Below are 57671 nucleotides of genomic sequence, written 5' to 3' on the forward strand. Positions count from 1 at the left end.
TAAATTTTAGATTAAAAAAGTAAATAAAAATATCTTCCTTATCGTTTAACCTAAATATGTGTAACTAATTTTTTAAAGAAAGCCTTATCTTTGCCTAATCAATTCAATAAAATGAAACGATATATTTTCGCTTGTTTATTTTTTTTAACCCATTTTTATTTTAGTCAAAACAACAAAACTTTAGAATGTTACGATCTTAAAAAAATTCTAAAAGTTGAGGCAACACCTCTGTATCAGCCACATTTGGACGCCTCGAAGAAATTTAAAATTAAACTTCTAAAGGACACCAAAGATGTTAACAAATATAATGACAAAGGAAAACTTCCAAAAGTAAAACTAAGCGCAAAAGGTTACAAAGTTCAAAAACTGGATTACAGCAGACCTTATCTTGTGACCAAAGCAAAAACCACTTTAGAAAAAATCGGAGCGCGATTTAGCAAAGAAAATAATGGTGCGAAAATTACCATCACCTCTATCACAAGAACTTTGGAGGACCAATGCAAACTTAGAAAAGTCAATTCCAATGCTTCTCTTGGGATAAGCTCTCACAACTACGGAAATTCATTTGATATTTCTTATGTTCGCTTCAATGGAAAGCTCGCCCACAATCAAAAACTAGACGCCGCTCTTCTCAAGGTTTTAAAATATTATGAAAGCCTGGGAAGAATATATTTCATCAAAGAAAAACAGCAAAGCTGTTACCATGTGACCGTACGAAACTATTAAAGCATCAAAAATTATTGGTTATTAATAGCAAAAAGCAAATTTTCTCTCTCGCTTAAAATCCTTACTTTTGCACCGAAAATTTTAAAACATGATTTCAGTACAAGGTTTAGGACTTCATCATTCGGGAAGTTATCTTTTTAGAGATGTCAATTTTACGATCAAAAAAGATGACAAAGTCGGATTGGTTGGGAAAAATGGCGCTGGGAAATCTACGCTTCTCAAAATGCTTTCTGGAGAAATTAATTTCTACGAAGGCAACGTTGTACCCGATGGTAACATTACAATTGGCTTCCTAAAACAAGACCTTGATTTTGTAAAAGGCAGAACCGTTTGGGACGAAACCATGCAGGCTTTTGAACAAATCAACGCGTGGAAAGCAGAACTGGATAACGTTAACCACCAACTGGCAACCAGAACTGATTACGAAAGCGATGACTATTCCAATATCATTCAAAAAATGACGGAACTCAATGATCTGTTGATGAATCATGATGCTTATAATTTGGAAGGCGATGTGGAGAAAGTATTGTTTGGTTTAGGTTTTAAAGCTGACGATTTTCAAAAAATCACCGACGAATTTTCTGGTGGCTGGCGCATGAGAATAGAACTCGCAAAACTTCTTTTACAAAAAAATGATTTGATGCTTCTCGATGAGCCTACCAACCACTTGGACATGGAATCTATCGTATGGCTCGAAAATTTCCTTAAAGATTACAATGGCGCCATTGTATTGGTAAGTCACGACAAACAGTTTATGACTGCTGTCTGCAACAGAACTTTTGACATCAACAACAAAAAAGTTGACGACTACAAAGCCAACTATACCAAATATCTTGTGATGCGTGCAGAACGTCGCGAAAAGCTAACACAAGCTAAGAAAAATCAAGATGCCGAAATCAAGCAGATGGAAGATAACATCAACAAGTTCCGTGCTAGTGCGACAAAAGCTTCTTTCGCGCAATCTTTGATTAAAAAATTAGAAAAAATAGAACGCATCGAAATTGATAACGATGACGTATCGAAATTCAATATCCGATTTGTACAATCTGTTGTTCCGGGAAAGGTGGTTTTCGAAGCCGATAAACTAGGAAAATCTTATGGCAACAAAAAGGTTTTTGATGATGTCGATTTCTTTATACAACGTGGCGATCGTATCGCTTTGTTGGGACAGAATGGTCAAGGCAAAACCACTTTAGCAAAAATCTTGGCAGACGATATTAAAGATTATTCGGGATCGTGGACACTCGGTCACAATGTTAACATTGGCTATTTTGCTCAGAATCAAGAAGAAGTTTTAACACCTGACAAAACGGTTTTACAAGAAGCAGAAGATGCCGCAACTGAAGAAACCAGACCTAGAGTTCGTGATTTGCTAGGATCTTTTTTGTTCCAAGGTGAAGATGTTAACAAGAAAACCAAAGTCCTTTCTGGTGGAGAACGTAACCGTCTGGCACTTTGCAAATTGTTGCTACGTCCGTTCAATACGTTGATTATGGATGAGCCTACGAACCACTTGGACATTCAGTCAAAGGAAATTATCAAATTGGCTTTACAGAAATTCGAAGGGACTTTGATTGTTATTTCTCACGACCGTGAATTTTTACAAGGACTTTGTGATAAAATTTTTGAATTCCGTGATGGAAAAATGAAAGAATTCTTAGGAAACATTGATGAATACCTAGAATTCCGTCAAAAAGAAAGCATTCGCGAAGTTTCTATTGAAAAGGCAAAACTTCATGGTGAAGTCCAAAAAGCTGTTGAAGAAAAAAAAGCCGAGGAAAAGCCAATCGCCACAGAAAATTCTACCAACAATGCTTTTGTGAGTAAAGAACAAAAAGCGATTTTAAATAAAATTAAAAAAGTTGAAGAACGCATTTCTGAACTTGAGGAAACGATTGCAACATTTGAAACTCAGTTTACTAAAGAAAACCCTAGTGACGACACTTTAGAAAAATATAACAAAACAAAAGAAGATCTTGACGTAGCCCTACAAGAATGGGAATATCTGTCCGAGCAGACTTCATAATATTTAATAATCCTTCATAACTGAAGGATTTTTTTTTAGCTTCTTTAAAATTATGCTAAATTCGCGGCAACATAAAAACTACCATGAATATCCCCTCAAAATCATTAATTGCAGCAAGCTTTCTGTCCTGTATAAATTTGTTCTGTCAAGAAAAAGACAGTATTGTTCTCGATAATATAATTGCAGAATTACCCAAAACACAATCTTACAAAATCTCAGAAACCGAAACCTTTACTTATCAAAAACCAAGAATCTGGGACTTGGTTAACAAAATCCCGACTAACGTTGTAGGAACTGCCAAAGATGTCGTTTCAAAAGAAGTTTACCCTTATTCATTAGGTGCGTTAGGTTTAACACTCGCTATGTTACCTGCAGATCCTTGGGTTATTAAAAATAGTCGCAGTTTTGGCAATGATTTGGGATTATCAGAAGATCATTATTACAAAGATTTAGGTCCTTTAAAAATTATTCCAGGAAATGCTAACTCCGCATTTTATTTTTTAGGAAACGGAATGACCGTGGTACTTTTATCTGGCGGAATGCTAACTTATGGACTTATTGACAACGACTATCGTGCGATGAGCACATCATTACAATTGCTAGAAAGTATCGCTATTTCGGGATTATTTTCTCAACCTATAAAAAGATTAACAGGACGCGAAAGTCCTTTTGTTACCATTAATGAAGGTCGTCAACACAGCGCTTGGAAATTTGCGCCCAGTTTTAAAACCTATCAAAATGACACTTCCCGATATGACGCTATGCCCTCTGGACACCTAATGACCGCCATGTCTGCGTTAACCGTATTAACAGAAAACTATCCCGAAAAAAAATGGATAAAACCTATAGGATACTCACTTTTAGGACTTTTAGCTTTTGAGATGATGCAAAGCGAAGTCCACTGGGCATCCGACTATCCTATCGCAATTTTGTTGGGTTACATTATTGGTAAAAATATTGCAAAATCCAGAATTACAAAATCTTCTGATAAAAATATCGCTAACAAACCTAAAAAATACAAACTTCAGTTAACCGCAGCACAAGTTTACGAATACAAAACATTAGGATTAAGTATTAAATTTTAAACGCTAAAAATTCAAAGATAAATCCGTATTTTTGGATATTTAATACCTTTTCAAATGAAATTTTTAAAATACTCTTTGCTTGCTTTATCAATTAGCAGCTTGGCTTTTGCACAGGAACAAAAATTTACCATGGCGGAAGCGGTTAATGGCATGCGAAGCACTTTAGCTCCTAAAAGCATTTCTCAATTTTCTTGGTCAGAAGATGGACAATCCTACATCCAATCTGTGAAAAATGCTTATTTAGCCACAGATTTGAAAACGAAAAAACAAGACACTTTAATTTCGTTGTTTCAACTGAATCAACATCTTGGTACAAAAAAATTAAAAGCACTTCCTAGAATTAATTTTATTGGAAATGACAGCGCTTATTTTGTGGCAAATAATGAAATAACTTGGTTGAAAAAAACTGGAAAAAACTGGACGATTGCCGAAAAAACTACGATGCCAGAAAACAAAGAAAATTTTCAACTTTTAGCAGACAACAAAAACTTCGTTTATACCAAAGACAATAACTTGTTTTTAAACAAAAACGGAAAAGAAATCGCCATTACCAACGACCAAAACAAAGATATTGTGAATGGCCAAGCGGTCCACAGAAACGAATTTGGAATAAAAGGCGGAATCTTTCCTGCACCTAATTCGGAATTGGTGGCTTTCTACAAAATGGACCAAAGCATGGTGAAAGATTATCCCATTATCGATTGGTCTGTAACACCCGCTGTCAACAAGAATATCAAATATCCAATGGCTGGGCAAAAGTCACACGAAGTAACTTTGGGTATTTTCAACATCAAAAACAATTCGACAACATTTTTAAAAATTGATGGTGATAAAGAACAATATTTAACAGCTGTGTCGTGGAGTCCAGATTCCAAATATATTTTCGTAGCCGTTCTTAATCGCGGTCAAAACGACATGAAGTTGAATCAGTATGATGCTTCAACTGGTAATTTCATAAAAACTTTATTCGAAGAAAAAGGTGATAAATATGTAGAACCGCAAAATCCAATGCTTTTTTTACCAGGTTCTAATAAGGATTTTATTTGGCAAAGTCAAAGAACGGGTTATAACCATTTATACCTTTACAATATAGATAAAGGATTGGTTTCACAATTGACAAATGGCGATTGGTTGGTAACCGAAACTCTTGGTTTTAATGAAAAACAAAAAGACATCTATTTTGTTTCTACTAAAGAAACGGCTTTGGAAAGACATCTTTATCGGGTGAATTGGCAAAACCAAAAAATCGAAAAATTGTCAAAAGATAAAGGTATGCACCAAGCAATCCTTTCAAAAGACGGATCCAAGCTATATGATATTTACGCCAATGCTACAACGCCAAGAGTTGCCAACATCATCCATACCAATAACTTGAAGTCTGAGAATATTTTAACATCAGAAAATCCATTAAAAAATTACAAACGTCCCGAAATCAAAAACGTGACATTAAAAGCTGATGATGGCACAGATCTTTATGGAAAAATCATCTTACCAACCGATTTTGATCCCAACAAAAAATATCCGACAATTGTCTATCTGTACAACGGCCCACACTTGCAGTTGGTGACCAATTCTTTCCCAGCTTCTGGCAACCTTTGGTACGAATATATGGCACAAAACGGCTATATCATCTTCACAATGGATGGTCGCGGATCGTCTAACCGTGGACTAAAATTTGAGCAAGCTGTGTTTAGAAATTTAGGAGAAACAGAAATGAACGACCAACTAAAAGGTGTGGATTATCTAAAATCGCTTCCTTATGTGGATGCACAAAATATGGGAATTCACGGCTGGAGTTTCGGCGGTTTTATGACAACCTCATTTATGTTGAAACATCCAGATGTCTTCAAAGCTGGCGTTGCTGGTGGCCCCGTTATCGACTGGAACATGTACGAAATAATGTACACAGAACGTTATATGGACACGCCACAAGAGAATCCGGAAGGTTACGCCAAAGCCAATCTTTTGGACAAAGTTCAGAATCTTAAAGGCAAATTATTAATGATACATGGTGCACAAGACGACGTGGTGGTTTGGCAACATTCTATCAAGTTTTTAAAAGCAGCTGTGGACAATGGCGTACAACTGGATTATTTTGTTTATCCTGGCCACGAGCACAATGTTATCGGCAAAGACCGCGTTCATCTGATGCAAAAAGTCACCGATTATTTTGACCAACATTTGAAAAAATAAATTCTAGAAATCCGCTCCATTTATAGGGCGGATTTTTATTTGGGCGGCATTTCGGGCTGTGCAGGGGTACCGTCTTCAGACACCCCAAGCTTAATCTTAGCAATGTCTTCAGACCGCTCGCTCACGCTCGCGCCCTTACCATCCCGGCCGCAGATTCAACAAAAAAAGCAAGATCTCTCTTGCTTTTTGTTTATTTCTAAAAATTTAAATTCTTATTTAATAAAACCTCTGTTTCTTAACAATGGTTTGATGTCGGGATTTCTACCAGTAAAATCTTTGAAAGCTTTATTAAGATCCACCGAATTACCAACGGATAAAATATACTTACGGAATCTATCGCCGTTTTCCCTAGTCAATCCGCCATTATCACGAATCCATTCCCAAGCATCAGCATCTAAAGTCTCCGACCAAATATAAGCGTAATAACCCGCCGAATAGCCGCCACCCCAAATGTGTGCAAAATAAGGCGTATGATATCGTGGCGGAACAGTTCCCAAAGTGAAGCCATGTTGCAACAAAGACGCTTTTTCAAAATCCAATACTGGTTTAAAATCCGCATCTTTCGTTACCGTATGCCAATCCATATCCAATATCGCTGCAGACACCAATTCGGTGGTCATATAACCTTGGTTAAAAGTCGCTGCCCTTTTTATCTTATCCACCAAAGCTTGCGGTATTGGCTGCTTGGTTTCATAATGAATTGCATAATTTTTCAAAACTACAGGATCCAATGCCCAATGCTCATTAATCTGAGATGGGAATTCTACAAAATCTCTTGGAACATTGGTTCCCGATAAAGAAGTGTATTTTTGATCTGCAAATATCCCATGAATAGAATGTCCAAACTCATGGAACATTGTCGTAACATCATCATAACTAATAAGTGATGCTTTTCCTGGAGCAGGTTTTTGATAGTTATAACAGTTTACAATGACAGGTCTGGTACCCATCATGTGCGATTGCTCTACAAAATTACTCATCCATGCACCACCACTTTTAGAATCTCTAGTATAGAAATCCAAATAATAAATAGCTAGAGATTTACCATCATGGTCAAAGACTTCGTAAGTCACAACATCTGGATGATAAACTGGCAAATCGGTTCTTTTCTTAAAAGTGATGCCATAGAATTTTTCAGCTGCATAAAAAACACCTTTTTCCAAAACTGTTGTAAGTTCAAAATAAGGTTTTATTTCATTTTCATCAAGATCGAATTTTGCTTTTCGCACTTGTTCTGCATAAAAATTCCAGTCCCAAGGCTCAAGTTTGAAACCGCCCTTTTGTTGATCTATCAAATTCTGAATATCTTTGGCTTCGCGTTTTGCAGTTTCCACAGCAGGTTTTGCCAACTGATCCATCAATTGTTTAGCAGCATCTGGTGTTTTTGCCATTTGGTCTTGTAGCTTCCATTCAGCAAAATTGTGCTTACCAAGGATTTGTGCTTTTTTAAGTCTTAGTTTCGCTAATTTTTCGATGGTGGCTCGTGTATCGTTAGCATCACCTTTTTCTGCTCTTTGCCAAGATGCTTTAAACAGTTTTTCTCTAGTTGCACGATTTTTAAGATTCTGAAGCATTGGTTGCTGCGTGGTATTCTGAAGCGCCAAAAGATATTTACCGTCTTGCCCAGCGGCTTTTGCATCGGCAGCGGCAGCGGCAATGTCGTCGGCAGAAAGGCCATCCAACTCTTTAACATCAGAAATTAAAACACCACCTTGTTTTCTTGCTTCCAACAACTTGTTAGAATACTGTGTTGATAAAGATGCCAAATCTTGGTTAACTTGTTTTAATTCTTCTTTCTTTTCAGCTGAAAGATTAGCGCCAGCGATTTCAAAATTTTGTTTATAATATTGAAGAAGCTTTTTACTTTCTGAATCTAGACCATCTTCTTTTATAGATTTTACTTTATTATAAAGAAACTCGTTAAGAAATATTTTGTCCGAATGTGCTGCAAAAATGGGTGCATATTCTTCTTCCAAAGCTTGTAAAGTTGGATTGGTATTGGCACTTGTCAAATTGTAAAACACAATCTGCGCACGTTTTAAGACTTCGCCACTTTTCTCAATAGCGAGAATTGTATTTTCAAAAGTTGGTACAGATCGAACGTTAGCAATCATATTGATTTCTTGTTCTTGTTGTTTCAATCCATAATCAAAAGCAGGTTTGAAATCCGAATCTTTAATTTTATCAAATTCTGGCGCTTCATATTGAAGCTTACTTTTGGTCATGAAAGGATTATTTTTCATCGCATCGTCGCCCGAATTACTTTGGCTAGTTGTAGCCGTCTCTGTTGTTGTATTTTGTTTCATTGTACTACAAGAAATATTGAAAGCCAAAATAGCCATCAACACGCTAGTTGTTACTTTTTTCATTTTAATTTTCTTATTGAATATCTAAAGGTAGAAAAAATATTATGAATAGAATGCGGCTGAGAATGGAAATTCGGTTTTAACTTTTTTCTTCTTCCATTTTGTCATCATCATCGTCTTCGCTCCAAAAATTTTCATCAAACGTAATGCTATCGTAAGCCAACAATTCTGCTTCGCGTTCGTAAGAATCCCGAAGTCCAAAAGTGACTAAATCGCTAACTTGCTGTTTGGCTAATTTTTTTGTCGAAGCTTTGTCAATTAGCATAAATCGTTTCCCCATGCGTCTTGCGGTGTAGCTTCGCATGCCTGTTGCCCGCAAAACATCGACCGCCAAATCTACAGCTGTCCCTAAAGTTTCGCGGTAGATATTTTCCACGCCATTGTTGATAAAATCGTAGGCGTCTAGTCTGTTTTTGGCTCTTACAAAGATTTTAACTTTCGGAAAGTTTTCATGAACATATTCGACGATCAATTTATTTTTTTCTGGATCGTCCAAACAAATAATAAGAATCGATGCATCTTCAATACCCGCAGCACGAAGCAAAGAATGTTTGGTTGCATCACCAAAATAGACATTAAAACCGTTGGATCTCAATAAAGCTATTCGCTCCGGATCGCTATCCAAAACTGTTGACCTCACGCCATTAGCTCTTAAAAGTCGGCCTACGGTACTTCCAAAAAAACCAAAGCCTACAATAATAATTTTCCGTTGGGTAATCGGTTCTAATGGTAAAGCCCCAGGTTTTTCTTCATTAAATTTATCATCCAAAAAACCTTCTTTAAACATTAGCAAGAATGGTGTCACACACATTGTAATGGCAACAACTGCTAACATCTCAGCATTTGTTTGCTTATCGATAAGGTATAAACTGGTTGAGAAATTCACCAACACAAAAGCAAATTCACCAACTTGCGATAATGCAAAAGCAATGAAAAAGCTTTGGTTATTATTCATTTTATAATATTTGGCTATTCCAAAGAGAATCAAAGCTTTAACAGCCAAAACCGCAAAAGCAGTTGTAAAAATAAAAACAGGATCGTTTTTAATAATTGTAAAATTAATTGTCGAGCCCACACTTACAAAGAAAACTGCTAACAAAAGTCCTTTAAAAGGATCTATTTGGCTTTCCAATTCATGGCGAAACTCGCTGTTGGCAAGCATAACGCCAGCAATAAAAGCGCCTAAAGCTGGACTAAGACCTACGGAAATCATTAATTCTGAAACACCAATAACCAAGAACAACGAAGAAGCTGTTAGAAGTTCGTTCATACCAGATTTTGAAACGAATCTTAGAAACGGTACAAATACATATTTTCCTAATAAGACCAAAGCTGCCATCCCAACCAATAGTGAAAAAGGCTGCAGCCAATCTGGCAAATATTGTAACAAAATCTTTTCGTGCGAATTATCCGTATCCAATGGTGAAATAATCGGCAATAATGCCAAAATCGGAATTACTGCAATATCTTGAAAAAGCAATATCGAAAAGGACGCCTCGCCACTTGCTGTTCGAAAAAGATTTTTTTCTTTCAAAGTTTGCAAAACAATAGCTGTCGATGATAATGCAAAACACATGGCGATGACAAAAGCCTTATTGGTGCGCCATCCTGCAAAATAAAAAACTGCGAATAATGCTATAATTGTAATAAGCAATTGGCTAAGTCCTAATCCTAAAATCCTTTTCCGAATGGCCCAAAGCTTCTTGGGATCCAACTCTAAACCGACTAAAAACAACATCATAATCACTCCAAATTCTGTCGCATGCATGACATTGCCAGCTTCATTTCCTGTGAGTTTTAAAACAAAAGGACCTATGATAATCCCGCCAACAATGTAGCCTATAACGGAACTAAGTCCCAGACGCTTGACGATAGGAACCATCACGATGGCAGCGCCTAAAAAGATGAGTGCGGTCATTGCAATTGAACTTTCCATTAATCAGTAAGCATTTTTTTTAATAATTCGGTGAAAGGTTTTATTTCAAAAATTTTAATATCGTCGGCTTGGTAGATGAAAAGTTCATCTTTTAGAATCATATTATTGGTTTCGATACATAATTTCAAGCCCAAAGTAAGATTGGACAATTGGGTACGATAAAGACCTTTATCGGTATAGCTTTCTTCTTTTCCACCAACGCTCACCACGATAATCGCTTCCATATTTGAAAGTGGGTTGTGATCCTGATGGTTTATCCATTTCATATCCAAAACCTCATCAATCCAAAGTTTTAACAAAGGCGGCATCCCAAACCAAAGCAAGGGAAAATGAAAAACAATTCTTTCGTAATTAACAATTCTTTTTCTCTCTCGAAATGGCTGAATATGAAAGTCGGGATAATCTTCGTATAGATCTCTGAACTCAATATCCGGATTGTCCTTATAGGCTTTAATAAGTTCCACATTGGTTGTAGAATGTTCAAAATAAGGATGTGCAAAAAGCACCAATGTTTTTTTCAAAATTCTGATTTGTGTAAAATTACTTAATTATCAAAAAGAAAGCAATCTATTAATCTCATTTATATAATAAAAAAAGCAATCCTGTTAAGAATTGCTTTTGTATATTTTGATAAAATAAGGTTACCAACCGCCGCTGGCACCGCCACCGCCAAAGCTACCGCCGCCGCCAAAACCACCAAAGCCGCCACCAGAAGATCCACCGCCAAAGCCTCCACCGCCGAAACTACCTGGGAATGGGAAGAATCCGCCGCGGTATCTGCGACTTCCACCTCTTGACAAGATAACATCGTCATCATCGTCATAGTTGCCGCCATTACCACCTCCATTACCGTTAATTATAGAAATGAAAATAATAATCAAGACGATAATAAAAATAATACTTCCAATGTTGATACTATTTTCTGGTTTTTTCTTTTTGGTTGCTGGTTTAAACTTTCCTTGCACAGCTTCCATTATTGCGGAAGTTCCACTATCTATACCTTTGTACCACTCTCCTTTTCGGAAGGCTGGCGTTACCAAATAATCTAGAATTTGTCCTGCTACAGACGCAGTCAAATATTGCTCGACTGCGCGACCTTGCTGAATAGCAAACTTTCGATCTTCCGTTGCAATCATAAAAACAACGCCATTGTCAACACCTTTTTGACCAATTTCCCATTTTTGACCATACATTGTTGCCAAGAAGTTGATGTCTTGTCCGCCCGTTGTCGGAAGGATAATAACTTCTATTTCTGTAGATGTAGAATCTGCAAATTTGATTAATTTTTGATTCAGCAAATCTTGTTCTTTCTGCGTCAAAAGATTTGCCTGGTCATAAACTGGATAAAGGACTTTGGGCTTTTCTGGAATATCTTGTGCCATTAAACCTCCGAAGAAGCTCAACAACAAAATCAAGAAAAGACTGCTACGAGAAGCTAATCTCATTGGATAATTCATTCGTATTATTTTCGCTGGTTGGAAAATATTTTTTAAGTTCTTGACCAGTTTTAAGAATTGCATCGTGAATGCCTTTATGATATTTTGAACTCGCAAATGCTGTGGTAATCTCATCGTGCAGTTGATCCCAAAAGTCTTGATGAACTTTTTTGTGAATACCTTCGTCACCGATTATTGTGAGATATTTTTGTTCAAAATTAATATGAAACAACACGGCATTTCGCTCTTTGGTTTGATCCATATTAAGTGACTTGAAAACTTGCCAAGCCACTTTCGCATTATTGTCAATTGTGGTAGAATCAATATGCACACGAATCTCGCCCGAAGTCATAGACTCGGCTTGTTGTATAGCATCTACCAAGGATGCAACTTCTTTATTTGTCAAAAAAGATGTGTACATTATTTAAAAACTTCTGGTGCTTTTTCTGCGCCTGCGTCAGCTTTGAAGTAAGGTTTTTCTTTAAAGTTTGTAAAATTAGCTACAATATTATTCGGGAACTTTTGGATAGCAATATTGTAATCTTTAGCTGCATCGTTGTAGTACACCGTTTCTGTACGAATGCTGTTTTCTATCGCTACGTATTCTCTTTGGAAGTTGGTGTATTGTTGATCTGCTTTCAAGTCAGGATATTTTTCCACAACCATCATTAATCTTCCTAATGCGCTAGACAATTGACCTTGTGCCGCTTGGAATTTTGCCATATCCGCTTCGGTCATATTGGTAGGATCAATATTAACAGACGTTGCTTTAGCTCTTGCTTCAACAACTTGCGTTAAAGTTTCTTGCTCAAATTTAGCATAAGATTTCACAGTTCTTTCAAGGTTCGGGATAAGGTTCGCTCTTTTTTGATAAACCGTTTCAACGTTTGACCATTTTGATTCTACGCCATTTTTCTGAGTTACAAAATTATTACGAACACCAATACCCCACATCAATGCAATACCTGCAATAACAACTAGGGCAATTACTAGGACTAGACAGCCTTTTCCTTTCATAGTTTATGTATTTTAAATTGTTATAAAACCAAAGATAGAAATTTCTCTGTATTAAATAAGGAAATAGTTTACATTTTAAACTAAACTGCAAAATATCTCCCAAAAACTTTTGGTGTAAATTTAAGTTTAAATTAGATCTCAAAAGTTTTTGCTTCTTCCCAAAGTTGATCCATTTCTGTAAGATTGAGATCGGCAAGCACCAGATTTTTTTCTCTTGCCAAATCTTCCATTTTTTGAAATCTGGAGATGAATTTATGATTTGTTTTTTCCAAAGCTGTATCTGGATTAAGCCCGGAAATTCTTGCATAGTTAATCAACGAAAAGAACACATCGCCCAATTCTTTTTCCTTTTTATCCAGCTTAGTTTCTGCATGAAATTCTCCAAGTTCTTCCTCAACTTTGAGCCATGCATCATCTGCAGAATCGAACTCAAAACCGATGCCTTTCACTTTATCCTGAATGCGATAGGCTTTGATAAGCGACGGCATAGACTTAGGAACGCCCGACAAAATAGACTTGTTACCTTCTTTAAGTTTTAGTTTTTCCCAATTTTGCTTAACCGTTTCTTCATCTTCTGCAATGGTATCGCCATAGATATGAGGATGACGGAAAATCAATTTATCATTCAGAGCATTAATAACGTCCGCGATGTCAAAACTATTTTTCTCCGAACCAATTTTAGAATAAAAAACCAAATGTAACAATACATCACCAAGTTCTTTTTTAATCTCTTGTAAATCTTCGGTCAAAAGCGCGTCGGACAACTCGTAGGTTTCTTCTAATGTCAAATGGCGCAAAGTCTCAAAAGTTTGCTTTTTATCCCAAGGACATTTCTCACGAAGATCATCCATAATATCGAGCAATCGCCCGAAAGCTTCCATTTTTTCCTGCTTTGTATTCATGATTAATGATTTTTGTCCTGTAACATGGGGACGAATTTATAAATTCCGAATTCTTCTTTTTCAAATTCTTTTTCAGAAACTTTGGTAAATCGGCATAACATCTGTTCTTCGGTTTTCCCTAACGGAATTACCATTTTACCACCTATTTTGAGTTGTTTCAAAAGTTCGGTTGGCAACTGCTCGGCTCCGCAAGTCACAATAATTTTGTCAAAAGGCGCAAAACTTGGCAAACCTTCGAAACCATCTCCAAAACTTTGATATTTCGGACGCATCAACATATCCCGAAAAATTTTAGCCGAAAAGTCGTATAGATTTTTTTGACGTTCTATCGTATATACTTGCGCGTCCATTGCCATCAAAACAGCGGTTTGGTAGCCACAGCCAGTTCCGATTTCCAAAACTTTTTCTCCTGGGATTAATTCTAACAACTCGGATTGTTCGGCAACGGTGGAAGGATGAGAAATGGTCTGTCCTGCGGCAATAGGAAAAGCGCGATCTTCGTATGCAAAATCTTCAAAAATACTTTCTATAAAGAGATGTCGAGGCACCTCGTTCATAGCTTTTAAAACCAAAGGATCTTGAATGCCCAAACCACGCTGAAGGTATTCTACCAACTGGCGACGTTTTCCGCGATGTACAAAAGAATCTCTCATCTAGGCAAAAATAAAAGAATGAAATCGCATTTCAAAATTTTATCAGTTGTGTTTGAATTTTAATTCTCACTTCTTAACTCTTGACTCTTGGTTCTTAATTCTTAACTTTGATTAAACTTTAAAAATATGCAATTGGTAAAAACAGCACTGTTAGCTTATGGTGGTTCTGGGAAATTATTTCATGCACCTTTTCTTAATGTTCATGAAGGCTATGAGTTGATTGGCGCTTGGGAACGAAGTAAAAAAAACATTCAAAAAGATTATCCACAAACTAAAAGTTTTGATTCTTTAGAAGACGTTTTACAAAGCGATGCCGAATTAATCATTGTCAATACGCCGATATACACGCATTACGAATACACCAAAAAAGCTTTAGAAGCTGGCAAACATGTATTGGTAGAAAAAGCATTTGTAGCAACGTCCTCAGAAGCTGAAGAACTAGACAACATCGCAATAGAAAAAAATCTGAAACTATGCGTTTATCAAAACCGCCGTTGGGACAGTGATTTTTTAACGACTCAAAATATTTTAAAATCAGGCGAGCTCGGCGAAATTCTAGAAGCCGAAATACGATTCGAACGTTACAACCCCAACCTCAGCCCAAAAGCTTGGAAAGAAAAGAACCAACCAGGTTCGGGAATTTTGATGGATCTTGGCGCCCATATTATCGATCAGGCTTTGGTACTTTTTGGTTGGCCAGAAGCTGTTTTTGCGGACATCAGAACTTTGCGTCCCAATAGCGAAGTCAACGATTTTTTTGACATTCTCCTATTCTACCCTAACAATCGTGTGCGATTGAAGGCTACTTTTTTCGCTAAAGAACAACTCCCTAGCTATGTATTGCAAGGTCGAAATGGCAGTTTCATCAAAATGCGTGGCGATGTCCAAGAAGATGATTTAAAACTGGGAAAAACGCCTAATCGAGACACTTGGGGAACTGAAGATAAAACACTAGAAGCTATCCTAAACATTGGAGAACATCGCAAAAAAATTGAAACATTACAAGGTAATTACCTTGGACTTTTTGACGATTTGTACCGCAGTATTGTGATGGACGAAGAAGTTCCGGTATCTGCAAGCGAGGCTGTTAAAAGCTTAAAAATTATGGAAGCTGCAGAAAAAAGTGTGTTGACAAGTAGCAAAATTAAGCTGTGATTTCATTCATAAAATTGACATTTCAAAACGCTTAAAAATCATTATCTTTACGATTCTAAAAAATAAATTTATTTATGTTAAAAGCAGGTCTTGTCGGTGCAGGACATTTAGGAAAAATTCATTTAAAACTTCTTAATCAATCCGAAAAATACCATCTTGTTGGTTTCTATGACAGCGATACCGAAAATGGTAAAAAACTAGAAGCTGAATTCGGTTACAAATATTTTGATAATCTGGATGAATTATTATCTCAGATAGATGTTTTGGATATTGTGACCCCAACATTGTATCATTTCGATTATGCTAAAAAAGCCATTGAAAAAGGCAAGCATTTTTTCATCGAAAAGCCAATTACCCAAACGCTAGAACAAGCTGAAGAAATTATCAGGCTTTGCAAAGAAAAAGGCATCAAAGCGCAAGTAGGACATGTCGAGCGTTACAATCCAGCTTTTATTGCGACCAAAGATTACATCAAAAACCCAATGTTTATCGAGATCCATCGTCTTGCGGAGTTCAACCCTCGTGGGACGGATGTTTCTGTGGTTTTGGATTTGATGATTCATGATTTGGATATTTTATTAAGTTTGGTAAAATCACCCGTTAAAGACATCCACGCCAGCGGTGTTTGTGTGGTTTCGAAAACGCCAGACATTACCAATGCCCGAATCGAATTTGAAAACGGCTGTGTTGCCAATTTAACAACGTCGAGAATTTCTATGAAAGCCATGAGAAAATCTCGATTTTTCCAGCAAGACGCCTATATTTCTGTCGATTTTTTAGAAAAGAAAGCCGAAGTTATCCGTATGAAAGATGCGCCCGAAGAGCCATCACCTTTCGATATGATTATTGAAAATGCGGAAGGCGAAAAAAATCAAATTCTTTTCGAATATCCAAATATCCAACCCAACAATGCTATTTTGGACGAGTTGGAAAGTCTTGCCTATGCCATAGAAAATGACAAACCTATCGAGGTTTCTTTAGAAGATGGTACAGAAGCTTTGAAAGTAGCTCTCAAAATCATGAAGTTGATAAGTTAATTTATTATGAAAAATAAACATATTTCTGCAAAAAATAATGTAGATTTTATTAGTTTATCTTTTATGTATTGAAATGCTTTATCTAATAATATCAAAAATGAACTAATTGTATATAGATATATCTAAATAAATGTCATTATAACATTAATTCTTTTGCTAAAAAACATTAAACTTAATTAAAAAAATCATTTACAAATACACATCAAATAAGGATTAATTAGAAAGATGAGAAAAGTTATCGGATTTATAAGTATAGGACTAGGACTTTTTATGATTTTAAATATATATTCCAATATTCAAGCATTGTATTTTTCTGACATTTCTCTTCAAAAAAATTTTCCAAAAATAAATCTTTCTAAACAAATCTATTTTTACTTTGAATTATTTTTAATAGGAATCTTAGGTGTTTTTTCGGGAATTAATTTTATTAAAAACAAAAAAACAGGTTGGATTTTAAGTTGTACTTTTTGGATTGTTTTCACTTGTCAAGAAATATACACTATAATCATTAATTTAAAAAAATTTAATTTGCTATATTCTCTACCAGCATTATTTTGTGTTAGCATGTTAGCTTTTATAATTTCTAAGGATTTTAAAAATGACTGGCAAAAAGCATTAATTTATGCTATAATTTTACTTTTAATAAAAACCATATATTAATAAACTAAAAAAATGAAAAACATCGTAGTAATAGGTGCCGGCACCATGGGAAATGGTATTGCCCATACGTTTGCACAAACAGGTTTTAGTGTAAGTTTGGTTGACGTTTCTCAAGAAGCTTTAGACAGAGGGATCAAAACCATTACCACAAATCTTGATCGTATTATCGCAAAAGGCAACCTTACAGAAGAACAAAAAGCGGAAACTTTAGGAAATATCACAACCTACACCGCTTTGCAAGATGCTGCTAAAACTGCTGATCTTATCGTGGAAGCCGCTACAGAAAACCAAGATTTGAAACTAAAAATCTTCGGTCAAATGGATGAGTTTTCTCCAGCTAATTGTATTTTGGCAACCAATACATCATCTATTTCGATTACGAAAATAGCCGCTGCGACAAAAAGACCAGACAAAGTTATCGGCATGCACTTCATGAATCCTGTGCCAATTATGAAATTGGTAGAAATCATCAAAGGTTACTCGACATCGCAAGAAACTTACAATGCGGTTGCAGAAATGAGCAAAACTTTAGGTAAAGTGCCTGTAGAAGTTAATGATTATCCCGGATTTGTAGCGAACAGAATTTTAATGCCGATGATTAACGAATCTATCGAAACATTGTACAACGGCGTGGCTGGCGTGGAAGAAATCGACACCGTGATGAAGTTGGGCATGGCACACCCAATGGGACCATTACAATTAGCAGACTTCATCGGTCTAGACGTTTGTCTAGCCATTCTTAATGTGATGTATGACGGTTTCAAAAATCCAAAATATGCACCAAATCCATTGTTAGTAAACATGGTAATGGCAGGAAAATTGGGTGTAAAATCTGGTGAAGGTTTCTACGACTATTCAGAATCAAAAAAAGCAGAAAAAGTTTCGAAAATGTTCTCGAAATAATTTCTTATAAAACTTAAATCTAAAAAGTCACAAACAAAATTTGTGACTTTTTTCATTTAAATACAAAAATTAGCTAGAAAGATTAGTATTTTAGTAAATTCAAAAAAACTCTATGGAACTCCTCATCCTTATTGCATTGATTATTTTGAATGGCGTTTTTGCCATGTCAGAAATGGCATTGGTATCTTCAAGAAAATTCAAGTTGGAAAATCTGAAAAAGAAAGGAAGTCCTTCCGCAAAAGCAGCACTTCAGCTAATCGACAATCCTACCCGATTTTTATCAACCGTACAAATCGGCATTACGCTAATTGGCGTTCTTTTAGGAATCTTCAGTGGTGAGAGTATTACCAAAGATTTAAAAAATTTAATTCTAAAAATAGACTTTCTCGCCGCTTATGCCAACCAAATTGCCGTTTCTGCAAGTGTTATCATCATTACTTATTTTTCGATTGTTGTCGGCGAATTATTTCCTAAAAAACTAGGAATGAGCTTTCCGGAAAGCATTACACTCGTTGTTGCCAAACCTATGAATTTGCTTTCAAAAATTGCTTCTCCTTTTGTTTGGTTATTATCGGTTTCCAATAATTTATTAGCTAAAATTTTTAAAATTGATGACCATGTGGACCATTCGGTTTCGGAGGAAGAAATTGTATCGATGGTGAAAGAAAGTGCCCAAGGTGGCGAAATTCTGAATATTGAACAAGATATCGTAGAACGCGTTTTTGAACTTGGCGACCGAAAAGCAAATGCACTTTATACGCCGAAAAGCGATATGATTATTTTTGACACACAAGATTCTTGGGAAGATATTCGCAACAAAATAAAAGATGGCAAGCACTCCGCCTATCCCGTTTGTGAAAATAATAACATTGATAACATTCTTGGTATTGTAATTATCAAGGATTTGTTTCTAGCATCGAATGCGTCAGATTTTAAAGTTTCAAATTATATTAAAGAACCACTTTATTTTAATGAAACCACAAAAGCTTACCAAGTGCTTCATCAGTTCAAAAAAACTAAAAATCATTATGGCATCGTCATCGACGAATATGGAAGTGTAAAAGGCATCATCACCCTAAATGACCTCATCGACGAGCTGGTTGGCGACACGACGCACGATGAAGAAAAAAATCCTGAAATTAAAAAAATTGCCACCAACACTTGGATCGTAGATGCTGGAATGGACATTTATGATTTTCTGGATTACTTCAACAAAGAGGAGGAGGAAGAACACATCAATAACCAATACAATACCGTGGCAGGCTATATTATCAACAACACGAATAACCTTCCCCAAGTGGGTGATGAGCTGCATATCCATAATCTTAAATATTATATTCTTGAGAAAAACGGACAACGAATTTCTAAAGTAAAAGTTCAAAAATAGTATGATAAATTTTTATTTTCTAAAACATCCTCGATTTTCAAAAATCTGCAATATTGCCATCATCATTTTGACCTATGTCATGATTATCGTCCGCTTTCTGCTCAACGAAAAAGGACGCGTTAATCCAGACTCTATACGATACATGCGTCAGGCAAATATGTTACCCATCATTGACAATACCACTGCGCCTTTAGGCTATCCGTTTGAGATTTGGTTGTTTACGAATTTGGGCTTAGACGAATTTTGGAGCAGCAAATTAGTGGGACTTATCGCCTACACTTTGATGTTGATTTTTGCTTATAGAAAAGACTTTTATTTCAAAGAAGTAGTGATGATGTCGGCATTGTTTAGTTTTGTGTCGGTATTTTCATATACCATGAGCGAAGCGCCCATTCTGCCATTTGTTTTCTTTTTACTGTATTATTCTAAACAAACGATTGATGCTAACATCACTGGAATAAAATCGGTTTTAATGCTAAGTTTGTTATTGATTATTTGTTACAATTTTCGATACAGCGCTTTATTTTTAATGGCTGGTTTGGGCTGGTTTGGGCTTTTAAAAATTAAAACCAGCTATGGTAAATATTTTATTCTTTCTGCCTCACTAGGCCTTATGTTTATCATTGGTTTTAAGTTTTTATATGTTGATTATTTTAATGAAGATTATGTCAATGATTTTCTGAATATTGGTGTTAAACCAACATCATTATTATTAACAGAACTTTGGCAAGGTTTGGCCACAACATACAATCCATTTGTACACATCGCTGATCCATCGGGCGGCATTGTCAATTATGGCATTTACGGCATCGGACTCATTAATATTCTGGTGATTTTATATTTTGTCGCTAAATCAAAAAATACAGCTTTTGACGAATTGCTCCTTTGGACGGGTTTTGTAGGTTTGGCTTGTTCCTTTTTGGTGCAATATTTTTATTCGGTTAACCCAATAGATTATCGTTTGTTAGCGCCTTTCAGTCTTTCCATTTGGATGTACTATTTCAAAAAGCTTATCGAGAGATTTGGGAATTTGGCGTATTGGGTTCCTTTGGGAAGTTTGTTGACGGGTTTTACCTTTACATACTTATCTAAAGGAAATTATCTCGAAAACCGAAAAGAAATAAAGGCTTTTCTAAAATCCGAAAATATGGAAAACACGGACATTTTGTTTTATCTAAAATCTCGTGAAGACCTTGCCAACATCCGCGCTGCCGAAATCATCAGCACGGTTAATCCAAAAATAAATCTGACGTTTTCCGCGAAAGACACCCTGAATCCTCGTGTATTGACGCCCTATCGTGTTGATTCCAAATTAAAGATAAAACGCAACCAGTTCCAAAAATTTGACAAAAAATAATCCTTCTATTTTCTCAAAAACCGGGAATCTTGTAGAACAAAAAATTTGAAAATATGATTTTTTGCGAAAAACGAATTTTAGGTTTTCGGAAAAGTTATTTTTGTTATCTTTGATGCAAGGATTGTGTCTAGACAAAGAATGGATTATCTGCCACCTAGCCCCGATTGTAGTGAAAATCCTTTTTGCGAGAGGCCTTGCCGAGCAAAAATATTGCAACGGAAAGCGGGTAGAATATTCCAAAGCATGTGTCGATGACCTGCTCCTAAAAAAATATTAGAAACTATTAAATTTTATAGATATGACTTTACCTAAGTTTTTATTGGCGGACAACACAGATTTCCCAGAAGATCTTTTTGTAGTACATACAGAATATCCTCGTTTTATCCTTAATGTTGAGGAAGAAGAAGTTGAATGGTTGGACGACCTAGAAGGCGATGACGAGGAGACTTTGGCTAACGAGGCTACAAAAGTGGTTGAAGAGGCCTTCAAATGGTGTGATGCTGAATTGGCAAAATACGATGACGAAGAAGAAGAGGATTAAGAATTTTTAAATACTTAAAATCGAAAAACGGAACTCAAAATTGAGTTCCGTTTTTTTATTTTTTGTTGAATTTCAAAAGTAACAGGTTGTCTTTGTAAAGTTCTAATGTATCGCCACTCACCACATAACGGTTGGCTTGCTGCAACATATTAAGAAAGCCTGTCTCCACACTCATATTAACGCAAGCTTTTCTGGTAGAGCCTACATTGTTAGCGGCAAAAGTTCCGGCTTTTGGATCGATCGCAACATTGGTCGAAAAATAATTGTTACAACCTGTATTACCTGAGATTTTATCAGCCTCTACCACTAAAGTCGGTTGCTCTGTACTAACTTCTTCTGCCAAAATCCAAGAACTTCCCGTAAGGGCTACTTGGTTTCCGCCTTTTTTCACAGAATAGCTAGATGCTGCACAAGATGCTAGGATAAGTGCCGCAGATATTGAAAGAAATAAATGTTTCATAATTTTAAATTTTTGAAGAAAGACAAGTTTTTGTATTTCTTTTTCAAAGATAAAATTAATTTTCTAAAAATAATATATACGCAATAAAAGAGGCGCCGCATCGTAGATGCGGCGCCTTATAAATAAAACCTAGCAATTACCAGATTCTGATTCTTTCTTCTGGTTTTTTATAATGTTTGTCTCCTTCTTTAACATCAAAAGCTTTGTAGAATGCATCCGTGTTAACCAATGGACCAAAACTTCTGAAATAACCTGGCGAATGTGGATCGGTTTTCACTTGATTCACCATATATTTTTCACTCGATAAAGTTCTCCAAACGGTTGCCCAGCTTAAGAAAAATCTTTGATCTTGTGTGTAACCACTGATGTTACCAGGATTCCCTTTATCTTTAAGATACATCTGTAAAGCATCATAAGCGATGTTAATACCACCTAAATCTGCAATATTTTCACCATTGGTAAATGTTCCGTTAACGAAAGTTCCTTTAACAGGTTCGTACTTATCAAACTGACTTGCTAAAGCTTTTGTTGCTTTTTCGAAGTTGGCTTTATCTTCTGGTGTCCACCAATCGACAAGATTACCATCTGCATCGAACTGCGCACCTGAGTCGTCAAAACCATGTGTCATCTCGTGTCCGATAACAGCGCCAATTCCTCCAAAATTAACGGCGGCATCAGCTTCTGGATTGAAGAAAGGCGGTTGAAGAATTGCCGCTGGGAAAACGATTTCGTTATTCAATGGATTGTAATAGGCATTCACCATTTGAGGTGTCATCCCCCACTCCGACTTGTCCACAGCTTTACCAATTTTGTCAAGATCTCTTTGATATTGCCATTCGGTTACATTTTGCAAATTGCTGTACAATGTTCCACCTTTCGCTCCAGAAGTGATATCCAATTTAGAATAATCTTTCCACTTGTCTGGATAAGCCACTTTAACTGTGAATTTGTTTAATTTTTCTAAAGCTTTTACTTTGGTTGTAGATGACATCCAGTTAAGATCGTTAATGTGTACTGCAAAACTTTTTTTAAGATAATCGATAAGTTCTACCATCTGTGCTTTTGCAGAAGCAGGGAAATATTTATCAACATACAATTTACCAAAAGCTTCTCCTAAAACACCATTGATTAACTGATAACCTCTTTTATTAAGCGCTCTCTGTTCTTCTTGACCACTTAGATATTTTCCATAAAATGCAAAACGTTTATCATCCAAAGCTTTAGTTAAATAACTTGCACTGCCATTAATCATGTGGAATTTAAGATAATCTTTAATTAATGGTAGATCTTTGCTGTTAAAAAGCTTGTCAAAATTTTTGTAATAGCCTATCTCACCGATAATCACTTTATCAGTATTAACGCCTACGCTTTTAAGATAAGCCGCTAGGTCAACATTTTTCACCAAAGCTTTCAGCTCAGCCATTGTTTTCGGGTTATACTGTAATGTCGCATCACGTACTTGCTCGTTTGTTAAATAGGTATTTGCGATTTTCTTTTCGAGTTCAACAATACTTTTGGCAGTAACCGTAGAGTTTTTATAACCCAAAACATCTAGCATCGACGCCACATACTTTTGATATTCTGCTAAAGTTTCAGTATTTTTTTCGTTGACTTTTTGGTAATAATCTCTTCCCAAACCTAAAGAAGCATCACCTAAATAAACGGCATTCATTTTAGAATCTTTAAGATCCGCATCTACACCCCAGCCATAAAGTGTATTTTCGCCATCTTTGGTCACAGAAATCAAATAGGCTTGCAGATCTGCCATAGTTTTAATAGCGTCAATTTTGTTAAGGTTAGCTTGGATAGGTTTTATCCCGTCAGCATTACGCTTATCCATATCCATGTAAGTGCCATAAAGATCTTGGATTTTTTTGCCTTCAGTTCCATCATTGAATTTATCTTTCAACAACGAATTAAGAATCGTCATGGAGTTGTTATCTGTATCTTCTGCAAGTTTATTAAAACTTCCCCACGTTGGCTTGTCAGCAGGGATTTTTGCAGTTTTCATCCAAGTGCCACTCACATAATTGTAGAAGTCATCTTGTGGACGGACAGACTTATCCATAAGGCTAATGTCGAGACCTTTATCTTGATTATGATTGATTACTGCTGGTTTTTGAGCCTGTGCGTCCATTGTGTTTACAGCACCCATACCAACCAATAAAAATAGTGAAAATGTAAGTTTTTTCATTTTTAAAATATTTAAAAAATCAGTCGATAGAAATAGAAGTATGTTACATCTAGCACAAAAAAATTACATTAAATTTTAACACAAAAAAACTCACTTCTCCAGGTGAAAAAGCGAGTTGTATATTTTTAAACATTAAATAGTTATTTGGTTGCCATGTCGTAACGTTTTGAGATTTCGTCCCAATTAACAACTTCCCAAAGTGACTTTAAATAATCAGCACGCTTGTTTTGATATTTTAAGTAATAAGCATGTTCCCAAACATCGATACCGAAAATAGGCGTTCCTTTTGTTTCTGCAACATCCATCAACGGATTATCCTGATTGGCAGTAGAAGTAATCGCTAGTTTTTTGTCTGGCGTAACAATTAACCAAGCCCAACCCGAACCGAATCTATCCGCGCCTGCTTTTGCGATTTTTTCTTTGAAAGCATCCATACTTCCAAAGTTGTCAATAATGGCTTTCGATAGCTTTGCGGAAGCTTTGGTGTCTTTTTTAGGCGTTAAAACCGTCCAAAATAGCTCGTGGTTATAATGTCCACCGGCGTTATTACGAACAGCTGGCGATTCTTTAGAAATATGAGAAAGAATTGAAAACAAACTTTCTTTTTCCATAGGTGTTCCTGCGATGGCTTTATTCAAATTCGCGGTATATCCTGCAGCATGTTTGGAGTAATGAATTTCCATAGTTTGCGCATCTACAGCCGATTCTAAAGCATTGTAAGCATAAGGAAGTGGTGATTGTCTAAACTGTGCAGACATAAAAACTGCGGCTACTAGAAAAGAAACTGTGGCTATTTTCAAAACTTTCATTGTATTTATTTTTTTGAATTAAACATTTTAGTTTTATAAAAATAGTCTATTTGTGGGCATTTACAGACATTCTTAACATTAATTAACGATTAACGAAGTAGTTTTTTGATATCTTCAATAAGAATCTCTCGGTCGGGATGGTATTTTCCCACCAAACTGGCTTTGGTTCCCGCTTCATCCTCATAATTCAAACCTGAATAATACAAAATAGGCATGCCGTCTTTTCCAAAACGACAACGGATGTTACCGTCTTTATCTACTAACGCAATTTCGCCGCTATGATTAAGGCTTTCGGCTTTGTCTTTTTGGTCACCAACATAAATATCAAACTTCTTGGCAATTTCACCGATGTAAGTTCTATCACCTGTCAAAAAATGCCAATTCGGAGATTGAGCACCTATTTTGTGCGCATGATTTTTTAGAATTTCGGGTGTATCATTTTCGGGATCTATGCTTATGGAAATAATTCCAAAATTAGGATCGTTAATTTGATCTTCAATATAACGTATATTAGAATTCATCACAGGACAAATTGTAGGGCATTTACTAAAGAAAAACTCCACGAGATAGACTTTCCCGAGCATTTCCTTGTCGGTAATTGTTTGGTTATTTTGATCTTTTAAAGAAAATTCGGGAACCTTCATCACCGTAAAAAGTGAGGCGTTCATATAAGATTTCACACCAAAAATTAAAGCTACAATTAACACGAGAACTCCAACGGAAATCCACCACTTCATTCTTTTTGTGGATTGATCTGGCATGAATTTATTTTAAATAAGAGTCAGGATTTTTTTTGAATTCTTCTTTGCACATCGGACCACAAAAACCATATACTTCGCCTTTATACGTTAAAGTATCGCTAAGATGTTCCGCTGTTTTCATATTACAAATAGGATCTTCAGCGTTGGCCACTTGGATGTTTATTTTATTCCCAGTTTCCATTTCAGTAACTTGCTTTACTTCTAGATTTTTTTCTTTGTTGCAAGCGACTAAAGAAACTGCAAAAAGGATAAATGCTAGGTTTTTCATGATGTTTATTTTTAATAAAATTATATTCTAAAATAGTCGAGATAAAACTCTTTCTGAGCCTTATCTAACAAAACTACTAAAGAAAATTGTGATAAAGCCATTTCTAAAGCTGAAACTTATCATTCGTTGGCTCTGACCAAAATCTCTACCAAATCCTGCAAAATACGTTGGGAAACAAAATTCATAAAATCTGTACGCTCTAGATGTGGTAAATATAAATGCCCAACTTCCTCCATATTTCCCACCCGAATCGCATAATAAACCGTGCCAACATCTTTGCCATCTTCACCTTTGTTAGGACCTGCAACACCAGTGGTTGACAGACAAATATCGGTCCCGAAAAGTTGTTGTCCGCCACGCGCCATTTCCAAAGCGACTTCTTCGCTTACCACGGTGTGTTTTGCAAGACTTTCTTTTGAAACCTTTAAAATAGTCACTTTTTTTTGTGTGGCGTAGGTTACAATTCCGCCAAGAAAATAATTGGAACTTCCGGAAACTGAAGTTATTAATTTAGAAATTTCACCGCCTGTACAACTTTCGGCTGTGGAAATACTAAGTTTTTTCTCGGTAAGAATTTCACCTAGAATTTTCTCAATTTTATCTTCGTAAGTCGCTATAACATGATCATCGATAATTTTTAAAAGCACTTGAATTTGATGTTCAACTTCTTTTTCTAAAATAGATTTATCTTTTCCTGAAGCTGTAATTCTCAGCTTAACACGATTTCCGATTGGTAAATAGGATAAAGAAATATGAGTTGGAAGTTGATCTTCCCAATCTGAAATGCGCTCCGCCAAAATACTTTCTGGAATATTAACCACAGAAACAATACGAGTTAAAATAGAATCCATTTCAAAGCTTTCTTTTATATAAGGAATAATTTTATCCTTAATTAAAGGTTTGACTTCGTAAGGCACGCCTGGTAAAGAAAACACCAATTTCCCATTATCATCAATCATTTGGCAAGGTGCTGTGCCATATTCATTTTGAAAAACCTTAGCTTTCGATAAAACTTCTGCTTGAGAAACATTCAATTCTAATAAATGTTGACGCTTTCTTTTTTGGAGATATTTCGATAAATGTTGGTAGGTTTCTTCGTCTAAAACAAGATTATCATTAAAAAACTCAGCGAAAGCCTTTTTTGTTTTATCATCACGCGTTGGACCTAAACCGCCGGTTGCAATTACCAAATCGGCCGTTTCCAAGGCTGTTTTTAAGCAAGATTTTATGGATTCGAGTTCATCGGAAATCGTAAAAATTTGTTTTACAGAAATGCCGATAGATTTTAGCTCTCTTGCGATGAAGTTAGAGTTGGTATCTATGGTATTTCCAGATAAAATTTCGTCACCGATGGTGATAAGAATTGCGTTTTTCATGAGGTTTTATTTTAAACCGTTTTGTTTTAAAAAAGAAAAAGCAAACTTACATGATACAGGTTTTACTTTTCTACAAATTTTTACTTGAGGATAAAAATAAAAAAAAGCATCCGTAACACAAGTGCTACAGATGCTTTCTTACTAACTAAAATTTTTTTAATCTTAATCGACAATTTCATATTCGATTGGGAGATGTCCTATTGACAAATTTCCAATCTCAGCAAAAGCGGCTTTTGACATATCAAAAGCTCTAGATTTTGTAAAAGGTCCTCTATCATTAATTCTCACTACGACACTTTTACCATTACGAAGATTCGTAATTTTCACTTTTGTCCCAAAAGGGATACTTCTGTTAGCTGCTGTAAAGGCATCGTTATCGAAAATCTCACCGCTAGCTGTTTTTCTACCTTCAAACTTATCGTGGTAGTACGATGCAAAACTTGTTTTGGCATCTGTGGCATCACTCTTGTAAGTGAAAGAGTAAATACCAAGTGTTGAAATCATCATTATGATTACGAGAATGAATCTTTTCATCATTTTTGAATATTTTTAATTGTTTTGACTCCGCAAAGTTATCCCGAAAAGCTTCGAGAGGGAAAACTTAGCACCAACAAGTCTTAAAATTATCTTAAAATTAAATTAACATCCGCTGTAAGTCTTTTATTTACAGCAGTTTTCAGAGTTTGTTAAAAAATGTTAATTTTAATCTTATTTTCTTAAAATTTTAAAACAATTAGAGCTATTACCAAAACACAAAAACCTCTTAAACAATTGATTTTTAGCACATTTTAATATTCAAAGCATAAATGTCAATTTTGACTATTCATTAATTTAAATTGGTTTTTATAAAAAATTTGATATTTTAAAAGGAGGAAACTATTACGGATATCATAAATATCTATAAAGAATCACAAGAATATATTAAAATATTAAAATTAAAAAGCAATAAAAAACCAAAACAAACTGACAATCAACCATTTAAACTAAAACAGATGAAATTTTAAGAAAAATAAGATTTTGCGTAAAAAAAGACCTGAAAATATCAGAGCTTAAATTTTATAATCGAGGTTAATTTTAAATCAATTCACCATACAAATCGAATTCTTCTGCAGAAGTAATCTTCACATTTGCAAAATCACCAATCGAAATATAGGTATCTACAGCAGAAACCAAAACTGTATTATCAACATCCGGCGAATCGAACTCCGTTCTACCAACGAAATAATTACCTTCTTTGCGATCAAAAATACATTTATAAACCTTTCCGATACGTTCTTGATTTTTCTCCCAAGATATTTGCGATTGCAACTCCATAATCTCTTCTACACGGGCTTCTTTAACTTCCTGAGGAACATCATCTTCCAAAACATGTGCTGTTGTATTTTCTTCATGCGAATAGGTGAAACATCCCAATCGGTCAAACCTTTGCTCGCGCACCCAATCTTTTAATTCTAGGAAGCGCTCTTCGGTTTCGCCAGGATAGCCTACAATCAAGGTTGTACGAATAGCCATATCTGGAACTTTCTCACGGAATTTAGCCAAAAGCGCATCGGTCTTTTCGTGTGTTGTTCCACGCTTCATAGATTTCAACAAGTCCGAATTGATGTGTTGCAACGGAATGTCTATATAGTTACAAACTTTCGGTTCTTCACGAATAATGTCCAAAACATCTTCTGGAAATCCTGATGGAAACGCATAATGAAGTCGAATCCAATCGATACCATCAATTTTAGCCAATTCTTTCAGCAAATCGCCTAATGCGCGTCTTTTATAGATATCCAACCCGTAATAGGTAAGATCTTGTGCGATTAAAATCAATTCCTTAGTTCCTTTCTTGGCTAATTTTGAAGCTTCTTCCACCAATTTTTCGATGGGCGTGGAAATGTGTCCGCCACGCATCAAAGGAATGGCGCAAAACGAACATGGTCTATCGCAACCTTCGGATATTTTAAGATAGGCATAGTGTTTTGGTGTTGTTGTAAGACGTTCTCCAACCAATTCGTGCTTATAATCGGCGCCAAGATGTTTTAATAAAATAGGCAAATCGCGGGTTCCGAAATATTGGTCAACATCTGGAATTTCACGAATCAAGTCAGGCTTATAGCGCTCCGACAAACATCCCGTTACGAAAACCTGTTCTACTTCGCCTCGACTTTTGGCCTCGACAAAATCTAGAATTGTATTAATCGACTCTTCTTTAGCATTATCGATAAAACCACAAGTGTTGATCACCACAATATCGCCGCGATCTTCGTGTACGACTTCTTTACCATTGGCTTGTAGTTGGCCCATTAACACTTCGGAGTCGTAGACATTCTTGGAACATCCAAGCGTTACTATATTAATTTTCTTTTTACCTGTTGATTTTGTACGCATTATTATATAATAGATAATTTATGAATATTGATGTTTCGCGATTCCTCACAATGCTCAGAATGCCAATTTGCAAATTTAGGAATAAAAAAAGAACCAAATTTTGGTTCTTTAATATTTATAAAAATTGTTCTTCTTTAAAACTTGGTGAGAGTTTGTCTTTATCCGACAAAATAGCGTCTTCTAAAGGGATTTGCCAATCGATTCCCACATCTGGATCGTTCCACGCAATTGCGCCTTCGGCTTCTTTATTATAAAAATTATCGCATTTATAAGAAAAGACTGCGGTTTCACTTAGTACCGAAAAGCCATGCCCAAAACCTCTTGGAACATAAAGTTGACGTTTGTTTTCTGCGCTTAGTTCTATCCCAAACCATTGTCCATAAGTTTCGGAATCTTTTCTGAGATCTACCGCGACATCAAAAACGCGACCTTCTAAGCAAGATACAAGTTTGGCTTGTGCATGTTCTCCTTTTTGCAAATGAACACCACGGACAACGCCGTAAGAAGATTTAGAAATATTATCCTGAACAAAATGACCGTTAAGACCCGTTAGTTCTTCAAATTTTTTCTCATTGAATTTTTCGTAAAAATAGCCTCTTTTATCTTCTAAAATGCTTGGCTCAATAATATAGCAATCTTTAAGCGGTGTTTCTTTTAATTTCATTTCATCATTTATCTTGTGCTAATTTATCAATATTTGGCTAAATATTAAAAATTATTTGCACTATTTTATGTCATATTTTTTTATTAGGTTTTGTTTTAAAACATTATAAACAAGCGTTCCTATTAACATTAAACCTAATGCAATAATCCACTGAAATGTAAGCGATTGTGATGTTGTATAAATTATTAAAACACCAATTAATAACTGGATTAATCCATAGATCCCTGAAATCAGTAATCGATTTGTTTTATTTTCATTCGCAAAGAATTGATATAAATGAGAGCGGTGTGCTTCAAAAATATTTTCTTTTTTTAGAATACGTCTTACAATGGTCCATACCGCATCTAAGCCATAAACCAAAAGAAATAAGATATAGATAATATTCCCTGTTTGTATAATTAGTTTTGATAATAAAAATAAGATGATAAATGCCATAGCTACCGAGCCTACATCACCAGCAAAAGCTTTTGCTTTGTTTCTAAAATTAAAAAATCCGAAAACTACACAAGAAAGTATGGCGTAATAAATTAAATTCATATTTACAAAAGCAATCGAGTGATTAACAATAGCTAATAAAATAAGTACTGCTAAACTGTTAGAAACTGTAATACCATTAATACCATCCATAAAATTATAAGCATTAATGGTCCCAACGGAAATTACCAAAGCAATAGGGATAATCCACCAAGCTAAAGTGAACATTTCCACTTGATAAAACATTAAAAGCATACTTACCAACTGAACTAAAAGTCGAATTTTGTTGGATAGCGTCATCACATCATCTAGAAAACTCACTAAGCTTATCATGGTTAACCCCAAAAAGAAATAGGGGTATTCGAAACCCGATACAATAAAAAAAAGCAATGCAGCAATGTAAAAAATAATACCACCACCTCGTAAAGTGATTTGGGTATGGGAGCTTCTCTCATTCGGTTTATCGATGATGTTGAACTTGTCTGCTATTTTGAAATAGATGAGTTCTAGGAGGAAAAGAGATATAAGAATGATTAAATATTGCATTTCTATTTTTTAAAACTTTTGATGGTAATTTCTAAACCTTCTCCAGCGGTTAAAGGAAGTTTTTCAATTCCAAGTGCTGTTTTTATTCTTTGGTTAGAAACCACGTAATTTTCTGTTAACTTTTTAAGTCTTTCAGAGTTTAGTGGTAAAGGTAATACATCTCCTATTTTTACGCCTGCTTTAATTATACCAGCAGGAATTTTCCATAACTTTTGTTTTCTACCTAAGATTTTGGAAATTAAACCTACTAAATCATTCGTGGATAAAGGAGTATCATCAGCAAAGTTATAAACTCCATTTTTCAAAGAGGTAGAATTTAACATTTGCAAAATTAAAAAACTTAAATTATCAATACTCAAAAAAGATCTTTCATTATGAAAAGCTGCCAAAGGCCAAGGAATTCCTTTCTCAACAATTTTGTACAAAAGATTAAGATTTCCTTTATTTCCTGGACCATGAATCATACATGGACGAATGATAAAAACCCTTTTCCCTTCTGGAATTTTTTGACTGAGCAAATACTCTTCGGCCTCTAGTTTTGATTTTCCGTAAGGAGTGATTGCATTTGGAACAACGTCTTCGGTTAAAACCCCATCAACAGTATCTGCCACTGCTTTTACTGAGGAAAAATAAAAGAAATCTCGAATATATGAATTTAAAAATTCATTAAACAACTCAATGGTTAAATCTCTATTTACTTTGAAATATTCGTCAGCAGAAGAGGTATCGGATGTATCATGAGCTTTTCCCGCCAAATGAATAATTGCAGTGGAATTTTTATCAAATTCAGTCTTCCAAGAATCATTTCGTAAAGACAATGCTTTTGTTTGAATTTGGTGGTTCAACAAATATTGGGAAAGATTTTTGCCCACAAATCCTGAAGTGCCTGTGATGGATATAATCATTTAAATTGGCTTAAAGTTCTTTCATTAACCTCATTCCTCTTTTTATCAAAAAACCATCCCCACTTATTGAAATAATGTACGGCAGAATTTAAAAAGATCTTAAATAGTTTTTTACTTTTATTTGCTCCTGATTCATAGCCATGATAAACAGACACTTTAGGAAAGTAAATTGTTTTATACTTTTGATTTATTCTTCTTGATAAATCCCAATCTTCAAAATACATGAAAAAACGGTCATCGTACAGTCCCACATCTTTTATTGCATCCAGATTAAGTAAGGTAAAACAACCAGACAATATAGGAGCTTCATAAACTTGATCATTTGGAACATTACGTAACTCATATTTATTAATAAAAGAGCTGTAAAGAAAATTTGGTTTCTTTATTTTTCGCAATAAAATACTAAAAGGTGACGGTAGCAATTTTGGCAAATTTTGTATGCTGCCATCTTCGTTCAAAATTTGTGGCATCATCATTCCTACGTTTGGGTTTTTCCCCATATGATCAAGCATTGGACCTATAACGTCTTCCGAAAAATATATATCTGGATTAACTATAAAGTGGTATTTTGAACCTAATTCTAAGGCTTTTTTTATAGCTATATTGTGCGCAGCACCAAAACCAGGATTAGAAGGATTGTGTATGTATTCAATGCGAGAATCTCCTACTATATTACGCAAAGTATCTTCTAGCGAATTGTCTATTAAATAAAGTTTTTCAACAACATAATTATATAGGAAACTATTAATAGCTTTCTTTATAATATCTACGTCAGTATTAAATAAAACAATTGAACCTGTCATAAATTATTTTCTAAATTTTACGATTAAAATTCTTCTTAAATATTTAATTAATGAAAAGCTATAAAGTAATATAAATTCAAAAAAATTAACAACTTTTAATTTATAACCTAATTTCATATTCATTAAATCTCCTCTAGCCATTTCTTTCAAATTTGAAGATAGACCAATTTCTCCAAAATGAGATTTATTACTACCTGTAATTACTAAACTTTCATTCAATAAAAAACAATTATATCCAGCATTAGAGATTCTAATCCAATAATTACAATCTTCGCAATAATCTTGATCTAAACTAAAAAAGCCAATATCCCTAATAATCGGTTTTTTCATAATAACAGTTGGAGTAGGAAAAAAATTTTTATACAAAAGCATTCTAGCACTAATCTTAGTCAAATGAAAAAACTTAAAGAATAAAAAAGATTTAAAATATTCATTGTTTCTATTTGTTCCAAGAAAATCAATTTCAGGATTATTTTTTAAAACCTCTACTTGCCTTTGTAATTTATTTGGTAACCACTCATCGTCAGAATCCAACAATGCTAACCATTCTCCTTTGGCATTTTTCATCCCCATATTCCTTGCAGAAGAAACACCTCTGTTGGTCTGATTAATTAAGATAATTTGCTCATTAGGATGTGCTTTCGCATATTCTTCCACTAGATTGGCAGAATTGTCTTTTGATCCATCGTTCACGACAATAATTTCCGTTTCACCTTGATAGGTTTGGTTAACTACAGAATCTAATGCCCTTACAATAGTATCTTTTGCGTTGTACATGGGTATAACAACTGATATTTTTTCTATTTTATTCAAAATAAATTAATTTTATATTTCTTCCGACCAAACAGTTCTTTTAATATAATCTGTGTAAGAAATAATAATTCTCACCACTTTTTCGGAAACATTTGGCATTGAATAATCTGCTACAGGACGGAAGTTTGGTAATTGGTTATTTGTAACTTGTAATTGGTTACGATCACCAATAATTTGTGTTTGTAATTGCGCTAAACCTTGCATGATTCGTTCTGGAGAAAGTCCCACCATCATTACTGATGCTTCTTCCATAGCTTCTGGTCTTTCGTGAGCTTGGCGAATATTTAAGGCTCTGAAATTTAGAATTGAAGATTCTTCTGAAATGGTTCCTGAGTCCGATAGACAAGCATACGCATGCATTTGAAGTGCATTATAATCATGGAAACCAAGAGGTTTTAGGAACTGAATTTCCGGACGCATTTCGATTTGCATCTTATCAATCATATTTTGTGTACGTGGATGCGTAGAAACGATGATTGGATATTGGTATTTTTCGGCAATTGCATTCAGAGAAGTCATTAATCCACGGAAATTTTTCTCTGAATTGATATTTTCTTCACGGTGAGAAGAAACGACAAAGAATTTTCCTTTTTCTAAATTCAATTTTTCTAAAACCTTGGATGCTTTAATTTGCGGTAGATAATGATTCAAAACCTCAAACATTGGCGAACCTGTTTTGATAATTCTGTCCGCAGGAAGTCCTTCTCTCAATAAATATTCGCGCGCAATATCGGAATAAGTAAGATTGATATCCGAAGTATGATCTACAATTTTTCGGTTGGTTTCTTCGGGAACTCTTTGGTCGAAACATCGGTTTCCTGCTTCCATGTGGAAAATCGGAATATGTCTTTTTTTCGCAGGAATTGCACACAAACAAGAATTGGTATCACCTAAAACCAAAAAAGCATCAGGTTGCAATTCTTCCAACAACGGATCTATTTTAATTAAAATATTCCCTACCGTTTCTGTTGCTGTTTTTCCAGCTGCTTCTAAAAAATAATCTGGTTTACGAAGTCCTAAATCTTCAAAGAAAATTTGATTGAGTTCGTAATCGTAATTTTGTCCTGTGTGGACGATGATATGTTCTACAGCTTCAGAAACGTCTAAAGCCATTAATACTCTTGATAATCTTATGATTTCTGGTCGTGTTCCCACAACCGTCATTACTTTTAGTTTTTGCATGTCTATTATTTTAAGGAAAAAGTTTAAAGGATAAAGGAAATTATTTTGTTTCCGATGCTCTTAAAACTACCACTCCAAATATATTTTTTAACTCTTTACTTTCTTGTAATAAAAGATCCTGTTCACTACATTCATACCCTAGCGCTCTCAACATTCTTAACCAATAGTTACACTCTCTCGCTTCTTTCAATACGATCTTCACTTTATTTGTAAAGTCTGCTTTCGAAGCTCCAGCCTGTGCTTCTTCATAATTAGCACCAACCGAAGTAGCTGATTTAATCAACTGATTTTTTATTACTCTTAACTCATGATTCTCAGGCAACGTACGAAGAAATTTAATTACACGAACACCAAAATTAAATGTTCTATTTAACAACTCAACTTCCTTCATACTATTTACTTTTACCTTTTCCCTTTTACCTTTTCCCTTTTACCTTTTCCCTTTAAACTTCCTCAAAATATGTATCCGCATCCTCTGGATTAAAAGGTTCATCGATCCAAAAAATCGTGTACAAATCTTCTGTTCCTATATTTTTAATGTTGTGGGTGTACCAAATGGGCATATCCACATAAGCAGGTTCTGTTCCGTCTAAATAGAAATCCAAAACCTCATCGGTATCTATTTTTCTTAACTGAATTAAAGCTTTTCCTTTAATCACCGCAAAACGCTCAATTTTTCGGGTATGATAATGATTTCCTCTTGTAATATCCGGAACTGTGGTTGAAAATGAACATTGTCCGCCAATTCCTAATCGAATGACTTCCACAAAAGCGCCTCTAGGATCTGTATGTTGCGTGAATTTTACTGGATAATGCGTCTTATAATCAATATATGAACGGTAGGTATTGAATAAATTATGTTCGAATTTTGAATTCAAAAGTGGAATTTCTCCACCATCAAAATACTTGGTTTTATAATCGTTTAATAAAGCTAAAACTTCAGAAACTTTGTTGGTTGAAGTTGGTTCTATAACTAATTCTGGCTGACTTTTTTCTGAACGAATTTCGTCAATCATTTTCATCACCAATTCCTGAACGTAAATCAGTTTTACATCACCATCATTAGCAATTGTTGGCGTTTCGCCATGCGTTAACTGATGGCAGAAAGTAGCGATAAATGAGTTATAGAAAGGCTTTCCGAAAGCTCCAAAAACATTTGGAATAATTAATCCCGTTGCTTTTCCACCATTTTCGTTGGCCCAGTTTACAATCGCTTCGCGACCTTCACGTTTCGATTTTCCGTATAAATTATCTCTTTCTTCTTGTGTAGAAGACGATATCAAAACATGAGCTTTCGAATTGGTTCTTTTCAAAGAATCTACCAATTTGTTTGCTAAAGCGACATTGGTTTCATAGATAAATTGCTCTGATTCATGACGATTCATCGCTGCTAAATGCACAATAACGTCACATTTTGAGACAAATTCGTCTAATTTGGCTTCATCCTCAAAATATTCTTTTTGAAAATCAATTCGTTCAAATTCTTCTGGAAACAGACCTAAAGTATTATATAAATGACTTCCTACAAAGCCTTTTTGTCCTGTAATTCCAATCTTTTTTGATGATTGGTTATTGGTTGTTGGTAACTGGTTATTCATCATTTGTTACTGGTTATTGGTTATTGGGGATTAGGGACCAGGGATTGGGGACTTGAGATCAGGATCTCTAATTTCCAGTTTCTAACTTCTACTTTCAAGTTTCTAATCTCTAGTTTCTAATCTTTAATTTCTAATTTCTAATTTCTAATCTCTAGTCTCTAATAAAATAATCAATTGGAAAACGGTATTCATCCTGAACTTCGCCTAACCCAAAATCTGCTAATACTAATAATTTATTATCCTCCTCCAAAGCCTTAATTGCCGTTATGCAACCTGCTGGAATATGAAGATAAGTTAAGGATTCTGAATCCAAAATATACTGCTGAGTGCTTAAATCTTTCGAAGGATTCTCGAAATCATCAACAACAATCACCGAAATTTCAAATCGATCTTTCATTGCTGCAAACCAACGCTGCTCAATTTTGTGTCCTTGCCATCCACGAATAAAATCCGTTGAATGATTCTCTAAAGTATAAATTCTTTTAATTTGCGAGGCGTCGAAATCATTATTGAACGTGATAATTCCTCTTTCGTCTTCGTGCCGGTTCCCGACAGTAATTGGTTAATTGTCATTGGTTAATTCAACTTTTCTTTAACAGATTTTATTAAACCCGACAACATTTTAGAAATTTGATGTAATTTGATGAGTAAAATTTCATATTCTGATTTTGTTAAATAGTTTAAATTCAAAGAAATTAATATTTGCGTAGCAATCTCTTGAACACTGCCTAAAGAAATATATAAAAATTGTAAAAACTCTTTATCAGATTTTCTTCCAGCACCTTCGGCAATATTGCTTGGTACTGAGACAGAAGCTCTTCTAATTTGATTTATCAATCCAAATTGCTCTTCTTTTGGAAAACGTATCGTTAAAGCATAAATTTCAGTTACAAAATCTATACTCAATTTCCAAACATCTAAATCTTTATGAGTTCTCATACCAGTTCCTAATAACTAATTGCAAATCACTAATAAGGATATTGCATCACATCTTCTCCAAAAACTTCTTTTCTAATTAATGGTAAAGTTGAAATTAATTTCTTAAGACCTTCTACATCTTGTTGTTCGGTATTGTGAGAATGATAATCTTCAATTTTAGAAACATCTTCTTCACCTTCTGAGAAATATTTGGCATAATTCAAATCACGATTATCGGCAGGAACTCTGTAGAAATCCCCCATATCTTCGGCTTTCATCATTTCTTCACGGGTACACAAAGTTTCGTACAATTTTTCTCCATGACGCGTTCCGATAACTTTAATTGGGACTTCTTTGCCCGTAAGTTCAATTAGTGCTTGCGCCAAATCGCCAATGCTTCCTGCGGGTGCTTTGTTCACGAATAAATCTCCTGGATTTCCATTTTCGAATGCGAATAATACTAAATCTACAGCATCTTCCAATGACATGAAAAAACGCGACATATTTGGATCCGTAATTGTAATGGGTTCCCCTTTCTGAATTTGATTTAAAAACAAAGGTATCACCGAACCACGAGAAGCCATTACGTTTCCGTAACGTGTTAAACAAACCACCGTTTCTGTAAGATTACGAGCCTCTGCAACGGCTACTTTTTCCATCATGGCTTTGGAAATCCCCATCGCATTGATTGGATAAGCTGCTTTGTCTGTTGAAAGACAAATGACTTTTTGTACTTTGTTTGCTGCTGCTGCACGAATAACATTTTGCGTTCCTTCCACATTGGTTTTCACGGCTTGCATCGGGAAAAATTCACATGAAGGCACTTGTTTCAGAGCTGCAGCATGGAAAATATAATCGACACCATGCGTTGCTGGTTCTACAGAACTGTAATCGCGAACATCGCCGATGTAGTATTTTATTTTATCATTTTTGTAAAGATTTCGCATATCATCTTGTTTTTTCTCATCACGAGAAAAAATACGAATTTCCTTAAAATGATCTGTTTCTAAAAAACGGTTGAGAACAGCCGTCCCAAAAGAACCTGTTCCACCAGTAATCAAAAGTGTTTTATTTTTTATTTGCATTTATTTGTCTCATTTGATTATTCTAAATAAAAATTTAAACTAGTAATTAATATTTAATCCTAAGTTGATTATTATTGGAAAAAAAAACTGGAGGGATATTTTTTACTGTATTTTTCGACATGCTAATTAAATTATTATTAAGAGATTCTCCAGCATAATTAATAATTTTTATTTCTTCATCTTTTGCTTTTCCAGCAATGTCAAAATTAAAAATATTATATTCAGTTCTGTTTCCTAAGTTATAGGGTTCTATTATACTCCCAACTGCACCAATCCAAATTTTATTATCAACATCTCCTACATTTCCTTTAATACTAACTTGGGCATTTTTTGTATAGTAAGATAAAAAACCAAAAATACCATCATGAATAGTAAGCCATTTTTTCCCAAATTTATCTGTTGTTTTTTCATAATAATTTTGAGTATTTTCTAATACAAAACTAAAATTACCTCCTATAACTCTAGCAAATCTCACGTATTGTTGACAATTGGATAGCTTTGCATTTACATTAAAATTTAACTTATTCTTTTGTGGGATATTATTAAGAGATTTTCCAAATTCTACAGAAAAACCTTGAAACGCTTTCTCCACAGTCATTTCTATATTGATATTAATTGTTTTATAATTTTTCATAATATCTGAAACATGCCCAGTATCCATGCGAAAACCATATGCTACATTCTCAACCTTAATATTTTTAGCAATAAGAATTCCCATATATCCTTTACTACCAATGTCACTTTGTATTGTTAATCCTTTACTGCCATCTACCCAATTTCCTTTATCCACACCAGGTAAATTATAAATATGAATATTTTCTAAAGTTATATTGTCAAAGCCATTCGTTATTGAAATACCATTTGATCCAGATTTTTCATATTTTTTAAGTTCTGCAGTTATTTCAAGATTTTTGAAAGTTATATTTTTTAATTGATTCAACTGTAAAACGTCTGCTCCATATACGGAGGAGGTTTTAAAAATTGTTCCTTTCTCTCCTGAAATTATTATATTACCACAGTCTAGGAGTTTATCATTTTTAATAGTATCTGGACTTCTAAATGGAAAATTACGATTTCCTACATCGTAAAGTCCAGAGGAAAAAAACAAATTTATTTTATTTTCTCTCGCATAATGAAAGAGATCTTGAATTTTGAACCATCTCTCATATTTTTGATCGTCCGTTTCATTTTCATGTTGAACTGGTAAAATCCCTATATCTTTAACATTAATAAATGTTGTTTGTGCAAGGGAAAAATTGTTTATAACTATAAAAAACAGCCAAAAGAAATTGTAACTATGTTTCATACGTTTAAAATTCTTAATATTTAAAAAATAAAATCTAAATTATAATAATTTATTGAACATACTGATAATTTTTTCCACTTGAATTTTAGGATTTTTGTTCTCAAACACAAAATTTTGCGCTTTTTCTCCAAATTCTTTTCTTTCTAGTTCTGATAAATTTGCGACTCTCAAAATAACATTTGCTAATGCGGAAGGGGAATTATCTACTGGTACAAAAAAATAAGGATAATATTCTTCAGGAATTCCTCCTAATTTATGCATAATGGTTGGGGTGCCTGATGCTAAATATTCCATTGTTTTGGAAGGAAATGAAAATTTGGTATATTCCATATCATTTTTCCTCGGGTTTACTAATATTGTAGCTTTCTTTTGTAAAACTTGAGCCTCTTTATTTGAAATTTGTCCAAAGTAAGTAATACGTGAGTCTTTTTGAGCAAATGCTTCTACTTCAGTTTTCCCGATTCCTTCTCCACAAATCCACAACCTATAATCATGACCTTCAATCAAGCTAAAAGCATCTAATAAATCTAAAATTCCGTAACGACGATCTAATGTACCTGTGTACAATATCGTCTTATTGTTTTCTTTTTTTTGATATGGAATATTGGTTTTATTATTATAAATACCTTCTATTACCACCCATGGTTTATTCTTAACATCCACATATTCTTTCATATATTTAGAAATAAAAACAAAACAATCCACTTTGTATAAATTATCATTAACTATTTTCTCCCAATAACTAATGTATAATCTTATTTTAAGTTTATTCATATCACCTCCCATCATTCGCGGAAGGTCTGGTATAATAAGGCATACTTTATTTTTATAATTATGAGGAATAGCTTTTAAAAAATAGTCAAACATACCATAAATAATTATCACATTATCATTGGCATCATTTGGAATTTGATTTCTAATTATTTTATTTAAAGAAAAAGATTTAGTGAATGTATCTATTAACTTCAAATTAATAAATGGTGCAATTTCATACTTTTCAGTCTTCTCTTTTTTAATAAATATTTTTTTATAATGTGGATAATTAATCAAAAAAGGAGCTGTAATCAATTTTGTAGAAATAGAATCATCTAATTCTAAACCAGTGATAATAGATTTTTGCAATGAATCTGCCGCGTAATGCACTACTCCTCTACTATTTTTGGCATACTCTTCAATCTTATCTTCTGGAAGAAAGCCTCCTATAAAATTAACTTTCATTTAGTTTTTTTATAAATTTAAAAACAATATAATAATCTGGTAAACTACTTTGGTTCGCTTATGACTTAGAAGAACCAAAAGAAATATAGCACCATAAAGGAATTAGCAATATAAAAGCAAATATTGACCCTCCAACTTCACTATAGAAAATTGACATCAAAGGGATTTGCAAAAGCAAAACTATAAAAAAGCTATTTTTTAAACTTAAAACTTTTCGCCTTGGTCTTAACCACACTACTATCATATAATAGCCAATACAAAACAATAGACTACCTAAAATACCATAGTCATATACAGCATATGCTGGAAAGCCTAAAAAACTATATGAAAGTTCATACGGCAATAGTTTTGCTCGCCGCTGTAACCTCATATATGTATCTTGGGGTGAGGTTGTCATTACAAGAATCTTTTCAAAAGTGATTGTCCCATTAAATCCTTCTCCTTCGTATAACTGCATAGCTTCAAACCCATTAAGATATCCTTGTGACATATAATCTAAATAACTAAATACTAAAGGATCTTGGGATATCGCATCAATAGGAATTGTCTTTGAATATTTTTTTGCCAATTTAGTATCTTCCTCAAACCTCCTAACAGAAACATCCACAAAATAAATAATAGTTCCAGCCATCAAAAACACGAGGCTATTTCTAATAAATTTTTTGACTTTATTATCAAATAGACTATAATGCAAAAATAACATCCCTATATACAAAAACATGTATTGAATTACAACGGCTCTAGAAAAATAGGTTAACCCTAATAACATAATATTAAAAGACAGTATGAGACAAACAATTGCTAAAAAATATTTCTTTTTAAACAGATAATAAAAATGTAATGGAATTAAAAAGAAACTAGTGTTTGAAAACACTATAGTAAAACTTAAAAAAATCCTTGGAAAAGGGCTATTATTCGCAATAAAATCTTCGTTGACACCTTCTGTATATTTAAATTCATTAATATCTTGGACAGATGTTTGTACAATCAGAACAATTGTAAAAAGAATAATAAAAATAAATGAATTGATTAAGATTAAGAAATAAGTAATGTTCCTCAATTTTTTTTTATTAAATATTTCAATGTTTTTAATATCATAATAAGACTTCCAAGGAGCGACAATTAAAAATAAGAGAACTCCTGTTAGTAGTACTAATATATAATCAAAAATTGATTCAATTTTCAAGTCTTTACCCATGAAAAACACCCCTCCAATCGAAAGAAGTTGAATAATAACTAATAACCAAGCTAAAGATTTATTTTTCAGATATATAAAAAATAAAAAAACAAAAAAAACAAAAAGTAATACCATTTATATACAGATTTACTCAGTTAAATAAACTGACAATTCTTTTTCAATCCCTATCAACTGATTATTAGCATCTTCTAATAAGGGAAACGACATTTCCACTCCAGGCAAATTTAACAGAATAATTTTACAATCAAAAGCCACAGCTTCAAAAAGTGAGGAGGAATAAATCCCAACGACATATTGAGCCTTTTTCATTAACTGATAAATTGATTCTGAATTGTTCACAACCCTAATATTACTAAATCCTTCACATTTCTTTTCAAATTCTGCCATTTTTTGCATATTTTCAACAGGATGAGCCTTATATATAATTTGGAATAGTCCTAGCTTAGGAAGACTTTTCAAAATATATTGCTGTATTTCTTCAGACCCATAGGGCTGCGAAATAATCAAAATATTATTTTTTTCCTTTGGCGTTGTTTTTAATTCTTCTAAAAGATGCTGTATGTTAAGATTAGGAAACTTAATAATATTGTGAAAACTAAGAGGTAATTTCGCAAAAAACATATTGACATTATCCCACTCGTAAAATCTATTAGGAAAATAGTCCAAACTGTCTTCTTCTGTATATGGAAAATTTAAGATAACATCTTTATCACTATTTAAACCATGTTGTAGTTCATTTACAATAATATGATTTTGTTTTGCGGCAAACACCATTGCTGGTTTGTCGCATGAGTTAATTATAAAAATTTCTTTAGGTTTTTTTAAAATGAATAGCTTATTATACAATGAGTATTCAGCCTTAAATCTTTTAATTTCAAACGTAAATAATTGTTTAAAATCAATTTTGATTCCAAATTCCTGTTCAAAGGCTAAGCTAATTTTTTCAATAATATCAACTTCTTGTTCATTAAAAATACATTCAATTTTTCTTTGTTTTAAATAAGAAGAAAATCTTATAAAATCTAAGTGCTTTGTATTGGTATTTTTGAATATTTTTTCATTCTCATTAAAAAAAACTTCATATACTTTTGTACTTTTCCCTTTATTTATTAAATATCTATTAAGATGATATGTATATATATCAATATAACCATGGTAAGACATATACTTCCTTCCACTTTCAAAAATTAATATATCACTTTGAGTAAAATCTAGGAAGGGATTATAAAAAATATTATTGAGAATTCCACGTCTGAGTAATGTCTTAAATTTTGAAAACAGACTTACTTTTGTTGGACTAGAGTTCCCTGGTATATAGAACTCAACGACACGTAAAAATAATGATACTCTTGCAATCTGCCCAGGTAATACATCACAAATTCTTAAATATAAAAGCTGGTGCTTTTCTTCGAATTGTAAAAATTTTTCTGTAAGTTCTTCGTAAGAAAATTTTTTTTGAATCATTACTAAATATTCTTATAGCGGATGAATTTTGCAGGGACTCCTCCGGCAATACCGAGTCTCGGAATATCTTTAGTGACAACACTATTTGCTCCTATTATTGCGTTTTCTCCTATTGTTACACCTGGAGTTATAACTACATTTGCGCCAATCCAAACACCATCTTCAATAATAATATTTCCAATTTTTGGAATAATTTTTTCATCAAAGTTATAATCACAATCAACATTAGAAGAATGTGTCCAAACACTAAAAAAAGGACCAATCTTACAATTTTTCCCTATATAAATTTTAGCATTATCAGAAGATTGTAATGTTGAAAATCTGCCAATATAGCTATTCTTTCCTAAAATAATTTCACCATTACCATATAACATTATACCTCCCCCATTGAAGATGAAGTTATCATCAATATTATATTTTTTTATATAATTATTATAAATATATGAAGATTTTGCCTTGTCAAGAAACAATGCAACTTTTGCAATTATATTAATAATATGTCTTCTCATTTGTTACTTTATGAGTTGCTTGATATGAAAGAATAAGAGCACTTATGAAATTTACGAAATTTGCAAATAAAACACCTAAAGCCACTCCCGTCATTTTGTTTTGGTTAAACTTTACACCTATAAAAGTACATGCAATAAGAAGTACTGTATAGATAATTTGGTAAATATACATATATTTCCAGCTTTTCATACTCCACAAAATATTCACTCCAATTACAGAACCTTTAAACAATCCTGCAAATAATAATATTTGCAAAATAATGACACCTCCCTTATATTGAGGAAAATAATTTTCAACAAAAAATGGCATAAGAAAATAGCCAGCAATAACAAGTGGAGTCTGGATGATTAACAAAAGTAATGTTATTTTTTTCATATAATCCCATAAAAGCACTTTATCCTTTAACTTAGCATAAGAATATGTCATTTTGGGATAAACATAACTTGCGATAGAAGAACTGAACAAAACAAATAGGTTAAGCGAATAAAGGCCAAATGAATAAAGACCTACTTGCGACATATCTGTATATTTTATCAACCATACCTTATCTATCGTATTAGCAAACGAATCTAGTAATACAAGAATAAAAATCGGAAGTCCGACTCTTAATAAGTGAAAAAAAATTTCTTTATCCCAAATCAATCCAATTTTAATAGGTCTATAATGATGTAGCAAAATAACAAAAAACAACAATGTAATTACTGTTTTTAGAATCATCCCATAATAGGAAAAATAATAAACTAATAAAATGGTTGATAAATTAAAAAATGCTTCACACAGTTGAATGCGGGAGAGCTTGGTAAAAGAATCATTTGACCTATAAGTAGAGGACAAATAAGTTTGATAAAACGTCAATATTATGACAAAGGTAATTCCTAAAATTCCTAATCTTAGCTTTATATCTTCAGTAGGGTAGAAAATAAAACTAGTAACACCTACTATCAAAATAATAATAGATGTTACAATGCTAAAAGTTTGGGCAACCCCAGCTAATTTTTCTGCCTTTTTAACATCACCTAAGCCATAAGCAAATGGGAGTTCTAGATTTAATCCATTATTAATCCCACCTTGTATAAACATTGAATAACTTAATGCGATAGAAATAGCTGTCCACAAGCCTAAATCCTCTGGACTAACATATTTTGCTATAAAAAAACCAGCAAGAATTGTAGCTAATGCTTTTATTATTGAGGTTGATGAATACAAAACAGCTGTTTTATATCGTACTAAACTGTTTTTTAGCTTATTAAGCATGCATTAACTTTTCAATAACCATCTACCAATTTTATCTTTTTCAAATAAATCGGTATTGTATTGTTTATCAATAATTGACCAAAATTCGCCTTCTGTATATCCCATAAAATCACAGAAATCTCTTACACATAAAGGATCTAATGCGTGGTCGTGGTTTTTAACCAACTCTACTGCTTCTTCGCGAGACAATAATCCATAGCGTACCATACGTGCAGCATAATCTGTAGCAGAAGCATGCCCAAACTTAGGATACTTCATCCAAGAATGCACTAAATATGCACGAGTATCAATCTGGTCAAAATCTTCAACGTGGTGCGTTCTTCTCCATTCATGAGTCAAATCATGGAAACCTTTAGATTTTGCAATATTGTAGTTTTTAAAGCTGTTCCACTCAATAAAATAGCTTAAATAGATTGGTTCTAACTTATCAATCTCTGTTTGAGTAGGTGCTTCAAAGAAATTTAAATCTTGGGCAGAAATACCATTTGCTAATAATTCTTCTGTTGGAATCCCGGTACCTACACCATTGTTTATTTGATCTTTAGCAGAATATGTTTCTACTGCATTTGCACCTCCATACTCATAACCAACATTTTCACCATAAATTAACAAAGGGGTATTGAATTTCACGGCCATGTGTAATGGATAAGTATAAATATAACGATCCACAAAATAAGTAGGTTTACCATATTTCTCAAAAGTATATTTCATTGCAATTCGCTGTGCCTTAATATTTGGTTTCATACTAATGATATCGCAACCAAAAGCATCTGAAATATTTTTTAAATTATGCATTCCTGCATCGGTCATCGGGAAATTATCTTCTACAGTAACCAAAAGAGGATTCATTCCTAAAACTTCTTTAAACATATGAACTTGGAAATGGCTGTCTTTACCTCCACTTACTGCAATCATACAATCATATCCATTAGGCCCGTTAGAGCCTCTGTATTTGTCGCATAAAGCTTTTAGTTCATCAAATCTTTTGTCATAATCAACGTTCTTACGATTTTCGTATGACTGACATGCGGCACAAACTCCTTCTTCGTTAAAAGTAATCCCAGGTCTTGTATCTGGCATTACACATTTGGTGCAATAGTTCATTTTCTAAAAAAATTTAAATTAATATTTGTTTTTATATCGCTGTCCAACCACCATCAACCATCAAATTATGCCCTGTTATAAAAGAAGCATCATCTGACAATAAAAAAGTAATAGCTGGTGCCATTTCTTCTGGGTTCCCTAGTCTTTTTAATGGGGACTTTTCACTATATCTTTTTATAAACGACGGATTTTGATTTTTCGCATCCAACACCCCTCCTGGAGACATACAATTTACACGTATATTGTACTTACCGTAATAAGAGGCTAAATATTTTGTCAAATTAACCAAACCTCCTTTAATAGCTGCATAAGCAGCAGGTGAGGTTCCTCCGTATTCTTCGTATAATGTAAAATCGTTACCCACAACACCATATATTGAAGCTATATTAACAATAGATCCAGCTTGTTGCTGCTTCATTATTTCTAAAACCTTTTGGCAAATATAGAAAACAGCATTCATCTGCATATCAACATTTTTTTGCCAGGATTCATAAGGAATATTTTCAAATTTTGTCCCCCAATCCGTGGTACGTGGATAGGCCAAATTTACCAATCCATCTATTCTTCCAAATTGATTAACTACAGTATCAATCAGTATATCTATTGCTTCTGGTTGGGTAATATCAAGTGTTAAAAACAACTCCGCATTCGATTCGTATTTTTGTAAATCAACAGCTATTACTTTCGCGCCATTTTCGTACAAATGCTTTAAAACTTGTCTTCCAATAAGTCCGCCAGCTCCTGTTAAGATTACTACTTTATCGTTTAATCCTGCATACATAATTTTAGTATTGTATTTGCTTCAGCAATGGTATTAAATTTTTCTTTATTACCCATCACATTATTTGTAAAAAAGCGAATTTGATTTTCGTATGTATCAATTATTCTTTGTTTTGATTCAAATATTAATTGATTATCTAAATGTACTGTGTTGTTTAAAATATCAACTTGATAAGTTCCTTCTTCTGTTACAACTTCTAATGTTCTTTTGCTATCTTTACGATAATAATTAAGAATTATGCTAGCAGAAAATTGATCATAATGCCACAAATAATTTGCATAATCTATAGCGGAAATATTTAATGATGATTTATTAGAAAAGTATGATTGCGTATCATTTGGAGTTCCAAATATCCAATAAACATAGTCCAATTCATGAATTAAATCAATATGTACACCACCACCCATGTCTTTATTAGCACTATAAATGGTTCTAAAGTCTACATTTGGACGCCAATCAGGAAGGTAAGATCCACAATATACATTCACCTCATTAATCCACTTTCCTTCTAATTGTTTTTTTACAAAACTTAATGCATCTAAAAACCTAAGATTACAAGCTACATAAGTTAACACATCTTGTTGTTCTATTGCTTCAACCAGATCATCAGTATCTTTCGAAACTTCTGAAAACAAAGGCTTTTCTATAAACATTGGTAGGTTGAATTGCGCTAATTCTTTAATGCTTTTGTAATGTTGAAATGTAGGGTTTGAAATAATGATGTATTCAATATTTTTTGATTTAATATCCTCAACATTGTAAACGTTTTCGATATCTTCTTCTTGAGAACTTGGATTTTGATTCCGAAGAGCATACAACTTCGCTTGCTCATCTAACTTACGAATAGCAGCAATATGTTTTTTTGCAATGGAACCTAAACCTACAATTAAAATATTCATCAATTAATAGTTAAAATCAAAATCTAACTTTCTATTTTCTAATAAAAAGCTCATAAATTCAAAATCTATGGTATGATCCAAATCAAAACAAAGATGTGGCACTTCATATACCAAACTTCTATCTGTAATTACTGTTTTATGATTTTCGTCAAAAAATGACTTTTTAAAAACGTAAAAAGAAGCATTCATATCATATACTTTAGGAGCAGATTGTCTCGTAAGGAATTCGCCTTTTTTACATAAAGAATAAAATCCATTAGTATTTTCCTCCACCATATTAAAATAGGGATTTCTATTTGCCAGACTAACCGAAAATATATTTAAAGCTTCTGAATTGACAAATAATTGCTCAATAGATTTTTCTAAATCTGTTACTGTACGTAAAGGAGATGTAACATCCAAATCTAAAATGAAATCATATTGAATCCCTTTTTTATTTTGGGCATATTGCTTAATGTCAGCTATAGCGTCTAATTTACCAGCTGTATCGTTTGCTAAAAAATCAGGACGAACATAAGTCGTATCAATAGAAAAGCCTAATATATTTACAACATCTTTAATCTCTTCGGCATCTGTTGATAAGAAAATATCTATATCAAACTTTTTTCGCAATTGCTCCGCAACTTCTATAGAATAACTAATTAACGGACGACCATTAATTAACTTGATATTTTTACCAGGAATACCTTTTGAGCCTCCACGAGCACAAATTGTTATTAGTCCTTTCATTATTTTTAAAGTTTGATATGCTTAATATCTTCTTGAGCTTTATTAAAATCTTCATGTTTACCAATATCTAACCAATAGCCGTTAATTGGATAAGTAATGAGTTTTAAATTCATTTCTAAAATTCTTTCCATCAAATCTGTAATATCATAAAACTGATTTTCTGGAATCATTTTTAAAACTTCTTTTTTTAGTAAATAAATTCCAGCGTTAGAATAATAAGTATATCTTGGTTTTTCTTTTAAAGAAACAACATCTGTGTTATCGCCAATCTCTAAAACGGCATATGGCACATCTACATGATAAGATGTAGCTGCAACAGCCATATCGGCACCTGAATTTTTGAAGCTTTTATAAAAATCTGCGAAATCAATATTAGTTAATAGATCACTATTCATAATAAGAATGTCGTCATGGTAAAATTCTTCTACTAGTAAAACTGAACCAATAGTACCAAGTGGCTTAACTTCTTTTGCATACTTAATATTCAATCCTTTATTAGCGCCATCACCAAAATAATCAATAAGTTGATCACCCAAATAATTAATGCTGATATTTACATTTTTAATACCTACTTTTCCTAATCGATCTATATTGTGCTCTATAATTGGTTTATCTCCAACTAACAACAATGGTTTAGGTTTATTTTCAGTAAGTGGACGTAATCTTTTTCCTTCTCCACCAGCCATCAAAACAGCATCTACAGGAATAATGGTGGTGGTTTCTCTAAAATTAATTATATTAACAATTTGCTTATCGCTATTGATAACCGGAATTACTTTAAATTCTCTTGATTTAAAATCCTCAAGTTTTTCTACTGCATATTCTCCTTCAATAATATAAGAAGGATTAGGTTGAACAAAGGACAAAATATCGTCCTCAAAACCTAAGCCTTTTATAAAACCACGTCTAAGATCCCCATCTGTTAATGATCCTAATAATTTTAAACTTTTATCTACAACAAATAAAATAGCATCTATTGATAAAAAATCAAGTTTTATCAATGCATCACGAACCGATTCTTCTTTATTAATAATATGTTTGTCTATTATTGCCATTATAAATTATAAAAGTTTTTTATTTTGTTTGAAAATTCAATTTCAATTAATTGTTTGATTATTTTTTCAGCTGCTCCTCCATTATCATATGGATTCTGAATATTAACCAATCGTTCTTTTGACCAATTGTTTTTAACATCCTCAAAAGCATTTTCAATTTCAGTAGTATTACAGTTTACATTTATAATACTATCTGCCTGAATTCTTCCTTTTTGTCTATCTCCAATATTAATAGTTGCTGTATGCAAAGATGGTGCTTCCAAAATACCACTAGAACTATTACCAACTATCGCATCGCAAACACTAACTACGGACAAAAAACGAAGACTTCCTAACGAAGTATATGCTTTTGCAATATTGGGATATTTAGCTACAAATTGATCAATCATCTGATTAATAATACGTCCGTCTGTATCGGCATTTGCTTTTGTAAAAATAAAAAAACTATCTTTTTGTTTCGAAACAACATCTAAAAGTATTTTAAATTGTTCTTCCGAAGATAGATTGGTTAATGTTTCTGGATGAAAAGTAACCTGATAATTGTATTTTTTGAATTTAATATCTAAATCTTTTTCTAATTCTTCCTTAGATAATAATTGCATTGTTTTAATATTGTCAAGTCCTATAGCACCAACATTAAAGACACGTTCTGGAGCTTCGCCCATTTGTATAACACGATTTCTATATACTTCTGTTGATGTAAAATGCAGAAAACTTAATTTCGAAATAGCATGTCTAATTGCATCATCATAAGCTCCTTCGGTAATTTCGCCACCATGTAAATGTACTATTGGAATTTTAAAAATAGTAGCCGAAGAAACAATCGCCAACATTTCATAACGATCTCCCAATATCACCAATAAATCGGGATTCAATCTTGGTAAAGCATCAGCTAAACCTATCATTGCCAATCCCATTGTCTTGGAAATACTTGATGGTGTATCTGAAGACAACAGAATTTCTACTTTTTCATTGATTATAAATCCATCATTTTCAATGGCTTTATAAGTTAATCCAAATTCAGGAGAAAGATGAGCTCCTGTTGCAATAATCTGAAGTTCAAACTCTTCAGATTGTTGGATCAAATCCATTAATGGTTTTAGTAATCCATATTCGGCACGTGTTGCTGTTACAATGCAAACCTTCCTCATAGCTTAATTAGTTCATCTATAACAAAATCTTTTGTTGCAACTTTGCCTATCACTTCGTCCCATTTCATAGGAGAAATACCGTTACCAGGTCTTTTGATGGTGATATTTTCTTCCGTAAAAACTGCTCCTTTTTTCACATCAATAGCTGCAACAATACTTTTGCGAGCTATTTCAATATTTTTCAATTCAGATTCGCTTGGTTTTTTAATACCATCACCTGACATTGCCACATCTATATTTCTAATACTTTTAACCATAGCTTTCAACTCTAGTGGTTCCAATGATGCAGCATGATCAGGACCTTCCATCGTTTTATCCAATGTAAAATGTTTCTCAATAATAGTAGCTCCTAGAGCCACCGCTGCGATAGGAACTTCAATTCCTAAAGTATGGTCAGAATAACCAACATCAGTCCCGAAAAAATTTTGAATCGCTGACATTGCTTTCAAATTTACATCTTTCATCGGTGTAGGATACTCCGTATTACAATGTAAAATGGTAATATTTTGTTTTTCGATTCCTGCTTTAATAAAGACATCTATCGCTGCTGCAATATCATCCATTGTACACATTCCTGTAGAGAGGATCACTTTGTTAAAAAGTTGTGCAGATCTACGTAGATAAGGCAAATTGGTAATTTCTCCCGAAGGAATTTTAACCAAATCCAAACCGATTTCCTTCAAATATTCTAATGAATCTAAATCAAAAGCAGTGGAAAAGAATTTAATATTTTTAGAATGACAATAATCTATTAGCACTTGATGATCATCATGCGAAAGTTCTAATTTTTTCAGCATCTCAAATTGAGAATCATCAGCATTTCCTGTATTTTGAATTTGATAATCAGCTTTTTTGGCTGATTTTGAAACCAATTTTTCGGCTTTAAAAGTCTGAAATTTTATATAATCTACATCAGCAGCTACAGCAGCATCAATTAATTTAAAAGCATTATCTATGCTTCCATTATGATTTACTCCTGCTTCAGCTATTATGATTGTTTTCTTCATCATTTACTTAATTTGTTTTGCAGGATTTCCCACCCAAACTCCTCCATCTGGAATATCTTTTACAACAACACTTCCTGCTCCAATTACTACATTTTTGCCAATTTTGATACCCTGTCGAACAACGGAACCCGCCCCCACAAAAGTATTTTCACCTACACTCACATTTCCAGCTAAAATAGCTCCTGGTGCAATATGTACGGCTTCTCCAACCTTACATTCATGCTCTATAATACAGCCTGTATTCAAAATACAAAAATTATCAATTGAAGCTAAAGCATTGACTGTTACTTTCGCTGAAATAAAAATTCCGTGCCTAAATTTAGCAGTATTACTAATAATGGCACTAGGATGAATAATATTTAATATTGCTTTATTTTTAGATAAAATTAAAGCAGCAACTTTTCTACGAATTTTATTATCACCAATACCTAAAACAAAAGAATCTACTTTTTCCCAATTAAAATCAATATTTGATTCATCTCCCAAATACTCAATATCATAGGGATTAAAAACCGATTTTCTGCGTTCGCAATAAGAAGTAATAGGACAACCCGATTGATTTGCTGCTTCTAAAACAACAAAAGCATGTCCCGAATATCCTATTATTACATTTTGAGTCATTTATCGAACACTACTTGGAATATTAACAATTCTTTCTTCTAAAAATTCTGCATTTCTCTGTGCATCTCGTTGACAATGCTCATACATTGGCAAACGGTACATCAAATTCCAAATTGGGCGTGTCATTACTCCATGAGCATTAGTATATTTTAGGAAATTTTCTCGATTAGCTTTATCTTCTAATTCCACACACATCAACCAATAATTAGCTTTGGTATCAGGTGTTTCTTGCCGAAATTTGATTCCTAATCCTGAAAATAAATCAGCATATTCTAAAGCTAATTTTCTTTTATCTTCAATAAAGCCATTCAATTCTTCTAATTGTGCGCAAGCTAAAGCTGCATTTAGATTAGGCATACGGAAATTATATCCTAATTCATCATGGAAAAACTCGTACGGATGCGGTCTTTTTGCAGTTGTTGTCAAGTATTTTGCGTGTTGCCCTAATTCTACATTATTGGTCACAATAGCACCACCGCCACCACAAGTAACGGTTTTGTTACCATTAAATGAAAAACCACCAACTAATCCTATAGAACCTGTGTGTTTTCCCTTGTAAAAACTTCCTAATGATTCAGCAGCATCTTCCACAACAGGAATTCCCCAATGATTACAAACTAACAATAACTCATCCAAATGAACAGGAAATCCAAATGTATGCATTGGCATACAAGCAGAAATTTTCTTTCCAGTTTTTTTGTTGTAGCAAACTCCATCACGCATTTCTCCAAATTCTTCAAGAAATTCTGAAACTGCTTTCGGAGATAATCCCATTGTATCTAAATCTACATCAAGAAAAATAGGTGTTGCTTGATTATAAGCTATTGCATTAGCTGTCGCAATAAAAGTGAGCGCTTGTGTAATGACTTCATCACCGGCATTAACACCTGCAATACGGAGTGCAACCTGGAGAGATGCAGTCCCATTAACTACTGCAATGGCTTTTTCTGTACCAGTAATCTCTTGCATCATCCCTTCGAACTGATCTACATAAGCTCCAACCGATGATACAAATGTAGAATCAATAGTCTCTAAAAGGTATTTTTTTTCATTTCCTCTAAAACGTGGCTCGTGTAGGGGAATAAATTTATCCGTTTTATATTGATCTCTTACAAAAGAGACAATTTGATTTAGGTTTTCCATTACATTTTAGCATCTAAATATTTACCTGTTTCCTTATGTCCAAAATCTGGAATCATTTTAAAGAATAAATCTACAATTTCTTCTTTATTCCATTTTTTAGTGGATTTCATTGCTTGAATTTTTGATTCAAAAAGATTGAGTTTATCATCTTCTACATTTAGTTCATTTTTAATAACGCCTAAATTTTCAAATCGATCCATGTCTAAAACCTCCTTGTCTGTAAAGAATTCCTCAAAATCTTTTTCTCCAGTTGTGTCACTTGTCGTAAACAAACAAGGCCATTTTCCTTCTTGAGGTAATGTATGGACAAGTTCTCTAGCCTCATCCTCATTTTTACATAAATAAGGCTCATATCCGATCTGAGCTAAATATTTTATAGCGATTTCTGCAAAAGTAATAAGATGAAGATTCTCACTTAGTTTCGGAAAAAAGACATCTCGGTTTTCTCCAAAAATACATGACATCAAGCAAAGCTCGCCTGATTCTTTTGGTATAACAAAATATCGTTTAATGTCTTTTGGGGCAACAATAGGTTGCTTTTTTTCAATTCTTTTATTAAAACCATGTAAAAGCGATCCATCTGAAAATGCAACATTAGCAAAACGTGCCGTAGAGATTGTAATATCTTTACTTTTCCTCATTAGAAACATTTCCATAATACGTTTTGAAGCACCCATCATATTTACAGGATTAGCAGCCTTGTCCGTGGAAACACAAAAATATTTTTTAACCCCTTTATCTATAGATTGTTGCAAAGTTTTATCTGTATTAAAAACATTTACATCTATCATACGCATCAGTGTATAAGGATCTTTTTCACTACGAACATGCTTCAATGCGGACAAATTCAATACATAATCATATTGTCCATCTGCTTCCCAAAAAGCATCATATTCTAAAGAACCAATGTCTAAAGCAAAAGTTTGGAAATCACCATTAATATAGCCAAAAGAACTACGAATATCTCGAACTAATTCTACCATATTGTTTTCACTAATGTCTACAACATGAAGTTTTTTAGGATTGCGTTTAAAAATTTCTTTGGTTGTTGCCGCACCAATAGAGCCTGCACCTCCTATTACTAAAAAACGAGAAGTTGAAACAATATGTTTCAACTCTTCCTCGTGAGTGTGAATGTCATTAACGAATAACTCTCGCTCTCTACCTATCAGATTTAAGATATTCATTTAAGAAAATTTATTTTTGATTCTTCGAAGCCAATTTTCTTCTGTTGCATTGTAACCATAACCATACTTATTACCATACCCAAAATGGTTTTTATTTACGTCATTAATTACAAAACATACATTTTTAATTTTATTATTATCAACGTTAGAATTAGCAAAATCTAATAGAGATTTCTCTGTATATCTAGATCTAGTTACATATACTGTAACATCTGCTAAATAAGATATTAAGAATGTATCAGTAACGAGCAATAAAGGTGCTGTATCTACAACAATATAATCATAATCGCTCTTGAGCATATCTAACATTGTCTCATATCGTCCGTTTGACAAAAGCTCTGTAGGATTTGGAGGAATCATTCCTGAATATATAACATCCAGATTCTCATTGAATGTCGATCTATGTATAACCTCTTTGGGGTCATTAACATTTGAGTACAAATACTCTGTTAATCCTGCTAAACCTTTTCTGCTTGTATTATAACGTTGAAGTTGTGGATTTCTAATATCTGAACCAATAATTAGTACCTTCTTTTTAGGAGTAGCTAAAGACAATGCTAAATTAACTGCTGTGAATGTTTTACCTTCACCTTTAACACTTGATGTTACAAATATTACTTTACCACCTTCTTTTCTTGGTAAAAGAAAATTTAAATTCGTGATAAGTATTCGGAAAGCTTCAGCCATGGGGGTAACATCATTCTTTAAAATGACATCTGCTTGTCCTTTACCTTTAGATGGAAGTTCAGCTATTATAGGAGCATGTACTGATTTTTCTAAATCATGTTTGCTTCTAATCTTATTATTAAATAAATTAGTTAAATAAATAATTCCAAAAGGAATAGCAAGTCCAAAAAATAGTGAAAAGAAATAAATCATCATTTTTTTGGGAGAAACAGGCTTCTCTGAAGCATATGCCATATCTATAACTCTTGCTTTTGGTAAAGATATTGATTGTGCTATAGCTGCTTCTTCTCTTTTTTGCAATAATAATAAGAACAAACCTTCTTTTATTTGTTGTTGTCTTTCAATACTTCTAAACATCTTCTCCATCGAAGGTAATTTAGAAATTTTATCAGTCAAAATTTGTTGTTCATTGGTATATTCTGATCTTACTAATTCTAAGCCAGTTTTATTTCTTTCTAAACTTTGAATTACAGAAGACTTCATCGCTTCGATCTGCTTCGAAACATCAACAACAGCAGGGTTTTCTAATGTACCGCTTTCCAATAATCTATTTCTCTGAAGAACCAAATTATTATAAGCACTTATACTATTTACAGCTTCTGTATTTTTTAGGCCTACATTTGATGGTAATACCTGATATTTACCTTGATTCTTCACATAATTCAATAGTGAATTATTCAACTCCCATTGTCCATCTAATTCTAATTGTTTAGTTCTGGCTTCTGCAGCACTTTCTAAGCTAATTCTTGCTTCATCAGGAATACTAACAATCCTATTTGCAGCTTTAAATGATTCTTTTTGATTTTCGACATCACTCAATTCAATCGAAAGCTTTCTAATACGGTCATCTATAAATTCTAATGTTCTTTCTGACTCTCCATTTTTGTCCTGTATAGCATCGTTATTATAAGATGTAATAATATTATTAAGAATGTCTTTAGCCTTTTCTACTTCTGGATAATTTAAACTTAAAGAAACAACTGTTGCATCTCTAGTAACTAGCCCAACTTTAATCATATTTTGGTAACTATTGACAGAAGATCCAATACTTGAAATTACAATGCTTAAATCTTTACTAGATAAATCCTTATTAAGATTAGGTGAAAAATTAGGATTTTTAGTGATTATTATATTGGCATAAGGCAAACTTATAGTCTTGTTAAATAAACCGATTATATCTTGTTTTAATTCTTTCGAAGACAATTTTAATTTATCACCCTGAATTGAGAGGTCAATTGGTAAAGTTGGAAATTTCTCATAAGCTTTTTCATTTATTACCTTAATAATAATTGGCGAACTAATCTCATATAATTCCACATTTTTATATTTATCTTTGGAATAAATATTAACTTGTAAATTATTTTTTGATACAACATCTGATAATAATTTTTTCGATTTCAAAATTTCTATTTCATTATCAACACTATTGGTTTTACCTCCTAAGCCAGACAATTGCTGCAACATACCTATATCACTTCCACCATTTTTTGCGTCTTTAATAAGTATGGTAGTCTGGATTTTATATGAAGGAGTAGAAAATTTGAGTATAAAATAAGAAAACAAAAGAGTTATAATAGGAAAAAATACAAACCAAGGCCACTTCTGCAAATATGGTTTTATTAAGTCTCTTAAACTATCTTCTTGCAAAATTTCTTCTTTTTCAGTTTTAAATGACATATTAATATCGTAAAGGTATATTGAATTATTTTTTGAACACTAAAGCTAAAACGGTAACTATTAAACCA

56 protein-coding genes (1 of these 56 cut by a window edge) are annotated in these 57671 nt (G+C 33.5%); 11 read left to right on the forward strand and 45 right to left on the reverse strand.

The features are described 5' to 3' along the window. Positions 1–111 precede the first annotated feature (111 nt). The 4 genes from ACVFVN_RS00490 to ACVFVN_RS00505 all read left to right on the forward strand — a co-directional run bounded on the left by ACVFVN_RS00490 (position 112) and on the right by ACVFVN_RS00505 (position 6030). Entirely contained in the window at positions 112–726 is a 615-nt protein-coding gene (locus ACVFVN_RS00490) for a DUF5715 family protein (RefSeq protein ID WP_456233717.1), read from the forward strand. An 88-nt stretch (positions 727–814) separates the two neighbouring features. Next, complete coding sequence (locus ACVFVN_RS00495; RefSeq protein ID WP_456233718.1) at positions 815–2752, forward strand: ABC-F family ATP-binding cassette domain-containing protein; 1938 nt, start codon at positions 815–817, stop codon at positions 2750–2752. Positions 2753–2835: 83 nt separating this feature from the next. Next, positions 2836–3837 carry a phosphatase PAP2 family protein gene (locus ACVFVN_RS00500; RefSeq protein ID WP_456233719.1) on the forward strand — a complete coding sequence of 334 codons (1002 nt, stop codon included), beginning with the start codon at positions 2836–2838 and terminating at the stop codon, positions 3835–3837. Between the two features lie 54 nt (positions 3838–3891). Then, the gene (locus ACVFVN_RS00505) at positions 3892–6030 is read left to right on the forward strand and encodes a DPP IV N-terminal domain-containing protein (RefSeq protein WP_456233720.1); all 2139 of its coding nucleotides are present in this window, start codon (positions 3892–3894) and stop codon (positions 6028–6030) included. Between the two features lie 212 nt (positions 6031–6242). On the opposite strand, the gene ACVFVN_RS00510 is transcribed toward ACVFVN_RS00505, so the two are convergent. From ACVFVN_RS00510 to ACVFVN_RS00545, 8 genes are all read right to left on the reverse strand, one after another. Next, on the reverse strand, positions 6243–8273 hold the full coding sequence (locus tag ACVFVN_RS00510; protein ID WP_456233932.1) for a M3 family metallopeptidase: 2031 nt from the start codon (positions 8271–8273) through the stop codon (positions 6243–6245). Positions 8274–8475: 202 nt separating this feature from the next. Then, entirely contained in the window at positions 8476–10332 is a 1857-nt protein-coding gene (locus tag ACVFVN_RS00515) for a monovalent cation:proton antiporter-2 (CPA2) family protein (protein WP_456233721.1), read from the reverse strand. After that, complete coding sequence (locus ACVFVN_RS00520; RefSeq protein WP_165132611.1) at positions 10332–10853, reverse strand: NAD(P)H-dependent oxidoreductase; 522 nt, start codon at positions 10851–10853, stop codon at positions 10332–10334. Before ACVFVN_RS00520 ends, ACVFVN_RS00515 begins: the two co-directional genes overlap by 1 nt. A gap of 120 nt (positions 10854–10973) precedes the next feature. Continuing rightward, positions 10974–11777, reverse strand: coding sequence for a TPM domain-containing protein (locus ACVFVN_RS00525; protein ID WP_456233933.1), 804 nt, complete (start codon positions 11775–11777; stop codon positions 10974–10976). After that, positions 11758–12189 carry a TPM domain-containing protein gene (locus tag ACVFVN_RS00530; RefSeq protein WP_456233722.1) on the reverse strand — a complete coding sequence of 144 codons (432 nt, stop codon included), beginning with the start codon at positions 12187–12189 and terminating at the stop codon, positions 11758–11760. Before ACVFVN_RS00530 ends, ACVFVN_RS00525 begins: the two co-directional genes overlap by 20 nt. After that, positions 12189–12785 (reverse strand): LemA family protein, encoded by a 597-nt coding sequence (locus tag ACVFVN_RS00535; RefSeq protein ID WP_456233723.1) that lies wholly within the window; start codon positions 12783–12785, stop codon positions 12189–12191. The genes ACVFVN_RS00530 and ACVFVN_RS00535 overlap by 1 nt, the downstream gene beginning before the upstream one ends. Before the next feature lie 131 nt (positions 12786–12916). Further along, entirely contained in the window at positions 12917–13687 is a 771-nt protein-coding gene (gene mazG, locus ACVFVN_RS00540; protein WP_456233724.1) for a nucleoside triphosphate pyrophosphohydrolase, read from the reverse strand. A gap of 2 nt (positions 13688–13689) precedes the next feature. After that, positions 13690–14340 (reverse strand): protein-L-isoaspartate(D-aspartate) O-methyltransferase, encoded by a 651-nt coding sequence (locus ACVFVN_RS00545; RefSeq protein WP_165132623.1) that lies wholly within the window; start codon positions 14338–14340, stop codon positions 13690–13692. Between the two features lie 126 nt (positions 14341–14466). Between ACVFVN_RS00545 and ACVFVN_RS00550 the strand changes: the two genes are divergently transcribed. The 7 genes from ACVFVN_RS00550 (at position 14467) to ACVFVN_RS00580 (ending at position 21380) form a co-directional block, all read left to right on the forward strand. Continuing rightward, positions 14467–15495: a Gfo/Idh/MocA family oxidoreductase gene (locus ACVFVN_RS00550; protein WP_456233725.1), complete on the forward strand. Its 1029-nt coding sequence runs from the start codon at positions 14467–14469 to the stop codon at positions 15493–15495. A gap of 74 nt (positions 15496–15569) precedes the next feature. Further along, complete coding sequence (locus ACVFVN_RS00555) at positions 15570–16532, forward strand: Gfo/Idh/MocA family protein (RefSeq protein WP_165132629.1); 963 nt, start codon at positions 15570–15572, stop codon at positions 16530–16532. Between the two features lie 225 nt (positions 16533–16757). Next, entirely contained in the window at positions 16758–17192 is a 435-nt protein-coding gene (locus tag ACVFVN_RS00560) for a hypothetical protein (RefSeq protein WP_456233726.1), read from the forward strand. Positions 17193–17204: 12 nt separating this feature from the next. Then, complete coding sequence (locus ACVFVN_RS00565; protein WP_165132635.1) at positions 17205–18095, forward strand: 3-hydroxybutyryl-CoA dehydrogenase; 891 nt, start codon at positions 17205–17207, stop codon at positions 18093–18095. Between the two features lie 112 nt (positions 18096–18207). Then, positions 18208–19482 carry a hemolysin family protein gene (locus tag ACVFVN_RS00570; RefSeq protein WP_165132638.1) on the forward strand — a complete coding sequence of 425 codons (1275 nt, stop codon included), beginning with the start codon at positions 18208–18210 and terminating at the stop codon, positions 19480–19482. A gap of 1 nt (position 19483) precedes the next feature. Continuing rightward, positions 19484–20839, forward strand: coding sequence for a hypothetical protein (locus tag ACVFVN_RS00575; protein ID WP_456233727.1), 1356 nt, complete (start codon positions 19484–19486; stop codon positions 20837–20839). A gap of 298 nt (positions 20840–21137) precedes the next feature. Next, positions 21138–21380 carry a hypothetical protein gene (locus tag ACVFVN_RS00580; protein WP_165132644.1) on the forward strand — a complete coding sequence of 81 codons (243 nt, stop codon included), beginning with the start codon at positions 21138–21140 and terminating at the stop codon, positions 21378–21380. Between the two features lie 55 nt (positions 21381–21435). On the opposite strand, the gene ACVFVN_RS00585 is transcribed toward ACVFVN_RS00580, so the two are convergent. From ACVFVN_RS00585 to ACVFVN_RS00765, 37 genes are all read right to left on the reverse strand, one after another. Further along, positions 21436–21840, reverse strand: coding sequence for an META domain-containing protein (locus tag ACVFVN_RS00585; RefSeq protein ID WP_456233728.1), 405 nt, complete (start codon positions 21838–21840; stop codon positions 21436–21438). Positions 21841–21976: 136 nt separating this feature from the next. Continuing rightward, positions 21977–24034 carry a M13 family metallopeptidase gene (locus ACVFVN_RS00590; RefSeq protein WP_456233729.1) on the reverse strand — a complete coding sequence of 686 codons (2058 nt, stop codon included), beginning with the start codon at positions 24032–24034 and terminating at the stop codon, positions 21977–21979. 140 nt (positions 24035–24174) lie between these two features. Then, positions 24175–24843, reverse strand: coding sequence for a superoxide dismutase (locus ACVFVN_RS00595; protein WP_456233730.1), 669 nt, complete (start codon positions 24841–24843; stop codon positions 24175–24177). A gap of 89 nt (positions 24844–24932) precedes the next feature. Beyond that, a complete protein-coding gene (locus ACVFVN_RS00600; protein ID WP_456233731.1) occupies positions 24933–25580 on the reverse strand; it encodes an SCO family protein in 648 nt (215 codons plus the stop codon). A gap of 28 nt (positions 25581–25608) precedes the next feature. Beyond that, on the reverse strand, positions 25609–25872 hold the full coding sequence (locus ACVFVN_RS00605; RefSeq protein WP_165132727.1) for a YHS domain-containing protein: 264 nt from the start codon (positions 25870–25872) through the stop codon (positions 25609–25611). A 119-nt stretch (positions 25873–25991) separates the two neighbouring features. Then, on the reverse strand, positions 25992–27248 hold the full coding sequence (locus ACVFVN_RS00610; protein WP_456233732.1) for a CinA family nicotinamide mononucleotide deamidase-related protein: 1257 nt from the start codon (positions 27246–27248) through the stop codon (positions 25992–25994). A gap of 162 nt (positions 27249–27410) precedes the next feature. Next, positions 27411–27785, reverse strand: a complete 375-nt coding sequence (locus ACVFVN_RS00615) for a septal ring lytic transglycosylase RlpA family protein (protein ID WP_165132733.1) — start codon at positions 27783–27785, stop codon at positions 27411–27413. A 537-nt stretch (positions 27786–28322) separates the two neighbouring features. Next, entirely contained in the window at positions 28323–29624 is a 1302-nt protein-coding gene (rimO, locus tag ACVFVN_RS00620; protein ID WP_456233733.1) for a 30S ribosomal protein S12 methylthiotransferase RimO, read from the reverse strand. A gap of 115 nt (positions 29625–29739) precedes the next feature. Next, a complete protein-coding gene (rfbC, locus tag ACVFVN_RS00625) occupies positions 29740–30288 on the reverse strand; it encodes a dTDP-4-dehydrorhamnose 3,5-epimerase (protein WP_456233734.1) in 549 nt (182 codons plus the stop codon). 60 nt (positions 30289–30348) lie between these two features. Further along, positions 30349–31308: a UDP-GlcNAc--UDP-phosphate GlcNAc-1-phosphate transferase gene (locus tag ACVFVN_RS00630; RefSeq protein WP_456233735.1), complete on the reverse strand. Its 960-nt coding sequence runs from the start codon at positions 31306–31308 to the stop codon at positions 30349–30351. Positions 31309–31310: 2 nt separating this feature from the next. Beyond that, on the reverse strand, positions 31311–32213 hold the full coding sequence (locus ACVFVN_RS00635; protein ID WP_456233736.1) for an NAD-dependent epimerase/dehydratase family protein: 903 nt from the start codon (positions 32211–32213) through the stop codon (positions 31311–31313). After that, positions 32210–33016, reverse strand: a complete 807-nt coding sequence (locus ACVFVN_RS00640) for a glycosyltransferase (RefSeq protein WP_456233737.1) — start codon at positions 33014–33016, stop codon at positions 32210–32212. Before ACVFVN_RS00640 ends, ACVFVN_RS00635 begins: the two co-directional genes overlap by 4 nt. A 3-nt stretch (positions 33017–33019) precedes the next feature. Next, positions 33020–33829 carry a glycosyltransferase family 2 protein gene (locus tag ACVFVN_RS00645; protein ID WP_456233738.1) on the reverse strand — a complete coding sequence of 270 codons (810 nt, stop codon included), beginning with the start codon at positions 33827–33829 and terminating at the stop codon, positions 33020–33022. 12 nt (positions 33830–33841) lie between these two features. Continuing rightward, positions 33842–35011 carry a non-hydrolyzing UDP-N-acetylglucosamine 2-epimerase gene (gene wecB / locus ACVFVN_RS00650; protein ID WP_456233739.1) on the reverse strand — a complete coding sequence of 390 codons (1170 nt, stop codon included), beginning with the start codon at positions 35009–35011 and terminating at the stop codon, positions 33842–33844. Positions 35012–35051: 40 nt separating this feature from the next. Beyond that, positions 35052–35402: a four helix bundle protein gene (locus ACVFVN_RS00655; RefSeq protein ID WP_456233740.1), complete on the reverse strand. Its 351-nt coding sequence runs from the start codon at positions 35400–35402 to the stop codon at positions 35052–35054. A 52-nt stretch (positions 35403–35454) separates the two neighbouring features. Then, positions 35455–36612 (reverse strand): polysaccharide biosynthesis C-terminal domain-containing protein, encoded by a 1158-nt coding sequence (locus ACVFVN_RS00660; RefSeq protein WP_456233741.1) that lies wholly within the window; start codon positions 36610–36612, stop codon positions 35455–35457. A gap of 148 nt (positions 36613–36760) precedes the next feature. Next, a complete protein-coding gene (locus ACVFVN_RS00665; protein WP_456233934.1) occupies positions 36761–37168 on the reverse strand; it encodes a WxcM-like domain-containing protein in 408 nt (135 codons plus the stop codon). A gap of 17 nt (positions 37169–37185) precedes the next feature. After that, positions 37186–37548 (reverse strand): four helix bundle protein, encoded by a 363-nt coding sequence (locus ACVFVN_RS00670; protein ID WP_456233742.1) that lies wholly within the window; start codon positions 37546–37548, stop codon positions 37186–37188. A gap of 29 nt (positions 37549–37577) precedes the next feature. Next, positions 37578–38612, reverse strand: a complete 1035-nt coding sequence (locus ACVFVN_RS00675; RefSeq protein WP_456233743.1) for a polysaccharide biosynthesis protein — start codon at positions 38610–38612, stop codon at positions 37578–37580. 46 nt (positions 38613–38658) lie between these two features. Further along, the gene (locus tag ACVFVN_RS00680) at positions 38659–39918 is read right to left on the reverse strand and encodes a hypothetical protein (protein ID WP_456233744.1); all 1260 of its coding nucleotides are present in this window, start codon (positions 39916–39918) and stop codon (positions 38659–38661) included. Between the two features lie 39 nt (positions 39919–39957). Beyond that, positions 39958–41136 carry a glycosyltransferase gene (locus tag ACVFVN_RS00685; protein WP_456233745.1) on the reverse strand — a complete coding sequence of 393 codons (1179 nt, stop codon included), beginning with the start codon at positions 41134–41136 and terminating at the stop codon, positions 39958–39960. A 58-nt stretch (positions 41137–41194) separates the two neighbouring features. Further along, positions 41195–42448, reverse strand: a complete 1254-nt coding sequence (locus ACVFVN_RS00690; protein ID WP_456233746.1) for an O-antigen polymerase — start codon at positions 42446–42448, stop codon at positions 41195–41197. 12 nt (positions 42449–42460) lie between these two features. Further along, on the reverse strand, positions 42461–43798 hold the full coding sequence (locus ACVFVN_RS00695; RefSeq protein ID WP_456233747.1) for a hypothetical protein: 1338 nt from the start codon (positions 43796–43798) through the stop codon (positions 42461–42463). A gap of 2 nt (positions 43799–43800) precedes the next feature. Next, on the reverse strand, positions 43801–44307 hold the full coding sequence (locus ACVFVN_RS00700; protein ID WP_456233748.1) for an acyltransferase: 507 nt from the start codon (positions 44305–44307) through the stop codon (positions 43801–43803). Further along, on the reverse strand, positions 44288–45562 hold the full coding sequence (locus tag ACVFVN_RS00705) for a lipopolysaccharide biosynthesis protein (RefSeq protein ID WP_456233749.1): 1275 nt from the start codon (positions 45560–45562) through the stop codon (positions 44288–44290). Before ACVFVN_RS00705 ends, ACVFVN_RS00700 begins: the two co-directional genes overlap by 20 nt. A 3-nt stretch (positions 45563–45565) precedes the next feature. Next, on the reverse strand, positions 45566–46666 hold the full coding sequence (locus ACVFVN_RS00710) for an N-acetyl sugar amidotransferase (RefSeq protein ID WP_456233750.1): 1101 nt from the start codon (positions 46664–46666) through the stop codon (positions 45566–45568). Positions 46667–46697: 31 nt separating this feature from the next. Beyond that, the gene (locus tag ACVFVN_RS00715) at positions 46698–47447 is read right to left on the reverse strand and encodes an SDR family oxidoreductase (RefSeq protein ID WP_456233751.1); all 750 of its coding nucleotides are present in this window, start codon (positions 47445–47447) and stop codon (positions 46698–46700) included. After that, entirely contained in the window at positions 47432–48346 is a 915-nt protein-coding gene (locus ACVFVN_RS00720) for a Gfo/Idh/MocA family protein (protein WP_456233752.1), read from the reverse strand. The genes ACVFVN_RS00715 and ACVFVN_RS00720 overlap by 16 nt, the downstream gene beginning before the upstream one ends. A gap of 3 nt (positions 48347–48349) precedes the next feature. Beyond that, complete coding sequence (locus ACVFVN_RS00725; RefSeq protein WP_456233753.1) at positions 48350–49075, reverse strand: acylneuraminate cytidylyltransferase family protein; 726 nt, start codon at positions 49073–49075, stop codon at positions 48350–48352. A gap of 5 nt (positions 49076–49080) precedes the next feature. Continuing rightward, positions 49081–50130 carry a nucleotidyltransferase family protein gene (locus ACVFVN_RS00730; protein ID WP_456233754.1) on the reverse strand — a complete coding sequence of 350 codons (1050 nt, stop codon included), beginning with the start codon at positions 50128–50130 and terminating at the stop codon, positions 49081–49083. Then, positions 50130–51281, reverse strand: a complete 1152-nt coding sequence (neuC, locus tag ACVFVN_RS00735) for a UDP-N-acetylglucosamine 2-epimerase (protein WP_456233755.1) — start codon at positions 51279–51281, stop codon at positions 50130–50132. The genes ACVFVN_RS00730 and neuC overlap by 1 nt, the downstream gene beginning before the upstream one ends. Beyond that, positions 51278–52288 carry an N-acetylneuraminate synthase gene (gene neuB / locus ACVFVN_RS00740; protein WP_456233935.1) on the reverse strand — a complete coding sequence of 337 codons (1011 nt, stop codon included), beginning with the start codon at positions 52286–52288 and terminating at the stop codon, positions 51278–51280. Before neuB ends, neuC begins: the two co-directional genes overlap by 4 nt. A 3-nt stretch (positions 52289–52291) precedes the next feature. After that, entirely contained in the window at positions 52292–52909 is a 618-nt protein-coding gene (locus ACVFVN_RS00745; RefSeq protein WP_456233756.1) for an acetyltransferase, read from the reverse strand. Further along, positions 52910–54052, reverse strand: coding sequence for a LegC family aminotransferase (locus ACVFVN_RS00750; RefSeq protein WP_456233757.1), 1143 nt, complete (start codon positions 54050–54052; stop codon positions 52910–52912). Beyond that, complete coding sequence (locus tag ACVFVN_RS00755) at positions 54052–55239, reverse strand: UDP-N-acetylglucosamine 4,6-dehydratase (RefSeq protein ID WP_456233758.1); 1188 nt, start codon at positions 55237–55239, stop codon at positions 54052–54054. Before ACVFVN_RS00755 ends, ACVFVN_RS00750 begins: the two co-directional genes overlap by 1 nt. Then, the gene (locus ACVFVN_RS00760) at positions 55240–57603 is read right to left on the reverse strand and encodes a GumC family protein (RefSeq protein WP_456233759.1); all 2364 of its coding nucleotides are present in this window, start codon (positions 57601–57603) and stop codon (positions 55240–55242) included. A gap of 25 nt (positions 57604–57628) precedes the next feature. Beyond that, positions 57629–57671, reverse strand: the end of a protein-coding gene (locus ACVFVN_RS00765; RefSeq protein WP_456233760.1) for a polysaccharide biosynthesis/export family protein. Its footprint extends 755 nt past the window's final position; only the last 43 of its 798 coding nucleotides appear in the window; its start codon lies beyond the right edge, outside the window — the gene reads right to left on this strand; the stop codon is at positions 57629–57631.

The organism is Soonwooa purpurea, from assembly GCF_053891095.1.

Bases quoted from the DNA above. Each gene is read 5' to 3' on its own strand.
- ACVFVN_RS00490 (WP_456233717.1), top strand. From the start codon at position 112: ATGAAACGATATATTTTCGCTTGTTTATTTTTTTTAACCCATTTTTAT.
- ACVFVN_RS00495 (WP_456233718.1), top strand. From the start codon at position 815: ATGATTTCAGTACAAGGTTTAGGACTTCATCATTCGGGAAGTTATCTT.
- ACVFVN_RS00500 (WP_456233719.1), top strand. From the start codon at position 2,836: ATGAATATCCCCTCAAAATCATTAATTGCAGCAAGCTTTCTGTCCTGT.
- ACVFVN_RS00505 (WP_456233720.1), top strand. From the start codon at position 3,892: ATGAAATTTTTAAAATACTCTTTGCTTGCTTTATCAATTAGCAGCTTG.
- ACVFVN_RS00510 (WP_456233932.1), bottom strand. From the start codon at position 8,273: ATGAAAAATAATCCTTTCATGACCAAAAGTAAGCTTCAATATGAAGCG.
- ACVFVN_RS00515 (WP_456233721.1), bottom strand. From the start codon at position 10,332: ATGGAAAGTTCAATTGCAATGACCGCACTCATCTTTTTAGGCGCTGCC.
- ACVFVN_RS00525 (WP_456233933.1), bottom strand. From the start codon at position 11,777: ATGAGATTAGCTTCTCGTAGCAGTCTTTTCTTGATTTTGTTGTTGAGC.
- ACVFVN_RS00530 (WP_456233722.1), bottom strand. From the start codon at position 12,189: ATGTACACATCTTTTTTGACAAATAAAGAAGTTGCATCCTTGGTAGAT.
- ACVFVN_RS00535 (WP_456233723.1), bottom strand. From the start codon at position 12,785: ATGAAAGGAAAAGGCTGTCTAGTCCTAGTAATTGCCCTAGTTGTTATT.
- mazG (WP_456233724.1), bottom strand. From the start codon at position 13,687: ATGAATACAAAGCAGGAAAAAATGGAAGCTTTCGGGCGATTGCTCGAT.
- ACVFVN_RS00545 (WP_165132623.1), bottom strand. From the start codon at position 14,340: ATGAGAGATTCTTTTGTACATCGCGGAAAACGTCGCCAGTTGGTAGAA.
- ACVFVN_RS00550 (WP_456233725.1), top strand. From the start codon at position 14,467: ATGCAATTGGTAAAAACAGCACTGTTAGCTTATGGTGGTTCTGGGAAA.
- ACVFVN_RS00555 (WP_165132629.1), top strand. From the start codon at position 15,570: ATGTTAAAAGCAGGTCTTGTCGGTGCAGGACATTTAGGAAAAATTCAT.
- ACVFVN_RS00560 (WP_456233726.1), top strand. From the start codon at position 16,758: ATGAGAAAAGTTATCGGATTTATAAGTATAGGACTAGGACTTTTTATG.
- ACVFVN_RS00565 (WP_165132635.1), top strand. From the start codon at position 17,205: ATGAAAAACATCGTAGTAATAGGTGCCGGCACCATGGGAAATGGTATT.
- ACVFVN_RS00570 (WP_165132638.1), top strand. From the start codon at position 18,208: ATGGAACTCCTCATCCTTATTGCATTGATTATTTTGAATGGCGTTTTT.
- ACVFVN_RS00575 (WP_456233727.1), top strand. From the start codon at position 19,484: ATGATAAATTTTTATTTTCTAAAACATCCTCGATTTTCAAAAATCTGC.
- ACVFVN_RS00580 (WP_165132644.1), top strand. From the start codon at position 21,138: ATGACTTTACCTAAGTTTTTATTGGCGGACAACACAGATTTCCCAGAA.
- ACVFVN_RS00585 (WP_456233728.1), bottom strand. From the start codon at position 21,840: ATGAAACATTTATTTCTTTCAATATCTGCGGCACTTATCCTAGCATCT.
- ACVFVN_RS00590 (WP_456233729.1), bottom strand. From the start codon at position 24,034: ATGAAAAAACTTACATTTTCACTATTTTTATTGGTTGGTATGGGTGCT.
- ACVFVN_RS00595 (WP_456233730.1), bottom strand. From the start codon at position 24,843: ATGAAAGTTTTGAAAATAGCCACAGTTTCTTTTCTAGTAGCCGCAGTT.
- ACVFVN_RS00600 (WP_456233731.1), bottom strand. From the start codon at position 25,580: ATGAAGTGGTGGATTTCCGTTGGAGTTCTCGTGTTAATTGTAGCTTTA.
- ACVFVN_RS00605 (WP_165132727.1), bottom strand. From the start codon at position 25,872: ATGAAAAACCTAGCATTTATCCTTTTTGCAGTTTCTTTAGTCGCTTGC.
- ACVFVN_RS00610 (WP_456233732.1), bottom strand. From the start codon at position 27,248: ATGAAAAACGCAATTCTTATCACCATCGGTGACGAAATTTTATCTGGA.
- ACVFVN_RS00615 (WP_165132733.1), bottom strand. From the start codon at position 27,785: ATGATGAAAAGATTCATTCTCGTAATCATAATGATGATTTCAACACTT.
- rimO (WP_456233733.1), bottom strand. From the start codon at position 29,624: ATGCGTACAAAATCAACAGGTAAAAAGAAAATTAATATAGTAACGCTT.
- rfbC (WP_456233734.1), bottom strand. From the start codon at position 30,288: ATGAAATTAAAAGAAACACCGCTTAAAGATTGCTATATTATTGAGCCA.
- ACVFVN_RS00630 (WP_456233735.1), bottom strand. From the start codon at position 31,308: ATGCAATATTTAATCATTCTTATATCTCTTTTCCTCCTAGAACTCATC.
- ACVFVN_RS00635 (WP_456233736.1), bottom strand. From the start codon at position 32,213: ATGATTATATCCATCACAGGCACTTCAGGATTTGTGGGCAAAAATCTT.
- ACVFVN_RS00640 (WP_456233737.1), bottom strand. From the start codon at position 33,016: ATGACAGGTTCAATTGTTTTATTTAATACTGACGTAGATATTATAAAG.
- wecB (WP_456233739.1), bottom strand. From the start codon at position 35,011: ATGCAAAAACTAAAAGTAATGACGGTTGTGGGAACACGACCAGAAATC.
- ACVFVN_RS00655 (WP_456233740.1), bottom strand. From the start codon at position 35,402: ATGAAGGAAGTTGAGTTGTTAAATAGAACATTTAATTTTGGTGTTCGT.
- ACVFVN_RS00660 (WP_456233741.1), bottom strand. From the start codon at position 36,612: ATGATGAATAACCAGTTACCAACAACCAATAACCAATCATCAAAAAAG.
- ACVFVN_RS00670 (WP_456233742.1), bottom strand. From the start codon at position 37,548: ATGAGAACTCATAAAGATTTAGATGTTTGGAAATTGAGTATAGATTTT.
- ACVFVN_RS00675 (WP_456233743.1), bottom strand. From the start codon at position 38,612: ATGCAAATAAAAAATAAAACACTTTTGATTACTGGTGGAACAGGTTCT.
- ACVFVN_RS00680 (WP_456233744.1), bottom strand. From the start codon at position 39,918: ATGAAACATAGTTACAATTTCTTTTGGCTGTTTTTTATAGTTATAAAC.
- ACVFVN_RS00685 (WP_456233745.1), bottom strand. From the start codon at position 41,136: ATGAAAGTTAATTTTATAGGAGGCTTTCTTCCAGAAGATAAGATTGAA.
- ACVFVN_RS00690 (WP_456233746.1), bottom strand. From the start codon at position 42,448: ATGGTATTACTTTTTGTTTTTTTTGTTTTTTTATTTTTTATATATCTG.
- ACVFVN_RS00695 (WP_456233747.1), bottom strand. From the start codon at position 43,798: ATGATTCAAAAAAAATTTTCTTACGAAGAACTTACAGAAAAATTTTTA.
- ACVFVN_RS00700 (WP_456233748.1), bottom strand. From the start codon at position 44,307: ATGAGAAGACATATTATTAATATAATTGCAAAAGTTGCATTGTTTCTT.
- ACVFVN_RS00705 (WP_456233749.1), bottom strand. From the start codon at position 45,562: ATGCTTAATAAGCTAAAAAACAGTTTAGTACGATATAAAACAGCTGTT.
- ACVFVN_RS00710 (WP_456233750.1), bottom strand. From the start codon at position 46,666: ATGAACTATTGCACCAAATGTGTAATGCCAGATACAAGACCTGGGATT.
- ACVFVN_RS00715 (WP_456233751.1), bottom strand. From the start codon at position 47,447: ATGTATGCAGGATTAAACGATAAAGTAGTAATCTTAACAGGAGCTGGC.
- ACVFVN_RS00720 (WP_456233752.1), bottom strand. From the start codon at position 48,346: ATGAATATTTTAATTGTAGGTTTAGGTTCCATTGCAAAAAAACATATT.
- ACVFVN_RS00725 (WP_456233753.1), bottom strand. From the start codon at position 49,075: ATGAAAGGACTAATAACAATTTGTGCTCGTGGAGGCTCAAAAGGTATT.
- ACVFVN_RS00730 (WP_456233754.1), bottom strand. From the start codon at position 50,130: ATGGCAATAATAGACAAACATATTATTAATAAAGAAGAATCGGTTCGT.
- neuC (WP_456233755.1), bottom strand. From the start codon at position 51,281: ATGAGGAAGGTTTGCATTGTAACAGCAACACGTGCCGAATATGGATTA.
- neuB (WP_456233935.1), bottom strand. From the start codon at position 52,288: ATGAAGAAAACAATCATAATAGCTGAAGCAGGAGTAAATCATAATGGA.
- ACVFVN_RS00745 (WP_456233756.1), bottom strand. From the start codon at position 52,909: ATGACTCAAAATGTAATAATAGGATATTCGGGACATGCTTTTGTTGTT.
- ACVFVN_RS00750 (WP_456233757.1), bottom strand. From the start codon at position 54,052: ATGGAAAACCTAAATCAAATTGTCTCTTTTGTAAGAGATCAATATAAA.
- ACVFVN_RS00755 (WP_456233758.1), bottom strand. From the start codon at position 55,239: ATGAATATCTTAAATCTGATAGGTAGAGAGCGAGAGTTATTCGTTAAT.
- ACVFVN_RS00760 (WP_456233759.1), bottom strand. From the start codon at position 57,603: ATGTCATTTAAAACTGAAAAAGAAGAAATTTTGCAAGAAGATAGTTTA.